This window comes from Bradyrhizobium sp. AZCC 1719 (assembly GCF_036924525.1).
Lineage (GTDB): Bacteria > Pseudomonadota > Alphaproteobacteria > Rhizobiales > Xanthobacteraceae > Bradyrhizobium.
Map to the genome: position 1 here is coordinate 3,687,009 of NZ_JAZHRU010000001.1, position 57,671 is coordinate 3,744,679.

The following is a 57,671-nucleotide window of genomic DNA, read 5'->3' on the forward strand; positions in this document are numbered from 1 at the left end:
GGCGCGTCAAATCCATGCGAAGTCTCCGAACACGATATTGATGGCAGACCGTTCACGCGTCCGCCTTAAGGCGATGTTACGATGGAAGGCCAACGCGAGTCATTTTCAAATCAACGCGCAGGGCGGAAAATCCTTCCAGAAAACAACGTGCTTACTGGCCGATCAGTCTTGCGCATTTTGTCCTGTCGGAAGGCAAATCACGGCTCGCCTCGATAGAGACAGGGACTGGAAAGCAGCCCGGGATTGTCCGGAAATGGGGCGTCTGGGTTCGTTGAATCCCCCTAAAAATAGGCTCCGGACGGCTTCCAATGCCAAAAACCCCGGAAAAATTGGACGAATCACTGCAACTCGACTAGCGAGATAGTTGTGCAGAATGTCGGAAACCCTGTTTTTTAGGCGGTTTCCGACATATCGTCGCCTGTGCCAGAATCAATGGAGCAACCATGGCCACCCAAATGTCTAAGTCGCAGCTCATCGAGAAGATCGCGACCACCACCGAACTGTCGAAGAAAGAGGTCAAGAACGTGATGGACACGCTCGTTGACGTCGGTCACAAGGAGCTCAAGAAGAACGGGCTGTTCCTCGTTCCTGGCTTCGCGAAGTTCGTCGTGGTCAAGAAGCCGGCGACCAAGGCTCGGAAGGGCACCAACCCCTTCACGGGCGAGGAAATGATGTTCAAGGCCAAGCCGGCCCGCAAGATCGTCCGGGCCCGCCCGGTCAAGGCCGCCAAGGACGCGGTTTAATCTTGAATCTCCCTCGCCCCGCTCTTGCGGGGAGAGGGTTGGGGTGAGGGGCTGCCTCCGCGACCTCTCTAGTAGAGGTGCTCGCGGAGAGTCCCCCTCACCCGAAATTCAAGCTGCGCTTGAATTTCGACCTCTCCCCGCAGGCGGGGCGAGGTGACCTGAGTGTGCTGCACCAAATGCCCCTCACACCACCGGCGAGCGCCCACCGTCGACATTGATCGCCATGCCCGGTGATGAGCGATCCCTGATCGGAAGCGGAAGCAGGCGAGGTTGGCAAATTCCTCCGCCGTGCCGATGCGCCCCAGCGGCGTGCCCTTCGAGGTCCGCTGCGCGGTGGGGTCACGTGCCGCTCGCGGCCGATGACGCGCCCGTGAACGCCTGAAATACCATCCGTTACCGGAACCGCTTTGGACAAGGATTTTCTCTCTCCTGCGCCGCTGGGAACGGCATCGTTGCTATTTTCAAAATCGTCTTGTGAGGCCCGGCGGTCACTCCGACATCAAACGGAACAAACAATGGAGTCCGGGAGACCACCATGGGCCTGCAGCAAGCAAAACTCGAATCGCTTCCCTTCGTCACTGCCGAGCTGAACTATCTCGCGCCGACGCCGGGAAAGCCCCGCACCTACGCTTTCGATCCGCCGCCGGGCGAACCCAAATCCACCGCGCTGCCCGAACCGCACAGCGTCCCGATCTTCGACGCGCGCCTGATCGCCGCCAACCTCTCTTTGGACCGCGAAGGTTTTGCGCTGGTCCGCCATCCCACCATCGTCAGGAATTTCTACGACGACAAGGAAGTGAGGAACGTCTACTACCCCGCCGTGGAAGCCTTCCTGAAGGCGACGCTCAAGGCCGACCGCGTCTTCATCTTCGACCACACCGTACGCAAGCGCGTGGAGGGCGCCGCCGATATCAGGGGCGCTGGCCCACGCCAGCCGGCCACACGCGTTCATGTCGACCAGACCGATAAATCAGGCGCCAACCGCGTGCGCGAACATCTGTCGGATGAGGCCGACGAGCTTCTGAAGGGACGCGTGCAGGTCATCAATGTCTGGCGGCCGATCCGCGGACCTGTGCTGGATGCGCCGCTGGCGATGTGCGACGGCCAGACGGTCGAGGCGAGCGATCTCGTCGCTTCCGACCTGATCTATCCGAACCGCAGCGGTGAAACCTATTCGGTAAAATACAATCCGAACCATCGCTGGTACTACATTCCGGAAATGCGGACCGACGAGGCGCTGCTGTTGAAGTGCTACGATTCCGCGACCGACGGCCGCACACGGTTCGGGCCGCATACCGCCTTCATCGATCCGACCACGCCGGCCGATGCGCCGCCGCGCGAGAGCATCGAACTGCGAACGCTGGTGTTCCACAGGAACTGATCGCTGCGAGCGGGCGGATTCGCGTTCTCAACATATTGGTGCTACCTCGCCCCGAAACGGTTTTGGGGCGAGACGGCTCATGGACGACGGCAAGGCCGGTGCGGATGTCAATTTCCGCGCCCTGATTTTTGCGCTGCTGGCGCTGGCCTGCGGTCACATGCTGTCGACGCTGCTGCGAACCATTCCGGCCATCAGCCTCGACGTGATGGCGGCCGATTTCAAAACGCCCTCGCAGACGCTGGCGAGCCTGACCTCGATCTATCATTTCGCCTTTGCCGCTTCGCAGATTCCGGTCGGCGCAGCGATGGATCGCTTTGGCGTGCGGCCGGTGTCGCTCAGTCTGCTGGCGGGAACCGTCGTCGGCGCGCTGGCGTCGGGTCTGGCCACCGGGCCGGAGGGCTTTCTGTTCGGCCAATTCCTGCTCGGGGTCGCCACCTCGGGCATGCTGATGTGCCCGATGACGCTGGCGGCGAAACAGATGTCGGCGGCGCGCTTCGGCCTGTGGTCCGGCATCATTCTATCGATCGGCAATATCGGCATGCTGCTGTCGTCGAGCCCGCTGGCCTTCGTCGTCGAACAGTGGGGGTGGCGGGCCGGATTCTGGATCTCCGCTGGCTTCGGCGCCGCCGTGGCGCTTGCGGTGTTCGCGCTGGTGCCGAGGCAACCGGCCGCGCATGCCGACGACTCCTCGCCATTATCGCAAATGGCCGAGGTGCTGCGCATCGGCCTGTCGCGACCGCTGCGCGGCCTGATTGCGCTGGCGCTGGTGTCACTCGCGGCCTCGCTGGTGTTGCGCGGGCTATGGGGCGGGCCGTGGCTGATGGAAGTCAAGGCGCTCGGCCGCATCGAGGCCGGCAACGCGCTCGGCCTGTTCACGCTGGCGTTGATCGCAGGGCCGCTGCTGATGGGGATTGTCGATCGCACCATCGGCCATCGCCGCGAAGTTCTGGCCGCCACGCATTCCTTTGCCGCACTGCTGCTCGCCCTCATGGCGGCCGGAGCGCCGCATTATCCGCTTTCCGAGCTGTTAGGCGTAAACGCCGTGCCGGCGCAGGTCGACGCCGGGCTATTTGTCCTGACCGGCATCGCCATATCGACGCAGCCGCTGCTATTCGGCATGACGCAGCAAATGGCGGGCGCGCAGAATGCCGGCAAGGCGCTGTCGGCCGTCAATCTCGCGTTCTTCCTGGGCGCCGCCTTGATGCAATCGACGACCGGCGTGGTGGCGACGATCTTCGGCCTTCCTGCAGTGCTGCTATTCATGGCTGCGGCCTTGATCGTGGGGACGGTGGTGTTCTTGATGTATACGTAGGATGGATGGAGCGGAAGCGATACCCATCAATGCCAGCCTCCCGTGTTGTGATGGGTTTCGCAAGGGCTCAACCCATCCTACACTCCGGCGCAGATGCCAGATAATAACGGGTAACCATGTCCGCCAGGATCGATCCCATCACGCGCTCCGTCGTCCAGCACCGGCTCAGCTCGATCGTGAAAGAGATGGGCGAGGCGATGCTTCGCACCTCCTATTCGCAGATCCTCAATTCCAGCCGCGATTTTTCGCTCGCGATCTGCGACACGCGCGGACGCCTGATTGCGCAGGCCGATCACTTGCCGGTTCATGTCGGCGCGCTGCCATGGGCGACGCTCGCGGTCGAAGAGCGCTTCAAGGACGTCAAACCGGGTGACGTGATCCTGCTCAACGATCCCTATTATGGTGGCAGCCATTTGCCTGATTTGACCGCCTTCGTGCCGGTGTTTGATGGCGAGCGGCGGCTGCTCTGGACCATCGTGCGCGCACACCAGAGCGATATCGGCGGCGCCACCCACGGCGCCTATAACCCTGCCGCCACCGAGATCTATCAGGAAGGGTTGCGTGTCCCACCGATCAAGCTCTACGAGGCAGGCAAGCTCCGCGACGATCTGCTCGACCTGTTGGCGCTGAACATTCGCAACCCAAGAGAATTCCGCGGCGACCTCGCGGCCATGCTCGGCGCGGCGCATCTTGGCGAGCGACGGTTGTCGCGACTGTTCGCCGAGTTCGGCGCGCCGGTGGTCGAAGCCGCGGTGGAAGCGATTCTTGACGCGACGGAACAGCAGACCCGCGCGGTGGTCTCGACCTGGAAGGACGGCGTGTTTTACGGCGAGGCGTTTCTCGACGACGACGGCCACGGCCGTACCGATATCCGCATCGCGGCGAAGGTCACCAAGAAGGGCAGCGACGTCGAAGTCGATCTCTCCGACTCCGATCCGCAATCGACCAGTTTTGTGAATTCCTCGCATGCCAACATGCAGGCCGCGGTGGCGATGGCCTTTGCCTATCTGATCGATGCGGAGATTCCGAAGAACACCGGCGCGCTGCGGCCGCTGAAGGTGATCGCCAAGCAGGGCACGGTGGTGTGGGCCGATCCGGGCCGGCCGGTGACGTTGTGCACCAGCCATCCCTCCAATGAAATCGTGGAAGCGATCGTGAAGGCATTGTCGGCGTCCTGCCCGGAGCGCGCGATGGCGGGCTGGAGCCGACGCTTTCGCATCGCGATCCAGGGCGAGGACCCGCGCACCGGAAAGAATTTCATCTGGCACCTGTTCCAGGCGCGGCCCGGCGGCGGCGCGTCGTCGGGCGGCGACGGTTGGTCGTCGATCGGCGAGTGGCACTCGGTCGGCGGGCTGAAGTTCGGCAGCCTGGAGGTGGCCGAAGTGCGCTTTCCCCTGCATTTTCGCACGCATGAATTCCGCCCCGGCTCCGGCGGCGACGGCCAGCATCGCGGCGGCCTCGGCGTGTCGCTCGATCTGGTGCTGGAGACGGAAAAGCCCGCGAAGGGCAATACCGCGGGCGACGGTGCGCGCCACGGTCCGTGTGGCATGCTCGGCGGTGAGGACGGCAAGCCGCACCATTATCGTCTACTCTCCGAGGGGCGCGAGCCGCGCGTGCTGCGCACCAAGGAGGTCGGTATCGAACTGCGCCCCGGCGATTGCCTGGAGATCCGCTCTTCCGGCGGCGGCGGGTGGGGGCCGCCTGCGAAGCGAACGGCGGAGGCACGTCGGCGCGACCGCGAGCAGGGCCTGACCGAAGTCGCGACGGAGCAGGCGTCCTCATGATGTTCAGGATAGGCGTTGATGTCGGCGGGACCTACACCGATCTCGTGGCGACCGATGAGACCGGCCGCACCGTGTTTGCAAAATCGCCATCGACCCCGGCGGATCAGTCGCTCGGCGTGATGGCGGGGCTGGAAGAATTGGCGCGGCGGCTGAACGTCACGCGCGCGGACATGCTCGCGGCGACCGATCGCCTCGTGCATGGCACGACGGTTGCGACCAATGCCCTGCTGGAGCGCAAGGGCGCAAAAGTCGCGCTGATCACCACTAGAGGCCATCGCGACGTCATCGAGATGCGCGAAGGCCTGAAAACCCGACCGCTACGATCTACGCTCGCCGCCGCCGGCGCCGCTGGTGCCGCGCGATTTGCGTTTCGGTGTCAAGGAGCGGCTCAAGGCCGACGGCAGTGTCCTCATTCCGCTCGACCCAAAGTCGCTCGACGATGCGATTGCCGGCATCAGGCAGTCGGGCGCGAGCTCGGTCGCGGTGTGCTTTCTGCATTCCTATCTCAACCCAGTTCACGAACTCGCCGCCGTCGAGCGCTTGAGGCAGGGGCTGCCAGATGTCAGCATCTCGCGCTCCAGCGACGTGCTGCCACAGATCAAGGAATATGAACGCGTCTCGACCACGATCGTGAACGCCTATGTCGAGCCGATCGTGCGTCGCTATCTCGCTAATCTCGAAACGCGGCTCACGGAGGCCGGCTTCAAGGGCAGTCTCTTCGTAGTGCTCTCGCATGGCGGCATGTCGCCGGTCGAGGAAGCTTCGCGCCTTGCCGCGGGCACGGTGCTGTCAGGTCCCGCGGGCGGCATGTCGGGCGGGCGGCGTTGTTCTGACTTGGTCGGCGTTCCCGATCTGGTGCCGTTCGACATGGGCGGCACCTCCACCGATATCTCGCTGATTTCCGGGGGGCAGGTCTCGCTCTCCGCCGACGGCATGCTGGCCGGCCAGCGCATCGCGCTGCGCAGCCTCGATATCGCGAGCATCGCCGCGGGCGGCGGCTCGATCGCCAGCGTCGATGCCAGCCGCACGCTGCGGGTAGGGCCGGAAAGCGCGGGCTCGGTACCTGGCCCGGCTTGTTACGGCAATGGCGGCGAGGCCGCCACTGTGACCGACGCCAATGTCGTGCTCGGCTATCTCGATGCCGCCGCCTTCATGGGCGGCAAGCGTCCGCTCGATCGCGCGGCGTCGGAGGCGGCTGTCGACCGCGTCGCGGCAGCGATGGAGCTGTCGCGCGTCGAGGCCGCCGCCGGCATCTACCGCATGATCAACCTGAACATGGCCGACGGCATCCGCCTGATGACGCTGCGCCGCGGCGTCGATCCGCGAAAGTTTGCGCTGTTGAGTTTCGGCGGCGCGGCGGGCCTGCACGCGGCGGAGGTCGCTCGCGAGCTCGAGATCAACCGCATCATCGTGCCGACGGTGGCGTCTGTGTTGTCGGCCTGGGGCATGCTGACCAGCGACCTCCGCTACGAAGTCAGCCGCACGCACTATGGCGCCGGCCGCATTTCGGCCGATGAAGTGCGGGCGTTGTTTGCTGGCCTGGAGCAGCAGGCTGCCGGCCGGCTGCGCTCGTGGTTCAACGGCCCGATTGCAATCGAGCGCTCCGCCGAAATGCGCTACGGCGAACAGATTTTTGAAATCGACGTCTCGCTCGACGGCCTCGACTGGAACGCCGCCGATCTCGTCGAGCAGATCGAGGACCGCTTTCACGTCAGGCACGAGGAATTGTACACCTACGCCTCGCGCGGCCAGGAAGTCGTGTTCGTCAACGCCCGCGTCGCGGCAGTCGGCGAAGTCGCGCGACTTGATTCCGATACAAAGCCCGGGTCGTCATCCACCGCCTGCGCACCGCGCAGCCAGCGGCAGGCCTTCTTCGGCGGCTGGCGCGACGTCCCGGTCTACGCGCTCGACGACCTGCAGCCCGGCCACACTTTGGCCGGGCCTGCCATCATCGAGGCCGAGACTACGACCGTTGTGGTCGATACCGGCGACCGCGTTACGGTCAATCCGTTGGGCTGGCTCGATGTTTTGTTGCGCTGATGCGATGGGCGTGTAGGGTGGGCAAAGCAAGGCGTGCCCACCATTTCATCCTTGGGGGCCGGTGGTGGGCACGGCGCTAAGCGCCTTTGCCCACCCTACAAGCGCTGCTGAATCGGAAAATGAGATGCGGCGCTTTAAGCAAGGATTTTTCCGGATATTGTTTTGGATTGTCGGGGTGGTGTTGGCCGTTACGCTCGCTCTAGTGGCACAAGAGATCGTGACTTTTTCAACAAGTACCGAGGTGAGCGCGCGGGATCAAGCCAGGCAAGAATTCTTGAGAGAATGTGCGCGAAGTAACCTGAATCCAAATGAATTCACGGGACCAACGCCAATAAAATCACCAAAGAGAACGTATGGATTTGTTTGGGTAAGCCAATCGAACGGCGACCAGATCGCGACTATGGTTGTCTATTTCCCTTTCAGAGTCGAATCATGGCTGATCCGTGCTAGGGACGGCGGAGGAAAATTCCAGCCTTATTGCGATGAGAAGACTGCCTGTCCGTGACACTTCAAGCGAGAGTAACCCGGATGAGCGAAGCGCCATCCGTTTTTGGACGGCTCCCGCATATCGCCGCGCTCATGCGGGCTACGGGCTGACGGAGGAGTGAGCATGGAAGAAGGATGGCGTCTCCAGGTAGCAGAGCTAAGACTGGCAAAGCGGAATGAGGAGGCGCGCGTTCTGATACGCCAAGCCATCGCGGAAGGCGATATGTCGGCCCGGGTCATGCTTGCGAAAATGGGAGACGAGGCTGGCCTGTCGCGATCGGAAGTTGACGCGTTGATTGTCGATATCGAGTCCAGCATGGACCCGCAGGATATTGAAACGCATCTGCAGCTGAGAGGTGCGTACGATATCGGCCTGGGAGACTTTCCTTACGATGAGAAGGCCCGCCGACGTTTCAATCATCATCTCAGAGCGGTCGAACTCGGCGCTGGCCCCATACATACGCTAGCTCTCGCGCGCATCTATGTGATGGGAGCGCTCGAAGTAGAGCCGAACCTTAAGGAAGCGGTCCGTTGGTACAAGCATGCGATCGAGCAAGGCTGCGTCGATGCGGTGCATGAACTGCAGAGGTTGTACAAGCATATAGCGAAACTGGAAAGGAAGTCACGCAAGGACGTCGTGACCCGCCTTGGCAGTCTGCAATCTCAGTCGTCATCGCCCGCGAAGGCGGGCGATCCAGTACGCCGAGACGCCAGCGATTGAGCTGATAGCCGTGTACGGTGCGCGAAGCGTGCCCACCATTCATCGTTGCGAGCCTGACATGTAGCCCGGTGAGCGTAGCGGGGTCCGGGGTCATAGCTCCCGCATATCGCTTCGCTCATGCGGGCTACGTTGCTGCTCAAATCGGTGCATTTACCGGTTGCGGCCCCTACACGGCCAATCTCGACCATGTATACGGCCAAGACCCAACTCGTTCGCCAGCCACAATGGAACCGTTGCCTCTTGAGGCCCCTCGCGTATCACCGGCACTACGGGCCCGCCGCATGGATCGACCCGGTCGTCCTCAGGGCGATAACGATATCGTGGAACGATATTGTAATCCCAATAGGGAGCTGGCCTTACGACGGGCACCCTGATGATGGGCCTTTCCCGTGGTTCACGAACGACTTGGGCCGTCTGCGCATGCGCTGCGGTACCAAACGTGCCCTGGTTACTCAGGACCAAGGCCATTCCCAAAGCTACGATCGTTATCCTCATGCCTCGACCTCCTTGCCACACACTGCTTAGACGCAACTTGGATATCCAGCGATGTTCGCACTCGTGCCGCTGCTGAGGGCATATCGGACATCAAACACGCCTGAACCGCAACGTCTCATTTTATGAAGACTGGCGACCCATTTGGCGTGGCAATGCCGCGACGCCAACATTTCATTTTAACAACCTGAACTCCCGCGCTATCATCGCCATCGCTGGGTGGCGTCACGAGCTCTGGACAGCTCGCGTTCGAGGGCCGCGTTGATGAAAACAAGAATAAAATGGCTGTCACCAGCCTTCTTCGCATTGTTCTTGGCATCGATACTGGCCGCCCTGCAGCCGGCCCGGGCTGCCGGCGTCACCGACACCGAAATCCGCATCGGCAACATCATGCCCTATACCGGGCCGCTGGCCGCGTTCGCTTCGATCGGCAGGGCGGAAGCCGCCTATTTCGATATGATTAACGAGCGCGGCGGCATCAACGGGCGCAAGATCAGGTTCATCTCCCGCGACGACAGCTCAAATCCGAGAACGGCGGTCGAGCAGACCCGAGAGCTGGTCGAACAGGAGCGCGTGCACCTGATGTTCGGGTCGTTCGGCACGCCGACCAATCTGGCGACGCGAACCTATCTCAACGAGCGGAATATCCCGCAGCTCTTCGTTGCCTCCGGCGACGAAGAGTGGGCGCATCCGAAGCGGTTTCCCTGGACGATGGGCTGGCAGCCGACATTCCGCTCCGAAGGCCGGATCTACGCCAACTACATTCAAGCCGCCTATCCGAGCCGGAAGATCGCCGTGCTCTGGCAGAACGATCAGTTCGGCCGCGATCTGTTCCGGGGATTGCAGGAGGGGCTCGGCATCACCGCCAACATGATCGTTGCGGATATCGCCATTGATGCTGACATGTCGATCGATACCCAGGTCGACATCCTCAAGAACTCGGGCGCTGAAGTGCTCGTGCTCAACTGCGCACCGCCGATCTCGGCGCGTGCCATTCGAAGAGCGGTTGAACTGGGCTGGCATCCTGTGTTGTTGCTGGTCAATGCGGCAGCTTCGATCGCAAACGCGCTGAGGCCGGCAGGCCTTCAGAATTCCGTCGGTGTGATCTCCACCTCGTTCCTCAAAGATGCCAGCGACACCACCTGGAAGGATGACCCTGCGATCAAGGAGTGGCTGGCGTTCATGGACAAGTATTATCCTGACGGCGACAAGGAGGATGGCAATGCCATCTTCGGCTACGCAGCGGCCGAGACGTTGGTCCAGGTGTTGACCCAGTGCGGGGACGACCTGTCGCGCGAGAACATCATGCGGCAGGCGGCGTCGTTGCGGAACTATCAGAGCGCGGTCGCATTTCCGGGAATAACGATAAACACCGGGCCGACCGACTTCCATCCGATCGAACAGATGCGGCTGGTGCAGTTCGACGGCAATTCCTGGCAGCCGATTGGCGATGTGATCGAGAGCGCGTTCTTGGGCGTGCCGAGTGATAATTGAGCGGAATGTAGGGTGGGCAAAGGCGCATTTGCGCCGTGCCCCACCATCTATCCACGCGCGTCGTCAGGAATGGTGGGCACGCTTCGCTTTGCCCACCCTACGGCATCGCGAGTGCGGAGCGCACGCCTACCTCTTCTGGCCGTAATTCAGCAGCCCGCCCTTGCTCTTCGGCGGATGGGCGCGCAGGCCTTCCTCGTTGGGCTCGGTGCCCCAGCCCGGACGGTCCGGCATCACCAGATGGCCGTCGACGATCTCGGGCACGGGGGTGAACAGTTCATGGTCCCACGCCAGGCGGTCGATATCGGTTTCCATGATGCGCAAATTCGGCACCGCGGCGGAGAAATGCGCGTTCATCATGGTGCAGAGGTGGCCGTAGAAATTATGCGGAGCGACGTTGACCTCGAAATGCTCGGCGGCGGCGGCGATCTTCATCGATTGCCACACCCCGTTCCAGGGCGTGTCGACGATGGCGACGTCCATCGCCTGTTCGTTGAAATAGGGCAGGAACTCGCGCAGGCCCAGCAGCGTCTCGCAGGATGAGACCGGATGCGGGCTCTGGCGGCGGATGTAGCCCAGCGCCTGCGGGTTGAAGGTGTCGATCTCCACCCAGAACAGATCCATGTCCTTGATGGCGCGCAGTATCTTGAGGTAGCCCTCGGTCTTGGCATTGAAGTTGAGGTCGAGCAGCAGATCGACATCGGGGCCGGCGCCGTCGCGGATTGCTTCCAGATGCATGCAGAGATTGCGCAGCACCTTGCGATCGACATTGATCTCGGGTTCGAACGGCGAACCAAAGCCCGGCCGCCAGCCCTGCGGTTTGCCGTCAGTGTAGACGAAGATGTTGGTCTTCATCGCCGTAAAGCCTTTTTCGCGCACCTCGCGGCCGATCGATTTCACGCCGTCGAGATCGGTAATCGCGGGCTTGAACCAATCGGGATGGTTGATGCGCCAGGTCGCACAGTGCGACCAGTAGACCCGGATGCAGTCGCGGATCTTGCCGCCGAGCAGTTCGTAGCAGGGCACGCCGAGCGCCTTGGCCTTGACGTCGAGCAGCGCGTTCTCGAGAGCCCCAAGCGCCAGCGCCACCACGCCGCCGGCGGCCGGTCGCGTCGCCGCAAACAGCTCCGCGTAAATCCGCTCGCGCTGGAACGCGTTCTTGCCGACGACGCGCGCGCCAAGCCGCTCGATCGCCGCCGTCACGCCGGGCGCGCCAAAACCCTCGTCGTACTCGCTCCAGCCGACGATGCCGTCCTCGGTCATGATCTTGACGAAGTGGTAGTTCCGCCATCCGGCGTCGCAGGCCAGCGTTTCGACGCTTCTAACGGTGGTGGCTTTTTTCATGATTTCCTGCCCCGGGCTTGTTGTTGTAGTTGGGCCGATAACAACAATGGATCGGCGGGGAGGTCAATCGCAGGGCAGCGCATAAGGCAGAGCACGGCCTGCATGGTTCGAGACGCGCGGCGTTGCCGCGCTCCTCACCATGAGGGTCTAAAATTCTTCTCAACGCGAGATTTTTAGACCTCATCCTGAGGAGGCGCGTAGCGCCGTCTCGAAGGATGAAGCCGAGCTAGGCCGTCGGAGCAAACAACGTCGGCTTTCGCCGCTCGAACACCTGCCGCCCGTTCTTGAATCCCATCAGCGCATCGGGCAATTCCGCAATAGCGTTCGTCCCGCTGTCGGTATCGAGAATGATCAGGTCCGCCGGATTGCCTAACGCGATGCCATAGTCCCTCAAATTCATCAGCCGCGCCGGAAGCTCAGTCACGAGATCGAGGCAGGCGTCGAAATCGCCGATCCCGGCATGCGCGACATTGGCGTAGAAATTCGCCATCCGCAGCAGTGAGGCGTCACCGAACGGCGTGAAGGGATTGAGCACATTGTTGGTCGCGACCGAACAGAGAACGCCATCTTCAACCAACTTGTGCGCCACCGTCAGCCCGCGTGGTGCATTGTGCGTGGCATCGCGGCCCATCAGATAGAGATCGGTCGCGGGTAGCACGGTGACGGCGACGCCGGATTTGGCCAGCCGCGCGGTTGCGGCCTTCAGCCGGTCCGGCGGCAGCGCCGATAATTTGGTGGCGTGACCGATCGCGACGCGGCCGTGGTAATTGCGCCGCTCGGTCTGCTGGCAGACCTCGTCGAGATGCCACCAGGACGGATCGAGATCGAAGTCGAGGTGCAGATCGACGTCGACATCGAATTGCTGCGCGAGGTCGAAAATCTTTTCGAGATGCGCGTTCGGATCGGTGTCCATATAGGGACAGCCACCGATCACCTCACCGCCGTCGCGCAAGGCCGCAATGAGCAACTCCTCGGCGCCGGGATCGTTGGTCAGGCCCTCCTGCGGAAACACGCAGATCGAAAGATCGAGCGCCCAGGCATAATCGCGCTTGAGCGCTTTCACCGCCTCAAAACCGCGCAAGCCGATCCGCGGATCGATTTCGACATGGGTTCGCATCCGCGTGGTGCCGTGCACGATGGCGCGTTCGATCACCCGCGCGCCGCGGGCGTAGACGTCTTCCACCGTGAAATCGCGCTTCATCGCGGCGACCGCGGCAATCGCCTCGCTGACGCTGCCGTGGTTATGCCCGCAGCGGCCGAGCAGGCAGGCCTTGTCGAGATGAATATGCGTGTCGACGAAGCCGGGCAGGGCCAATCTGCCGTCGACCTCGATCTCAGCCGCTTCGCAGGCAAGCCGGGGTTCGATGGCCACGATACGCCCGCCGGCGATGCCGATATCGACAGGCGTCGCCGAGGTTCGCGTCCTGGCGTTGCGGAAGATCAGGTCAAGGGCGGTTTTCGTGTTCATCGGCGTCGGGCTGGAGAAGGTCGCACCCTATCGGAAGCGGGGGCGCCGGGCAGCTCCAGATTGTGTGCAATTGGAAGGCCAAACTGTTCAAAATATGTGCATGCAGTTTGCGGGCTGGACTGTAGTATCCCCGGCATCAGGAGAAGCCGCCATGTCCGTCGCCGCGAAAGCCGAACTGAAGGGAATGTCTGATGCCGCGGTGGTCGAGGCCTATCTCACGGCATCGATGATCCCGGATCCCGATGCGGCCGCGGCCTACATGAAGCCGGGCACGATCATCACCTTCACCGGCGGACGCGAGTTCGATCATCCGCGCGGGCCGACCGGCTTCAACGCGAAACGCTATCGCTGGGTCAAGAAGAAGATGGACCGCTTCGACGTCTGCCCAGGCGCCGAGGAGACCGTCGTCTACAGCATCGGCACGCTGTATGGTGAATGGCTCGATGGCGCGCCGTTCGAAGGCAATCGCTACGTCGATCGTTTCGTGGTCAGGGGCGGGCAGATCGTGAAGATGGACGTCTGGAACGACAGCGCCGAGCGGATTTTGGTGCAGATGGGGATTGAGGCGTGAGGTTCGGGCTTTCATCCTTCGAGACGCGCGCTAAGCGCGCTCCTCAGGATGAGGTCCTAGACTTTCAAGATGAGGTCTTGCACCCTCATGGTGAGGAGCGCGGCAACGCCGCGCGTCTCGAACCACGAGGCCACCGGCGATTGCTGCGGGCGATAGCCCTACCTCGCCCGCACCACCTTCGGCAGCTTCACCACCCGCTCACTTTCGCCTTCCTCGGCATACGGCGCCAAAATATCCAGCAAATCGCGGCCGCGCGGCGGGGCGGGGGCCACCAGGGCGCGGCTGGCCACGGAATCCAGATGGCTGTGCATCAGGCTCATCACCTTGGCCTCGTCGCCTTTGACCAAGGCGGCGATGATCGCGCGGTGCTCGTTGATCGCGCATTCCGACGAATGCGGACGGCTGTAGAGCGATAGCGTCAGGCAGCAGCGATAGGCGACCTCGCTGACGTAACGCACCAGGATCGGACTGTTCGTCATGTTGGCGAGCAGGATGTGGAATTCCGTCGCCAGCCGAATCGACACCGCATCCGAGCCGTCGCGCGCGCGGTCCTCGGCATCGACATGGGCGTTGAGCTCGGCAATCTGGTTCTTGGTCAGCTTGCCGGCGAGTTGCCGCACCACCAGGCGCTCGAGTTCGATCCGGATATCGAAGGCATCGCGCGCTTCCTGCCAGCTTGGGGTCGCCACCACCGCAATCCGGTTGCGGCGCAGCTCGACGAGGCCTTCCGCGGCCAATTGGCCGAGCGCATGCCGAGCAATGGTGCGGCTGACGCCGAAACGCTCGCCGAGCGAATCCTCCGGCAATTTCGCGCCGGGCGCCAGCGCCTGCTCGATGATGGCGCGGCGCAGCGCGCGGCAGATCACGCCGACCTTGTCGGATGGGACAACGGTTTTGCTGGCGGGGCGGGGCGCCATCGGCGAATCCTGACGGGTGCTTCGAATGGGTCCTCTTATCACAATTGCCGCCTGACTGTGCGCCTCAATTGCATGCACTTTGAAGGTGGAATTGCACAAAAGGAATCCGGCGGATCGGGCGACAAACCGCGGGCCCCTTGATTTCACAGGCAAGTTTGGCTGGCATCCGGCTTGCATGCACTTCCAGCCATGATGCGCATGCAACCACATTCCGAATTTCAGGGCGCGCCGGTTCCGGGCCCCGCCGCTCCGATCTCGATCGAACTGTCGGAGGCTTCCGTCACCTTCGGCCGCGGCCCCCGCGCGGTGCCGGCCCTCTCCACGACAAGCTTGCGGATCGCCGATGGCGAGTTCGTCGCGTTGGTCGGCCCCTCTGGCTGCGGCAAGTCGACCATCCTGCGGCTGGTGAGCGGCCTGGTGCAGCCGACATCGGGCGTCGTCATCGTCGGCGGCCGCGAAGTCGCCGCCCGCGCCTTGCGCGTCGGCATGGCGTTCCAGAATCCGACCATGCTGCCGTGGATGTCGATCGAGCGGAACATCATGCTGCCGCTCAAGATCGTCGAGCCGTTTCGCTCGCAATTCCGAAAGCTGCGCAAGACCGAATTCCGCGACAAGGCCAATGCGCTTTTGGAGCAGGTCGGCCTCAAGGGGTTCGGCAACCGCTACCCCTGGCAACTCTCCGGCGGCATGCTTCAACGCGCCAATCTGTGCCGCGCGCTGATCCACGAGCCGCGTATGCTGCTGCTCGACGAGCCCTTCGGCGCGCTCGACCAGTTCACGCGGGAAGAGCTGTGGTCGATCCTTCAGGATCTCTGGATCGCGCACAAGCCGACCGTGCTCTTGGTGACGCATGACCTGCGCGAGGCCGCATTTCTCGGCGGCCGCATCTGCGTGATGAGCGCGCGGCCCGGCCGCATCCTCGACGACAGCCGGGTCGACTTCACCCGGCCACGCACGGTTGCGATGACGTTCGAGCCGGATTTCGTGGCGCTGAACCAGAAGCTGCGCGCCTTCATCGTCGATGCCCGAACGGCTTCCGCGCAGGGAGCAGCCTGATATGCCCGAGCTCGATTATCGCCAAAAAGCCTGGTCGGCGGCACTGATCGTGCTGTTCTTCGTCGCCTGGGAATTGTTCTGCCTGATATCAGGCATGTCCGACCTGGTGTTGCCGCGCCCCTCGCAAGTATTCGTCACCCTCGTCGAAAAATTCCCCATCCTGTGGCCGCACATCCTGCAGACGCTGGCGACAACGATGATCGGTTTTGTCCTTGGCGTCGGCTCGGCCTCGGCGTCGTATTGGGCGCGGTGATCGGCGTCTCGAAAACCGCCTACGATACGGCCTATCCGCTGCTCGTCGGCTTTTCCTCGATCCCGAAGGTCGCCGTCGTGCCGATCTTCGTGCTGTGGTTCGGCTCCGGCTCGGTGCCGGCGGTGCTGACCGCGCTCTCGATCTGCTTCTTCCCGATCGTGGTCAACATCGCGACGGGGCTGGCGACGACCGAACCTGAACTCGAAGACGTGCTGAAAGCACTCGGCGCCAGCAAGTTCGACATCCTCTGGAACGTCGGCTTGCCTCGCACCATGCCGTTCTTCTTTGCCTCGCTTAAGGTCGCGATCTCCTATGCCTTCGTCGGCGCGGTGCTGTCGGAGACCGTGGCGTCCAACCGCGGCATTGGCAACGTGATGATGACCGCGTCCTCGAATTTCAATGTGCCGCTGGTGTTCGCCGGCCTGTTCGTGCTCGCCGGCCTCGGCGTTGCGCTCTACGTCGCTTTCTCGGTGATCGAGGGGCGCGTCACCGGCTGGGCCACCCGCAAGAACGACATGATCGCGACATGAAAAGTTTTTCGCCAACCGCCATCCAAACCCGTCGAGGAGAATACGATGTTAGCCAGAGTAAGCGCCGCGCTGTTGGGAGTTGCCTTGTTCGCCGGTGCCGCCGGCGCCCAGGAAACCACGATCAAGTTTACGCTGGGTTGGAAGACGCAAGGGTCGGATGCCGCGTTCTTCTATGCCAAGGACAACGGCTTCTTCAAAGAGGAAGGTCTCAACGTCGTGATCGACCAGGGCGAGGGCTCCGGCGCGACAGTGACGCGCATCATGTCGGGCGCCTATGACGCCGGCTTCGGCGACGTCAACGCCATCATCCAGAACGCCTCGACCAAGCCGCAGGACGCGCCTGTGATGGTCTACATGATCTGGAACCAGCCGCCGTTCGCCATCGTCACCAAGAAGACCAGCGGCATCAACACCATCAAGGACTTTGAGGGCCGCACGCTCGGCGGCGCGCAGGGCACGCCGACGACGCGGTTGTTGCCGGTGTTTGCCAACAAGAACAAGCTCGAGGGCGAGAAGATCAAGATCTCCAACATGGCGCCGAATCTGCAGGAGCCGATGCTGATCAAGGGCGATATCGACGCGGCTCTGGTGTTCAACATTACGAGCTACTTCAACCTGGTGCTGAACCGCCAGGATCCCGACAAGGACTACAAATGGTTCTCGTTCGGCGATTACGGCCTCGATCTTTATTCCAACGGCATGATGGTGTCGCGCAAGCTGCTGGCGTCCAATCCGAAGGCCGTCGCCGGCCTCGTCCGCGCCGTCAACAAGGCCGTGATCGCGATCGCCAAGGACCAGAATGCCGGAATGAAGGCAGCGCTGAATTACGACAATCTGATCAACGCCGAGGTCGAGAAGCGGCGCCTGCAGTTTTCCTTCGACAAGCTGATCGTCTCGCCCGAGATGAAGGAGATCGGCGTCGGCGATGTCAAGGACGACCGCATGGCCCGCGCCATCGGTATCATCGTGGAAGGCTACCAGCTCGCCCGCGCGCCGGCGCCCGCGGAGATTTTCTCCCGCGAGTTTCTGCCGCCGCGCGCCGAGCGGGAGTTGGTGTATACGGCGAATTGAGTCAGGTGCTTAAGACCGTCATTGCGAGGAGCGAAGCGACGAAGCAATCCAGTCTTTCTATCCGCGGCGGGATGGATTGCTTCGCGGAGCCTGTCATCCGGCGGCGCTTTGCGCCGACCGGGTGGCTCGCAATGACGGAGAGGGCGCGTCATGACTATGGAAATCGCCGCACACAGCCTTTTCTCCGGTCCTGATCGCGGCCTCGTCGAGGACGTCGTACTTCGCCACGACAACGGCCTCATCACGTCCATCTCGCCAGCGACGTCGCCCACAACCAGCCCGCGCTCCCTCATCCTTCCCGCCTTCGTCAACGCCCATGATCACGCGCGGCCGACCGCGTCCTCGTTCGGCGCGCTCGGCATGCCGCTGGAAGGCTGGATCCTGCGCTCCGCGTTGGGCACGCCGGTCGATCCCTATCTGACTGCGGCCTCGGCATTGGCCCGTTCGGCGAGGGCGGGCTGCGCGGCGATGATGGTGCACTACACCCGGCCAAGCGGCACCATGCCGCTGGTCGAGGAGGCACAGGCGATTGCGCGGGCGGCGTCCGACGTCGGCGTCCGCATCGCGTTTGCGCTCGCGGTGCGCGACCAGAATCCGGTGGTCTATGGCGACGGCGAACCAGTGCTGTCGCAGCTCAGAAGCGAGGATCGCAAAGCTATTGAGCAATTGTTCGTCCGCGCGCCGATGTCGCCAAAGGCCTACATCGAACTCACGGATGCCATCGCCTCGGCCATCGCAGGTCCCAAGGTCGATGTGCAGCTCGGCCCGGCCGGCGTGCAATGGTGCTCAAAACCACTGCTCGAGGCGGTGGCAGAGAATTCGGCGCACACCGGGCGACGCATCCACATGCATCTCCTGGAGACAATCTATCAGCGGGCCTGGGCAGACCGGCATTTTCCGGATGGCGTCGTCCGCTATCTCCGCGATATCGGCTTCCTGTCGGAGCGGCTGACGCTGGCGCATTGCATCCATGCCCGCTCCGACGAGATCGAGATGATCGCCGCGTCCGGCGCGCGTATCGTCACCAACTTCTCCTCCAATTTGCACTTGCGCTCCGGCCTCGCCCCGATCGCCGCAGCGCACCGATGTGGCTGCTCTATCGCGGTCGGCGTCGATGGTCTCGCGCTCGACGAAGACGACGACGTGCTGCGCGAGATGCGGCTGGTGCAGATGATGCACGGCGGCCTCGGCTTTGAGCGAACCTGGACCGCTTCCGAATTCCTCGCGCTCGCGATCGCCAATGGCCGCAAGGCGACCGGTGCGCCCGGAACGGGCGCGCTCATATCAGGCGCACCGGCCGATTTCGTCACCATAGATCTCGATCGGCTTGACCGCGACCGGATCATGCCGGTCGACCCCATCGATCTCCTGTTCGCGCGCGGCAACGCGTCCTTCTTGCGCGACGTCGTGGTGGACGGACGGCTGATCGTCAGCGAAGGCCGTTGCACCGGTGTCGATCTTCCCGCAATCGAGCGGGAGCTGCGCGGAATCTATCGCGCCCATGCAAGAGAACTCTCGCCATTTCAGCGGGCCTGGCCGCCGCTCGCAGCGTCGCTGCAGGGCTGGTTCGAAGCCCAGCTCGATTGCCGGTAGATCGCTAAGCGCCTCAGTTTGCTGTGTGAATTCCGTCATGTGGAACGAAATTCCACTTGCGCAGAATCTCGGCAACGGTTCATGTCGAGCAACAAGAAACTGCCGGTAGCCGCCTCGCGCTGCTGATTGCGGTATGGGAAGCAAGCGGGGCGAGGTGAGCCGATCGCCGCATCATTTCGCTCTGCTGTCCAGACGGAACCGTTCATGTCCTTCCATAAATTGCTGATTGCCAACCGCGGCGAGATTGCCATCCGCATCGCGCGCGCCGCGGGCGATGCTGGCCTTGCGACGGTCGCAATCTACTCCGCTGACGACGCGCAATCGCTGCATGTCCGCGCCGCCGACGCCGCCCATGAAATCCCCGGGCGCGGCGCGCGGGCCTATCTCGATATCGAGGCGGTGATCGCAGCCGCCAAGGCGACCGAATGCGACGCCGTGCATCCCGGCTATGGCTTCCTCAGCGAGAATGCCGCGCTCGCCCGCCGCTGCATCGAAGAAAGCATCGTCTTCGTCGGCCCGTCGCCGGAAGTGCTCGATCTGTTCGGCGACAAGGCGCAGGCCAAGGCGCTGGCAAAAAAATGCGGCGTCCCTGTTATCGAGGGCACCAGCGGGCCGACCAGCCTCGATGAGGCCAAGGCCTTCCTGGAATCGCTCGGCGCAGGCGGCGCCATCATGATCAAGGCCATCGCGGGCGGCGGCGGCCGCGGCATGCGCATCGTCGACGACGCGGGCGGGCTGGAGGAGGCCTATGCGCGCTGCCAATCAGAGGCGATGGCGGCCTTCGGCAGCGGTGGCGTCTATGTCGAGCGCCTGATTCGCAATGCCCGCCACATCGAGGTGCAGGTCATCTGCGACCACCACGGCGCAATCAGCCATCTGTGGGAGCGCGAATGCACGATCCAGCGCCGCAATCAGAAACTCATCGAGGTCGCGCCGAGCCCGTCGCTGAACGACGCCTTGCGCACGCGCATCATCGATGCCGCCAAGGAACTTGCGGCCGCGGCGAACTACGACAATCTCGGCACTTTCGAATTCCTCGTCGACAACGACGCCAGGACCAGCGACAGGGCGTTTGCCTTTATCGAGGCCAATCCGCGGCTGCAGGTCGAGCATACCGTTACCGAGGAGGTGCTCGGCCTCGATCTCGTGCAGTCGCAGCTTGCGGTCGCGGCTGGCGCGACCCTGGGCTCGCTTGGGCTTGCGCAGGGCTATATCCCGAGGCCGCGCGGCTTTGCGATCCAACTCCGCGTCAACATGGAGGTGATGGACGAGACCGGCGCCACCAGGCCGACCGGCGGCACGCTGGCCGTGTTCGACCTGCCGTCCGGCCCCGGCGTGCGCGTCGATACGTTCGGCTATTCAGGCTACCGGACCAGCGCCGCCTTCGACTCGCTGCTCGCAAAGGTCATCGTGCATTCGCCGGGCGGCAACTGGACCGACGTGGTGCATAAGGCCTCGCGGACGCTGCGTGAATTTCGCATTGGCGGTGTCGCCACCAACGTTCCCTTCCTCGCGGCGATTTTGGCGCATCCGGATTTCGTCGAGAACCGTCTCAGCACCGGTTTTATCGACAAGCATGTCGCCGATCTGGTTGGCGAAACCAACACGACGGCGGAGACGGAACTGGTCGAATCCGGCAGCGCCGCCGATGACGAGACGCTCGCGATCGCGGTCGCGGCATCTGCAACCGGCCCGGCAGGTTCGGTCGCCGTGCCAGCGCCGCTGCAAGGCACGATCGTCGCTGTTGACGTCGAGGAGGGAGACCTGGTTCGCCCCGGTCAGCAGATCGCCGTGCTCGAATCCATGAAGATGGAGCATCTGGTCACGGCGCCGCAGGGCGGCCGGGTGACGCAGATCGCAGCCGGCTCAGGCGTGACGCTGATGCAGGACGAGCCGATCCTCTATCTGGAGCCTGCTGAGATCGACGCCCATGATGTCACCGAGGAGGACGATATCGATCTCGACCACGTTCGCCCCGACCTCGCCGAGTTGATCGAACGCCACGCCATCACGCTGGATGAAAGCCGCCCGGCCTCGGTCGAACGGCGGCGCAAGACCAACCAGCGCACGGCGCGCGAGAATATCGCGCACCTCGTCGATGAAGGCTCCTTCGTCGAATATGGTTCGCTCGCCATCGCTGCCCAGCGAAGACGGCGCACGGTCGACGACCTGATCCGCAACACGCCGGCCGACGGCCTGATCTCGGGCGTCGCCACGGTCAATGCGGAAAAATTCGGCGCGGACGCCGCCCGCTGCATGGTGATCGCCTACGATTACACCGTGCTCGCCGGCACCCAAGGCCACATGAACCACAAGAAGATCGACCGCATGCTGGGCTTGGCCGAGCAATGGCGGCTGCCGCTGGTGTTTTACGCCGAAGGCGGCGGCGGCCGCCCCGGCGATACGGACAGGCTCGGCATGACCGGCCTCGACGGGCCGTCCTTCGTGCAGTTCGCAAAACTCTCGGGCCTGGTGCCGGTGATCGGCGTCGTCTCCGGCTATTGCTTTGCCGGCAACGCTGCGATGCTCGGCTGTTGCGACGTCATCATCGCGACGGAGAATGCCTCGATCGGCATGGGCGGACCGGCGATGATCGAGGGCGGCGGGCTCGGCGTCTACCATCCGGCAGAAGTGGGGCCGGTGTCGTTTCAGTCGCCGAACGGCGTGATCGATATTCTGGTCGAGGATGAAGCGGAGGCGACATCCGCGGCGCAGAAATATCTGTCCTACTTCCAGGGCGCGGTCGCCGACTGGAAAGCGCCGGACCAGCGCCTGCTGCGGCGGGCGATCCCGGAGAATCGGCTGCGGGTCTACGACATCCGCAGCGTCATCGATCTTCTCGCTGATGAAGGATCGGTGCTCGAAATCCGCCGCGATTTCGGCGTCGGCATGATCACCGCCTATGTCCGTATCGAGGGAAAACCGTTCGGCCTGATCGCCAACAATCCAAAACATCTCGGCGGCGCGATCGACGCGCCGGCCGGCGACAAGGCCGCGCGCTTCATGCAGCTCTGCGACGCCTTCGACATTCCCATTATATCGCTCTGCGATACGCCGGGCTTCATGGTCGGCCCCGAAGCGGAGAAAACCGCGATCGTGCGCCACGTCGCGCGGATGTTCGTGACCGGCGCCAGCCTCACCGTGCCGCTGTTCGGCATCGTCCTGCGCAAGGGCTATGGCCTGGGGGCGCAATCGATGATCGGCGGCGGCTTCCACGCCTCGTTCTTCACGGTGGCCTGGCCGACCGGCGAGTTCGGCGGCATGGGGCTGGAAGGCTATGTGCGGCTCGGCTTCCGCAAGGAGATGGAAGCGATCGAGGACCTGGACGAGCGCGAGGACTACTACAAGGCCAAGGTCGCCGAGCTCTACGCCAACGGCAAGGCGGTTTCGATCGCCTCGGTGCTCGAGATCGACGAAGTCATCGATCCCGCCGACACAAGGCACTGGATCATGTCCGGCCTGCGCTCGGTGCCAAAGCCGGAGGTACGCGCGACCAAGAAGCGGCCGTGTATCGATGCGTGGTAGCGGTGATCCGTAGGGTGGGCAAAGGCGCGATAGCGACGTGCCCACCATTCAGCACCGAGCGCGTTTCGCTGTGAGCGCTTACCCTCCAGGGGAGGGTGCTACCCCAGCCTCAACTCATCATATCCCTTCGCCGCTACCGCATCGCACCGCGCGCGATACGCCGGCGCGCTGCCGCTGTAGCGGGCGACGATGCGCCTCTGTTTGCCTTCGACGTTGGAATTGATGCCGGTCATCCAGGAATTGACTTCGTTGGACAGCAAGCCTTCGCCGAGTGCCTTGACGTGATCGGTCCAGGATTTCACGCCCTCCGGCGTTGCCTCCAGCCGCGTAAGCTTGTTCTTCATCGCAAACCGAAGCAGCCCGGTCACCCAATCGACGCTGTATTCGATGCTGCGCGGGATGTTGCCGAGCGCGGTGTGCGGCCCCATCAGCATCAGCATGTTCGGAAATTCATGCACCATGATGCCGAGATAGGTCTCCGGGCCTTGTCGCCACTTGTCTTTCAACCGCGCGCCGCCAACCCCACGAAAATCGATCTTGTCGAAACTGCCGGTGATGGCATCGAAGCCGGTCGCATAGATGATGATGTCGAATTCGTAATCCCGTTCGCTTGTCCTGATGCCCTCAGGCGTGATCCGCTCGATCGGCGTCTCGTTGATGTCGACCAGCTCGACATTGTCCTGGTTGTAGACCTCGTAATAGAAGGTCTCGAGCGGCAGGCGTCGCGTACCGAAGCCGTGATTTTTCGGAATCAGCTTTTCCGCGACCGCCGAATTCTTCACGCGCTGCCGGATCTTGCGCGCGACGAAATCGGAGATCGTGGCGTTCGCCTTGCGGTCAATCAGTATGTCGCGAAAATTGCCCTGCCAGATGCCGAAGCCACGCTCGCCATAGAGCTTTTCATAAAACGCCTCGCGCTCCTCGTCGGATACCTCGAGCGCGCCGCGCGGGTCCGGCGTGTGCAGGAAGCAGGCGAAGGTTTCCTGGCAACGGGCGAAGATCTCGGGATAGCCGGCCTTGATCTTCTTCTGGGTTTCGGCGTCGATCTTGCCGTTGTGCAGCGGCGCGCACCAGTTCGGCGTGCGCTGGAATACGGTGAGATGGCCGACTTGCCCCGCAATGGTCTGGATGGTCTGCACGCCGGTGGCGCCGGTACCGATCACGGCGACGCGCTTGCCGGTAAAATCCACCGGCTCCTTCGGCCATCGCGCGGTGTGAAAGGAGGCGCCCTTGAAATCCTCGCGGCCCTCGATCCTCGGCAGGGTAGGCGTCGACAACGGCCCGATCGCGGTGATAACGAAGCGCGTACTGAAGCGGCTGCCGTCCTCGAGCGTAACGGTCCAGCTTCGCGTGTCTTCGTCGTAGACGGCCGCCGTGACCCGGCTCCGAAACTGGATATCGCGACGCAGGTCGAATTTATCGGCGACATAATTAAGATAGCGCAGCGTCTCCGGCTGGCCGGCAAAATGCTCCGACCAGTCCCATTCCTCCAGCAACTCCTTCGAGAACGAGTAGCCGTACGAATAGCTCTCGGAATCGAAGCGCGCGCCGGGATAGCGGTTCCAGTACCAGGTCCCGCCGACATCGGTCGCGGCTTCGAACACGCGCACGCGAAAACCCTGCTCGCGCAGCCGGTAGAGCTGGTACAGCCCCGACATGCCCGCGCCGATAATGATGGCGTCGTAGTCCGGAATCGGCGTCGCCTCCATGCTTGTATTTGGGCTGAAGCCTATCCGCTCCGATACCCGCAGACAAACCCCGCATCGACGCGTGGCAGGGTTGCAGGTTTGTCGTCGGCTGGTCGACTTTACTCGCAACCGCATCTGCCCCTATCGTCGGGGCTCAGATCGCCCGGCAAGCGGCGACGGTAGATGGGGGAAGGCGCGCATACTGCCAATCAGCATTGTGAGTTGATGATATACGTCGTCATTCCGGGGCGATGCGGAGCATCGAACCCGGAATCTCGAGATTCCGGGTTCATCGCTGCGCGACGCCCCGGAATGACGGAGAGAGAAAGCCCAAGGAACAAGAATGAAGCACGATCCCGTTGACGTCCTCATCATCGGTGCTGGCGCGTCCGGCGCGGCGGTGGCGTGGAGCCTGGCTGACACCAGGATGCATATCCTCTGCCTCGACCAGGGCGGCTGGATGAAGCCATCGGAATATCCGAGCACGGGGCGCGACTGGGAGGCGAAGTTTTATGGCGACTGGTCGACCAGTCCGAACATCCGCGGCCGTCCCGAGGACTATCCGATCAACGACGACAACTCGCCGATCAAGGTCGTGAACTTCAACGGCGTCGGCGGCTCGACGGTGATGTACACTGCGCATTGGCCGCGGCTGCATCCCTCCGATTTCAAGGTGAAGACGCTGGACGGCGTCGCCGATGACTGGCCGATCGATTACGACACGCTGGTGCCGTTCTTCGAGGAGAACGATCGGATGATGGGCGTCTCGGGTCTCTCGGGCGATCCGTTGTCGCCGCTGACGCACCCGCCGATGCCGCCGCAGCCGCTCGGACTTTCCGGCCCGCTGATCGGCAAGGCCATGAACAAGCTCGGCTGGCATTGGTGGCCGTCGGACACGACGGTCGCGACGATGGATTACGAGGGCCGGGCGCGCTGCATCAACCTCGGCCATTGTACGCCGGCCTGCGCGCAAGGCGCCAAAGCCTCGACCGACATCACCTATTGGCCGCAGGCGATCCGCGCCGGCGTCGAGCTCAAGACTCATTGCCGCGTGCGCGAGATCCTGACCAACGAGCATGGCATGGCCTCGGGCGTCGTCTATTACGACAAGGATGGCGTCGAGCAATTCCAGCCGGCCGAGGTCGTCATCATCGCCTGCAACGGCGTCGGCACGCCGCGGCTGCTCTTGAATTCGGTCTCCGGCCGCTTCCCGAATGGCCTGGCGAATTCATCCGGCCTGGTCGGCAAGAACCTGATGTTCCATCCCTATGCGCAGATCTACGGTTTCGTGAAGGAGCCGACCGACTCTAACCGTGCACCGCCGACCTGCCTCTGGAGCAAGGAGTTTTACGACACCGATCTCTCGCGCGGGTTCGTGCGCGGCTACGGCATCCAGTTCGGCCGCGGCGCGGGGCCGGTGTTCGAAGCTGTCGCGAGCGAGCAGAAGGGCATTTTGCCATGGGGCGCGGACCATCACCGCGTGTTCCGGAAGCTCAACGGCCATCGGCTCGCGGTGTCTGCGATCTGCGAGGATCTGCCCGAGGAGCACAACCGCGTCACGCTCGATCCCGTGCTGAAGGACGGCCACGGCATCCCCGCGCCGAAGATCGACTATACGATCAGCGAAAACAGCCGGAAGATGATGGAGCATGGATTGGCGCGCGGCCGGGAAATTCTCGAGACCGCCGGCGCCACCGACATCTGCATCAACAACCCGATTCCCTGGGGCGGCTGGCATTTGCTCGGCACCGCGCGGATGGGCACCGATCCTGCGCGCTCCGTCGTCAACGAATGGGGCAGGTCGCACGACGTGAAGAATCTCTTCATCGTCGACGGTAGCGTGTTCGTCACGTCGGGCGGCGTGAACCCGACCTCGACCATCCAGGCGATCGCGCTCTATGTCGCCGACCAGATGAAGCAACGCCTTGCCAACCTCTTCGATTGAGACCGCGATGTCCGCAGCCAATGAACTGACCGCAGCCCAACGCGACGACCTCCGCACCGTCGCTGCGATGATCATTCCCGCCAGCGATGAGTATAAGGTGCCCGGCGCCGACGATCCCGCTGTTCAGGCCGACATGCTGGCGACGCTCGGCCGCGATACTGCGCAGGTGGCGCAGGCGCTCGATCATCTGGCGCGTCTGGCCGGCCAGCCGTTGGCCGAACTTGACGCGGCGCGGCGCGATGCCGTCGCGCAGGAGTTCCGCGCTACCGGCGGCGTTGCGGCCGCGACGCTCGTTCGCGTCGTGCTGCAATGCTACTACCGCGATGACCGCGTGCTGCGCTCGCTCGGGCTCGAGTTGCGTGCCCCGTTCCCGAAGGGGCATGTACTGCCCGAGGGCGATTGGTCGCTGCTCGATCCGGTCAGGGCGCGAGGCGGCAAGCTGCGGGTTTCCTGAAGCGGAGGCGGAGCAGGCCTGCGCACGCGCCGCGGCTCTTGCGCATCCGGTTCCCGGCCACCATTTGAGGAAACCGAAGGAATCTCACCATGTTGGATATTACCTCAGATATCGCCGATGACGGACTGTCATCGCGAACGGCCGAGCCTGCCCGGGACAATGACCGGGTTTTGCTCGATGCCTATTCCAATGCCGTAATCGATGTGACCGACCGGGTCGGTCCCGCAGTCGTGCGCGTCGAAACCGGGCCGAAGGTGCGCAGTGTGCGTGAGCGCGGCGGACTTGGCTCCGGCATCGTCATCTCGCCCGACGGTCTCGTGCTGACCAACAGCCATGTGGTCGGATCGTCCAAGGAGATCCGGCTGCGCGACATCGAAGGCTTCGTCACCGATGCCCACGTGCTCGGCGTCGATCCCGACACTGACCTTGCCTTGCTGCGGGCCGACGGCGCGCGCGATCTGCGCTACGCCTCGCTCGGCAATTCGAAGACGCTGCGGCGCGGCCAGTTGGTGGTCGCGATCGGCAATCCGCTTGGGTTCGAATCGACTGTGACCGCCGGCGTGGTGTCGGCGCTTGGCCGCTCGATCCGCTCGGTGAGCGGCCGGACCATCGAGGACGTGATCCAGACCGACGCGGCGCTCAATCCCGGCAATTCCGGCGGGCCGCTGGTGTCGTCGGCGGCGGAGGTGATCGGCATCAACACTGCGATCATCAGCGGCGCGCAGGGCATCTGCTTTGCGGTCGCCAGCAACACCGCGCAGTTCGTGCTGTCCGAGATCATCCGCCACGGCTATGTCCGCCGCGCCTATATCGGCGTCGCAGGCCAGACCGCGCCGATCCCGCGGCGGCATGCGGTGGTTGCCGGCGTCGACAACAAGATGGGCGCGCTGCTGGCGCAGATCGAGCCGGACAGCCCGGCCGCGAAGGCGGGATTGTTGCCGGGCGATGTCGTGATCAAGCTCGACGGCGTCGAGATCAACGGCGTCGACGATCTGATCCGCGCCCTCGACCGCGACCGCATCGGGCGGACGCTCGCGATGGATGTATTGCGAATGGGACGGCTGCGCGGGATCGATATTCATCCGGTCGAGCGGAAGCGGGCGAGGCAGTGACGTGCGCGCTGCTTTACCCGCCCCTCGAGGGGGCGGGTCGACGCGCGCATAGCGCGCGGCGGGGCGGGGTGACAGTCTCTCCACATCCAACGGTGCACGCGTGGATAGACCGTCACCCCGCCCCGTCTCGCATTGCGCTGCGCTTCATGCGAGCCGACCCGCCCCCTCAAGGGGCGGGTGAAGAGACCGGTGTGTGTCGCCGCTACTGCTGCAACGCTGCCAGCAAATCATCCGGCGCTTCGGCCATGATCATGTGGCCGGCGCCGGGAACGACGACGATCCGCGCATTCGGCGTCGCCGCCGCCAGCGCCTTGCCACCCTTGGCTGGCGTCATCATGTCGCGCTCGCCGAGAATGAAGGTGACGGGCACCTTGACCTGCGCGGCCGCAGCGAGCGCGTTCTGATAGGAATTGCAGGCATTGAGATCGCTGTAGAGCACGCCCGGTCGCGTCTGCTGCAGCACGCGCTGCGCGCCCTGATGCATCCACAGTCCCGGCGCGAGGCTGCCGCCGAGCTCGGCCTTGAAGCCGAGGCCCCAGATCGAGACCATGTCGATGGCATCAGGGTTGTTGACCTCGGCGGCCTTGAGCAGATCTGGCCCGACCGTCATCGCAGCAGCGGTGCCGATCAGGCTGAGGCCGGACACCTTGTGGGGATGTCGCGCGGACGTCTCCAGCGCGATCAGCGAGCCCATCGAATGGCCGATGAGCTTCGCCTTCGGCGCACCGGCCGCGTCGAGCAGCGCAGCGGTCCAGTCGGCCATGTCGGCGATGGTCGGCAGCGGGCTGCCTCCCGAACGGCCATGGCCGGGCAAATCGGGCGCCAGCACGGAGTAGCCGTGATGGGCGAACCAGCGGCTGTGCAGCGCCCAGGTCGAATGATCGAACCCCGCACCGTGCAGCATCACCACCGCAGGCAGCGACGGATCGAACGGGCGGCCGCCGGTCGCAACAAACGTATCAGCACCGTTGACGGAAAGCTGCATGGGGTCAAACCTTCTGCGATGCGCGAAGCGCCTGGCCGAGATCGTCGATGATGTCGGAAACGGCCTCAATTCCGATCGACAGCCGCACCAGCTCCTCGCCGACCCCGGCGGCCTTCAACTGCGCGGCATCCATCTGCTGATGCGTGGTGCTGGCGGGGTGAATGACCAGCGTCTTGGCATCGCCGACATTGGCGAGATGGCTGATCATCCGCAACGACTCGATGAATTTCTTGCCCGCTGCGCGGCCACCCTTGATGCCGAAAGAGACGATCGATCCGGCGCCGCGCGGCAACAGCCGCTTCGCGAGCTGATGGTCGGGATGATTTTCCAGCGCCGGATGCAGCACCCACTCGACCGCCTTGTTGGCGCTCAGCGCCTCGAGCACCGCAAGCGTGTTGCTCATGTGGCGCTCCATCCGCACGCCGAGCGTCTCGACGCCCTGCAGCAGTTGAAAGGCGTTGGTCGGCGACAGGCAGGCGCCGAAGTCGCGCAGGCCCTCGGTACGGGCGCGCATGATGAAGGCGGCCTGGCCGAACTGCTCGTCGAAGACGATGCCGTGATAGCCGGCATAGGGCTCGGTGAGCTGGGGGAACTTGCCCGAGCCGTGCCAGTCGAACCGGCCGCCATCGACGATGACGCCGCCGATCGCAATGCCGTGGCCGCCGATCCATTTGGTCGCCGAGTTCATCACGATATCGGCGCCGAGCTCGATCGGGCGGCTGAGGAACGGCGTCGCAAAGGTGTTGTCGATCAGGAGGGGAATCCTGGCGTCATGCGCGATCTGCGCGACCGCCGGAATATCCAGCACTTCAAGCCCGGGATTGCCGATGGTCTCGCCGATCACCAGCCGCGTGTTTGGCTTGATCGCAGCGCGGAATTCATCGAGCGCGCGCGGTTTGACGAACGTTGTCGTGATGCCGAAGCGCGGCAGCGTGTGCGCCAGCAAATTGATGGTGCCGCCATAGAGCGAGGCGGACGCGACGATGTGGTCGCCGGCATTGAGGATTGTTGCGATCGCCAGATGCATCGCGGCCATGCCGCTCGCCGTGCAGATCGCGCCGACGCCGGATTCGAGCGCGGCGAGCCGTTCCTCGAGCACCGCGGTCGTCGGATTGGAGATGCGAGTATAGATATGCCCGGCGCGCTCCAGGTTGAACAGCGCCGCAGCGTGGTCGGAGTCCTGGAACACGTAGGAGGTGGTCTGATAGATCGGAACGGCACGGGCGCCGGTTGCGGGATCGGGGCGCTGGCCAGCATGCAGGCTCAGGGTCTCGAAGGCAGGCGGTTTGGGTGCGGGCATGCGGGGCTCGTCAGATCAAGTGGTGGCGGGAAAGTATGTGATGGCTCAGACGTGCACGGCGGTGCGGACGCGGCCGGCGTTGCCGAACACGCGCAAATAACGTTCGATCTCGGACGGCGTGCCGGTGGCCTTCTCGGGATTATCCGACAGCTTGACCGCCGGCCGCCCATCGACCGACGTTACCTTGCAGACCAGCGAGATCGGATCGAGATCGGCGGATCCGTCCGGCGCGCAGCCGACGAAATCATTGGTGAGGTTGGTGCCCCAGCCGAACGAGATGCGGACGCGTCCGGCGAAGTGACGATAGGTCTCCTCGATCGAATCGACATCCATGCCGTCGGAGAACACCAGCAGCTTCTCCTTAGGCTCGCGGCCCTTCTGCTTCCACCACTTGATGATGTCTTCGCCTGCCGTGATCGGCGGCGCGCTGTCCGGGCGGAAGCCGGTCCAGTCGGCGACCCAGTCCGGCGCATCGCGCAGGAATGTTTTGGTGCCGAAGGCGTCGGGCAGGGCGATCAAGAGGTTGCCGCCGTAGGTGTGTCGCCACTGATCGAGGATGCGATAGGGCGCCCAGCGCAGCTCCTCGTCGGAATTGGCAAGCGCGGCCGCGACCATCGGCAATTCATGCGCATTGGTGCCGATCGCTTCGAGATCGTTGTCCATCGCCAGCAACACGTTGGAGGTGCCGGTGAAAGAGGGGCCGAGCCCCTCCTTGACGGCCTCGACGCACCAGCGCTGCCACAGATGGCCGTGGCGCCGGCGCGTGCCGAAGTCCGACAGCCGGAGGCCCTCGAGCTTGCGCAGCCGCTCGACCTTGGACCACAGCTTGGCCTTGGCGCGGGCATAGAGCACGTCGAGCACGAAGCGTCCCTGACCCTTGGTCGCCTGCCGCGAGCGCAGCTCATTCATGATCGCAAGCGCCGGGATTTCCCACATCGTGGTGTGGGTCCACGGCCCGTGGAAGTGCAACTCGTACTGGCCGTCGACCTTGTTGAGCTCGTATTCGGGCAGGCGGAAGTTGGCGAGCCAGTGGATGAAGTCCGGCGAGAACATCTGGGTCTTGCCGTAGAACGTGTTACCGGCGAGCCAGATCAGCTCCTTCTTGGTGAAGCGGATGGTGCGCGCGTGGTCGAGCTGTGCGCGCAGTTCGCCCTCATCGACGATCTCGGCGAGGCGAACCTGCCGGGTGCGGTTGATGACCGAAAAGGTGACGCGCTGTTCCGGGTAAAATTCCCGGATCATCTGCAGCATCAAAAGCTTGTAAAAATCGGTATCGAGCAGGCTGCGCACGATCGGGTCGAGCCGCCAGCCATGGTTATAGGTCCGGGATGCAATATCGGTAACTGCCATGGCGGAACTTTACCGTGCCGCGGGCCGCCCAACCAGTGGGTTTTGCCGGCGGCATGGCAGCTCAGCGCGCTATTCCTGCCGGATACGGCCGATCGCAGCAGGAATATCCTTCCAGACCGGCTTATCGGGGGCAAATTGTTGCCTCAGATAGGCGACCAGCTCAGCGATTTGGCCGTCGCTCAGGCTGTCCTTGAAGGCCGGCATATAGCCGAGGTCGGTCGTCGCCGGTTTGGCGATGCCGTGCAGGATGACCTGGATCAGATTGTCGGGCACGGTGCTGTGCAGATTGCTGTTGAGCGCCAGCGATGGCCGGCTGCCGAACAGCGGCGCGCCGCCGACCTCATGGCAGACCGCGCAGGCGCCCTGATAGAGCCGCGCGCCGACGCTGGAGGCCGCAAGCGTTCGCGTGCCCGTCGAGACTTCGAGCCTGACGGCAAGCGCTTGCTGCGCCGGGCGATCGATCGCGGTCTCGTTGAACGAGGCGAGATAGACCGCCATGGCGCGGATGTCGGCATCAGGCAACGCCGCGAGTTCCTTCACCACCGGCGCCATTGGCCCCGCGGCGACGCCGTGAAAGCGCGACTCGCCGGTTCGCAAATACGCGTACAGTTCGTCCTCGTTCCACGGGATCGGCGCCTGCGACAACGAGGTCAGCGCCGGCGCTTCCCAACCTTCCGCAAATCCGCCGGCGAGATAGGCGTTCGCCTTCTCCGCGCCGAGCGCATTGCGCGGCGAATGGCAGGCGCCGCAATGGCCGAGGCCTTCGACGAGATAAGCGCCGCGATTCCAGATCTCGGATTTTGCGGGATCTGGCTGGAACACGGCGGGTGTGTGGAACAGCGCATTCCATCCGGCCATCAGCGGGCGCAGGTTGAACGGGAATGCCAGCGCATTGGCCGGCGTCTCCGCGCGCACCGGCGACTGCGCCATCAGATAGGCATAGAGCGCCTGCATGTCGGCATCGGTGGTCCTGGCGAAATGCGGATAGGGGAATGCCGGATAGAGATGCCGCCCGTCGCGATGGATGCCCTCGCGCATTGCGCGCTCGAAGGCGGGATAGGACCATGCGCCGATTCCGGTTTCGACATCGGGCGTGATGTTGGTCGAATAGATTGTGCCGAACGGTGTCGGCAGCGGCCGGCCGCCGGCGTTGAGCACGCCATTCGCAGCGGTGTGGCACACCGCACAATCGCCGAGCGCGGCAAGTTGCTCGCCGCGGGCGATGGTCGCGGCCGAATAGACCGAGGCGTCGGGCCGCGCGATTGGCGCGATCGCTCGCCACGGCAACACGGCGGCGCCGATGCCGACCAACGCCGCGCACAGGGCTGCGGCGGTGGCGAACACACCGCGCCGTCCGGCGAACGGATTGTGCCATCGATTGAGATCAGGCTGCGGCGCGGATGCTGGCGCAGGCAACGCCTCGGCTGCCGCCGGCTCTTCGCCGCACAGCCCCTGCAAGATGCGTTCCGGGGTGAACGGCAATTCGCGAAAGCGCACGCCGGTCGCATCATAGATCGCGTTGGCGATGGCGGCTGCGCTGGGGACGGAGGCGGACTCGCCGACACCGAGCGGCGGCTGATCCTGTCGCGGCAGCATCAGCACGTCGATCTCAGGCACCTCGGGAAACTTGATGATGGGGTAGGCGCCCCATTCGCGCGCCGTCACGGAGCTACGATCGAACGACACTTCCTCCATCAGCGCGCGGCTGGTCGACTGGATGACGTTGCCGTGGATCTGGTGGCGCACGCCGTCTGGATTGATCATCAGGCCGGAGTCCTGGCCTGCCACGACCCGCGTCACGCTGACATCGCCGGTCGCCTTGTTCACCGCGACGTCGGCGATCCACGCCGACCACGCTGCGCCATAGCCGGGAAACTTGCTGTGCACATAGAGCGCATAGGCAAAGCCGCGCCCACGCACGATATCGCCTTCGGCCTGCTTCTCCTCGCGCACCGGCCGCGGTTTCCAGCCGCCGCGTTCGGCCACCGCATTGACGAGATCGATCGCGCGCGGATCCTTCAAATAGCGCAGACGGTACTCGATCGGATCAACACCAGCCTCGCTGGCGCATTCGTCGATCCAGGATTCATGCGCAAAGGTGTTCGGCAGCGCCGAAACGCCGCGCAGCCAGGAGGCGCGCACGATCGGCGGCATGTCATTCGCTACCACGCGCAGATTCTCGTAATCATAGGGCGGGATCGCGGTGCGATCGCCCATCTCGAAGACAGCGGGTGTATGCGGTACGGCGCCGGTCAGCAGCAGGGCAAGCGTCGGAGCGCCGTTCGATGGATAGCGTGTCGCAAAATCATAGCCGGCAACGCTGCCATCGGCATTCAATCCGCCGTTGACATCCATCAATTGCGCGGTGCCCTTCGGCTCCCAGGTGTGCTCCTGCTCGCGCGTCAATTGCACGCGGACGGGCCGGCCGACGGCGCGCGACAGCAGCACCGCGTCGGCGGAAACATCATCGGCGCAGTTGCGGCCATAGCAGCCGGCGGCCTCCAGCCGGATCACCTCGATCTCGGCTTCGCGCCGGTGGATCAGCCGCGCCAGATCGGTGCGCAGATGATGCGGGTTCTGCGTGCCGGACCAGACTCGCGTCACATCCTCCTGAAAATCCGCAACCGCGCAGGACGGGCCGATCGAAGCGTGCATCTGGTAGGGCCAGATGTAGGTTCGCGGCATCGGCTTGGTGGCGCCGGCGATTGCCGCATCGACGTCACCCTTGTCGATCAGCTTGCGTGGCGTCGATGGATTGGCGCGCAGCGCGGTCGCGATGTCCTTGAGGTCGGGCAGCGTCGGCACCGGCTTCCAGCTCACCTTGAGCTGCGCCGCCGCCTTGATTGCATTCTCCTCGCGCTCGGCGACGACGCCGACGAAGTCGCCGATGCGAACGACCGCGACAAGCCCGGGGATGTCGCGCACGGAGCCCTCGTCGACCGCGATCAGGCTGTTACCGATGAAGTCGCCGACATCGACGCCGGCATAGGGCGGGCGAACGACGCGGCCATGCAGCATGCCGGGCACGCGCATGTCGTGCACGTAGACCAATTCACCGGTCGCCTTCGCCGGAAGATCGACGCGCGGCACCGATCGGCCAACGATGCTATAGGCGTCGACGGACTTCACTGGAACGTCGTCGGCGAGTTCAAGGCGAATGGTCTCGCCCGCAATCAGTTCGCCGTAACTGACGCTGCGATTGTCCTTGCCGCGGACGAGGCCGTCTTCAATGACGAGGTCCTCGGCCGAAAGCTCCAGCCGCTCGGCGGCACGCGCGAGCAGAAACTGCCGCGCCTGCGCGGCAGCCTTGCGCAACGGTACGGCCGTAATCTGAATTGTTTCGCTCGCAATCGTCGCGCCCTGATTGGGAACGAGAGCTGTGTCGCCGAGCACGACCACAACGCGGGCAAAGGATACGTCGAGCTCTTCGGCGACGATCTGCCCGAGCGCGGTGCGGATGCCGGTGCCGAGATCGACGTGGCCGTTATAGGCGGTGACCGATCCATCTGCCGTGACCTTGATGAAGGTCTCGAACTCGACGGCCTCGACCGGCGATGCCCGACGCACGACGGACAGCGTGCCTTGCAACCGCTCGCGATTCTCAACCGTGTCAGGGACCGTCATCGCGTCTGCGCCTCAACGAGACGGCCTGCGGCGCGCATTGCCGCGCGCATGATTTCGACATGCGCGCCGCAGCGGCACAGATGATGGCGCAGTGCTTCCAGTACGTCGTCTTCCGATGGGTGAGGGGAGCGCAGCAACAGCGCCTTGGTGGTAATGATCATGCCGTTGAGGCAATAGCCGCATTGCGCCGCTTGTTCGCTGATAAACGCTTGCTGCACGGGATCGGGATGCTCGCGCGTGCCGAGGCCTTCGAGCGTCACGATGTCGCGCCCGACGCAGCCCTCGATCGGGATCACGCAGGAACGCGCGGCGACGCCGTCGATCAGCACGGCGCAGGCGCCGCATTCGCCGAGCCCGCAGCCGTATTTCGGTCCGTTCAGTTCGAGGTCGTTGCGGAGCACGTAAAGCAATGCAGTGTCGAGCGCGGCGTCAACGTCGTGAACCTTGCCGTTGACGGTCAGGCGCATCATGCTCTCCCGAAGTCCTCGTTGCGCTGCAAAAACCGCACTGGATGCTTCGCGAAAGATACCGTTTGTGTACAAACGTGCAAGCCGCGCGATCCCGCGCTGCAGCGCGCTGCTCGCTTTATGAACAGAGCGGCGAGGCAAATGAGGTATTATGCGGCAAGCGGGGCGTTTCGCAGCGGGAGCGGCTTGACAGTGTTCCAGTCCGCGCGCAACATCATTCGTATACGAACAAATGGTCGGACCCGCGAAGAAACGGGGTATGATCGGCGCCTTCCCGACTGCAGGCTTGTTCATGACTGACGAGACCGTTGCCACTGGCGACAAGATCCGCTGCGATGCCTGTCCGGTGATGTGCTACATCAAGCCGGGCGCGGCAGGTGCGTGCGATCGCTATGCCAACCATAATGGCGAGCTGGTGCGCGTCGATCCGCATATCGTGCTGGAGCGAACGGTGTCGCACGGCGGGCGGCTGGTGCCGTTTCAGGCCGGTGGCGACTGGGACGGCAAACTCGTCCACGAGCCCAACGTGTTCGTCACCGCGATCGGCGCCGGAACAACCTATCCCGATTACAAGCCGGCGCCCTTCATCGTGTCATCGGAGATCGACGGCGTCGACATGGTCACGGTCGTGACCGAAGGCATTTTCAGCTATTGCGGCGTCAAGGTGAAGATCGACACCGACCGTTATCTCGGCCCCGAGACGGCGACCGTCCGCGCGGAAGGCGAGGCGATCGGCCATGTGACGACCAGCGAATATGGCTCGCAGATGCTTTCGCTCGGCGGCGTGCATCATCTGACCGGCGGTTCCAAGAAGGAGGGCCGCGTTACCTGCGACGCGCTGATGGACCTTTCCAACTGCAAGCCGGTGGAACTGACGATCGACGGCGGCGCCACGGTGGTGGTGCAGGCCGGCCATCCGCCGATCGTCAACGGTGTTGCCGAAGAGCGCATGCGGGTAGGCTGCGGCTCGGCGACCATCGGCATGTTCGCCAAGCAATGGCACGGCAAGGTCGACGAAGTCGTAGTCGTGGACGACCACATCACCGGCGTGCTCTCGGAACACCAGGCTGGCAAGCTGCTCGATATTCCCGATACCGGGATCAAGATGAAGGGCCGGCGCTCGACGCCCGGCCGTTACTTCCAGGTCGCCGATCCCGGGACGGGGTGGGGCGGCACCAATATTTCCGACCCGCTGTCGGTGCTGGGACCGTTCAATCCGAAGGAGGCGCGGCCTGGGCTCACCATGCTGATGGTCTCGACCACTGGCGAGCACGCGGCCTATTACCAACTCGACGAGGCGTTGCGGCCGATCGAAAAGCAGATGCCGGCCGACCTCCAGTTCTCGGTCGAGCGCATCCAGGAAAATTGCGAGCCGGCGCTGTGCACGGTGCTGTTCATGGGCGGCGCCGGCGGCTCGCTGCGCGCCGGCGTTACCGACAATCCGGTGCGGCTGACGCGGTCGGTCAAGGACGCGCTGACGCGGGTCACCAGCGGCGGCGCGCCGGTCTATGTCTGGCCCGGCGGCGGCATCACCTTCATGGTCGACGTCACGCAAATGCCGGCCGGCGCGTTCGGCTATGTGCCGACGCCGGCGCTGGTGGCGCCGATCGAGTTCACGCTGAAACTGTCCGATTACGCGGCGCTCGGCGGCCACATGGATCATGTACGCCCGCTGGCATCGTTGCGGGAGAACAGCGGGTTCCGCCCGATGCCCAACATGCCGGGACGGCGCGCATGAAACGGCTCCCGCAAATCGCGCTTCTTCCTGACGGCAAGCGGCTGCATTTGCAGGACGGTCCGATCGACCTGATCATCGAGGCGAAGGGAAGTGAAGGCAACGTGCGCGCCGCTTATGAGGCCGCCGCGCGGCGCTTCACCGGCCTGCTCGATGAACTCTGCGAGGAGTTGATCGAACTTCGAAAAGCCGCCGATCCGGCGCGAAGCGCGCTGAACGGTGTCGTTGCGCGCCGCATGCATGCGGCGGTGGCGCCGTTTGCGGGCGCGCACTTCATCACGCCGATGGCGGCGGTGGCGGGCAGCGTCGCGGAGGAGATTCTTGGCGCGATGCTGGGCACGGCGCGGCTCGATCGTGCCTACGTCAACAATGGCGGCGACATCGCATTGCATTTGACCGGTGGCGAGCAGTTCATGGTGGGACTGATGGACCGACCGAACCATCGTGGCGTGATGCAAACCATCACTATCGAAGCCGATGATCCGGCACGCGGCATCGCGACCAGCGGGCGGCATGGCCGTAGTTTCTCGCTCGGGATTGCCGATGCCGTTACCGTGCTGGCTCGAACGGCGGCGCAAGCCGATGCCGCAGCGACCATCATCGCCAATGCTGTCGATCTGCCCGGTCATCCCGCCATCATCCGCTGTCCGGCCAATGAATTGCAGCCCGACAGCGACCTCGGCGCGCGCCTCGTCACCCGCGACGTCGGCGTGCTCCGGGAAAGCGAGATCGACGATGCGTTAAGGGCAGGGGTAAGCCGGGCACAACAATTGCTTGCGGCGGGATTGATCGAAGGTGCGGCCTTGCGTCTACTAGGCGAGACGGCCGTGGTGGGTGCAACAGGGATCAAGGCGGGCGCGTTGCCAACGTTTCATGGAAACGCACCAGAAAGAACAGCGCATGTTTGATCGGGAGCGAGGCTGACAGATGAGCGCGATTATTCGCAAGATTGTCACGGTGGTCGAGGAAACCCATCTTGAGATGGGACAGAAGATTGCACCGCCGACGCGGCGGGCCGCGGCGATCGCTGTGATCGACAATCCGTTTGCAGGCCGGTATGTCGAGGATCTCTCGCCCTTGATCGAAATCGGCGAGGAGCTTGGCGAATTGCTCTCGAAGAGAGCAGTTGCCGCGCTCGGCATTGAGGGCGGCAAGGCGCACAGCTACGGCAAAGCGGCTGCGGTCGGAGAAAACGGCGAACTCGAGCATGCGGCAGCGATCTTGCATCCCAAAATGGGCGCACCGGTGCGGAAAGTATTGGGCAAGGGCGCGGCGCTGATTCCGTCGTCGAAGAAACGAAGCGGCCCAGGGACGACGCTGGATATTCCGCTCGGCCACAAGGACGCGGCTTTCGTGCGCAGTCATTTCGACGGCATGGAAGTGCAGATCAACGATGCTCCCCGCGCCAACGAGATCATGGTCGCGGTCGCCGTCACCGATAGCGGCAGGCCATTGCCGCGTGTCGGCGGGCTGACGGTTGCGGAAGTCAAAGGCGAAGACGGCTTGAGATAATGAGATCAACATTGGAGGTAGGGATGCGACGGAGACATTTGCTGGGAGCAGGATTGGCGATCGCGGTCGCCGGCATGGCTGGCAGCGCCATGGCGCAGAGCGAGATCAAGGAAGTCAAGATCGGCGAGATCAACAGCTATTCGCTGTTGCCGGCCTTCACCGAACCCTACCGCAAGGGCTGGCAGCTCGCAGTCGAGGAAATCAATGCCGCGGGCGGCATCAACGGCAAGAAGCTGGTCGTCATTTCCAAGGACGACGGCGGCAAGCCGGCGGATGCGCAGACCGCAGCCAACGAGCTGGTCTCGAGCGAGAACGTCGCGATGCTGGCCGGCACGTTCCTGTCCAACATTGGTCTCGCCGTCTCCGACTTCGCCAACCAGAAGAAGGTGTTCTTCCTCGCGGCAGAACCTTTGACCGACGCCATCACCTGGTCGAAGGGCAACCGCTACACCTTCCGCCTGCGTCCCTCCAACTACATGCAGGCCGCGATGCTGGTGGAGGAAGCCGCCAAGCTGCCGGCCAAGCGCTGGGCGACGATTGCGCCGAACTATGAATACGGCCAGTCGGCGGTCGCGGTGTTCAAGAAGCTGATGTCGGAGAAGCGGCCCGATATCCAGTGGGTCGACGAGCAGTGGCCGCCGCAGGGCAAGATCGATGCAGGTCCGGTGGTGCAGGCGGTCGCCGCGGCCAATCCCGAGGCGATCCTCAACGTCACCTTTGGCGCCGACCTGGTGAAGCTCGTGCGCGAAGGCAATACCCGCGGCCTGTTCAAGGGACGTTCGGTAGTGTCCTTCCTCACCGGCGAGCCGGAATATCTCGATCCGCTGAAGGATGAGACGCCGGAGGGTTGGATCGTCACGGGCTATCCCTGGTACGACATCAAGACGCCGGATCACGACAAGTTCCTGAAAGCCTATCAGGCCAAGTACAAGGACTATCCGCGCCTCGGCTCGATCGTCGGTTACCAGACCATCAAGGCGGCAGCGGCGATCCTTGCGAAAGCCAATTCAACCGATCCGGAGAAGCTGATCGCCGCGACCGAAGGCCTGTCGATGCCGTCCCCGTTCGGCGAAATCACCTTCCGCAAGATCGATCACCAGTCGACGCTCGGGGCCTATGTCGGCAAGACCGCGCTGAAGGACGGCAAGGGCGTGATGGTGAACTCGGTCTATCGCAAGGGCGCGGATTATCTCCCGAGCGATGCGGAAGTGGAGAAGCTCCGCCCGAAGCAGTGAGCTTTGGCTGAGGTCGGGGGCCTTCATAGTTCGAGCCGCGCGGCGATGCCGCGCTGCTCACCATGAGGGTCTAAGAGGACCTCTCGATCTATGACCTCATCCTGAGGAGGCGCGAAGCGCCGTCTCGAAGGATGAGGGTCCTGCTCTGACGATTGCCCTAACCCGGACCGCCAATGGCTTTCTACTTCGTTCAGTTCCTGACCGGTCTCGCCAGCGCGGCGTCGCTGTTTCTGGTCGCGTCGGGGCTGTCGATCATCTTCGGCGTGACGCGGATCGTGAACTTTGCCCATGGCGCGTTCTATATGCTCGGCGCCTATGTCGCGTTCACGCTGACCGAGCGGTTTTCCGGCGCGCTCGGCTTCTGGGGCGGCATCGTCGTTGCGGCGCTGATCGTTGCCATCATCGGCGTGCTGGTCGAGATGGTGCTGCTGCGGCGGATCTATCATGCGCCGGAGCTATTCCAGTTGCTGGCGACATTCGGCCTCACCTTGATGGTTCAGGACATCGTCGTGATGATCTGGGGCCCGGACGATCTGCTCGGCCGTCGCGCACCCGGCTTCAAGGGCGCGGTCGATTTTTTCGGCCAGAACATTCCGAGCTACGACCTGTTCCTGATCGCGCTCAGCCCGATCGTGCTCGGTGTGCTGTGGCTTCTGTTCCAGCGCACGCGCTGGGGCGTCTTGGTGCGCGCGGCGACGCAGGATCGCGACATGGTGGCGGCGCTCGGGGTTAATCAGAAATGGCTGTTCACCAGCGTGTTCGCGCTCGGCGTCTTTTTGGCCGCGCTCGGCGGCGCGTTGCAGATCCCGCGCGATGCGGTGCATCACGCGCTCGACCTTCGCATCATCGTCGAAGTGTTCGTCGTCGTTGTGATCGGCGGGCTCGGCAGCATCATCGGTGCCTTCGTCGCCGCCGTCCTGGTGTCCGAACTCAACGCCTTCGGCATTCTCATTTTCCCGAAGATCTCCATCATCCTGGTGTTCCTGGTGATGGCGGTCGTGCTGATCGTGCGGCCGTGGGGACTGTTCGGCAAGCCGGAAGCCATCGCGCGCCGCACGCCGGGCCTGACCGTCAATCCGTGGCGGCCGCTCACCTCGGGTGAACGGTTGATGTCACTGGGCGCACTGGTCCTTGCGGCCACGATGCCGTTGTTTGCCGGCAACTACGCGCTGACAGTCGGATCGGAAATCGCGATCTTCGTCATCTTCGCCGCCAGCCTGCATTTCCTGATGTCGGTCGGCGGGCTCGCCTCGTTCGGCCATGCCGCCTATTTCGGGCTTGGCGCCTATGGCGTCGCATTCCTCGCCAAGGCGGCGGGATTGCCGATGATCGTTTCGCTGCTGCTCGGCCCGGTGCTGGGGCTGCTGGGTGCTGCGGTATTCGGCTTCTTCGCCGTGCAACTCTCCGGCGTCTATTTCGCGATGCTGACGCTGGCCTTTGCGCAGATCGTCTGGTCGATCGCGTTCCAGTGGGTCGAGGTGACCGGCGGCGACAACGGCATCTTGGGTGTGTGGCCAGAGAGATGGGCGGCGAGCCCCGCTAATTTCTATTGGTTGTCGCTCGGCATCACGGCGCTCGTGGTCACTGTGCTCCGGGTGATGGTGTTCTCACCGTTTGGCTTTGCGCTGCGCGCAACGCGGGACTCGCCGCTGCGTAGCGAGGCGATCGGCATCAATGGCAAGCGCGTGCAGTGGACGGCTTTCGTCATATCAGGAACGGTGGCGGGCATCGGCGGCGCATTGTTCGCCTATCTGAAGGGAAGCGTCTTCCCGGACAGCGTCGGCATCTCGCTCTCTGTGGATGCGCTGGTCATGGTTCTGCTCGGCGGCGTCGAGACGGTTTCCGGCGCGGTGATCGGCGCCATCGTGTTCAAGGCGGCCAACATCTGGCTGGTCAGCCAGACCGATCTCTCAAAACTGGTGCTGGGCGGCTTCATCGTGCTGATGGTGGTGGCGTTCCCCAAGGGGATCGTCGGGACGCTGGAGACGATCCGGAATCGCCGGCGATCCTCCGAAGCCAAAAAATCTGCGCTGGTCACCTCCCGGATCGAGGTTGCCGAATGAGCATGGTCCCAACATTGCTGTCAGTCGAGGCCTTAAGCAAATCCTATGGCGGCGTGCACGCGGTGCGCAGCGTGTCGTTCGAGCTGCGTGCGGGCGAAATTCTGGCGCTGATCGGGCCCAACGGTGCGGGAAAAAGCACCTGCTTCGACATGCTCAACGGCCAGAACATGCCGGACAGCGGGCGGATCCATCTGCTCGGCGAGGATACGGTCGGCCGCAAGCCGCGCGCGATCTGGCGGCTCGGCGTCGGACGCACGTTCCAGATCACGGCGACGTTTCCGACCATGACCGTGCGCGAGAACGTGCAGGTCGCACTCGTGTCGTATGGCAGGCAATTGTTCAACCTCTGGGGCTCGACCGCGGCTTACGCCCGCGAGGAGGCGGGCCGGCTGCTCGACCTCGTCGGCATGGGCGCCTATGCCGAGCGTCCGTGCGGTGAGCTTGCCTATGGCGACCTCAAGCGACTGGAGCTTGCGATCGCGCTCGCCAACCAGCCCAGGCTGCTGCTGATGGATGAGCCCACCGCTGGCATGGCGCCGCGCGAACGGATCGAGCTGATGCGGCTGACCGCAAGCATCGCCCGCGAACAGGCAATCGGCGTGCTCTTCACCGAGCACGACATGGATGTGGTGTTCGAACATGCCGACCGCATCCTGGTGCTCAACCGCGGCAGCCTGATCGCCGAAGGCTCGCCCGAGGAAGTCCGTGGCAATCCGCAGGTGCGCGCGATCTATCTCGGCGAGGGACTGGTCTACGACGCGCGTCATCGCGAGGGAGCCGGCGCATGAAGCTGCAGGTCGCCGATCTCAACAGCTTTTACGGCCCGGCGCATATCCTGTTCGATATCGCGCTCGAAGTCGGCGAGGGTGAAGTAGTGGCTTTGCTCGGCCGCAACGGCGCCGGCAAGTCGACCACCTTCCGCTCCATCGTCGGCCTGGTCGAGAGCCGTTCGGGACGGATCGTCTTCGAGGGCAAGGATGTCTCTCGCGAGCCGACGCATGCGATCGTGCGCAGCGGGCTCGGCTATGTGCCGGAAGAGCGGCGCATCTTCACTGATCTTACGGTTGAGGAAAATCTCGAAGTCGGCCGCCAGCCAAAACGGCCGAACGCACCGCACTGGACGCGCGAAAAGCTGTTCACGCTGTTTCCGAACCTCGGCGAGATGCGTAATCGGCCGGGCGGGCGGATGAGCGGCGGCGAGCAGCAGATGCTGACGATTGCGCGGACCCTGATGGGCAATCCCACGCTGGTGCTGCTCGACGAGCCGTCGGAAGGGCTGTCGCCGAAAATTGTCGAACAGATGGTCGATGCCATCCTGGCGATGAAGAAGGAAGGCGTCAGCATCGTGGTCTCGGAGCAGAACCTGCATTTCGCGCGGCTGATTTCGGACCGCGCCTACATCATCGAGCGTGGCAAGATTTGCTTCGGCGGCACGATGGCCGAACTCGACGCGCGGCCGGACGTCCGGGACGCGCATCTGTCGCTGTGATCGGCGAGGGGAAGGGCGGGGAACGCAGATGGGAAGGAGTGTTTCGCCGAAACGGAGCGTCAAGCCGCCGCGCCCGTCCTACATTCTCGACGAACAGATCGGCTTCATCCTGCGTCAGGTCTGGCAGCGCCATGCCACCATCTTCGCCCGCGAGATCGGCATCAACCTGACGCCGACACAATGGGCAGCGCTCGCCAAGTTGACCGAGACCGGACCATGCTCGCAGAACCTGCTCGGGCGGCTGACGGCGATGGATGTGGCGACCATCAAGGGCGTGATCGACCGCCTCACCGCGCGCGGCCTGACCGAGACCAGCCCGGATCCCGAGGACGGCCGCCGCCTGCTCGTGAGTCTGACACGCGCCGGCCAGCAACTGGCCGAGAAGGCCGCGCCGAATGCGCTGGCTATCAGCCGCGAGACGCTGGCGCCGCTCGACGCAAAAGAGCGCGAGACGCTGATCGCGCTGCTCGACAAGCTGCGGTGAAAGATCCGCGCTAGAGCTTGATGAAATTGGGTTTGATTGCGACCACGAAGAAGGTGCGCTCCCTCTCCCGCTTGCGGGGGAGGGCTGGGGTGGGGGTGTCTCCGCAGGGGACACTGCCCGCGTGGAGAGAGCCCCCACCCGGCGCTTCGCGCCGACCTCCCCCGCAAGCGGGAGAGGTGAAGCGCGTCTGCGGCCAAATCGATCTAACCAAAAATCACCGTGCGCTAGATCAGGGCCAGCACCAGCGCTATGGCGCCCACCAGAATGAGGCTCAATGCCCAGGATGTATCCAGGTTGAACCAGCTCTGCGATATGAACTGGAGGCCGAGATAGCGGTAGGCGATCCACGCGCAAACTCCGCCGGCGGCGACCATCGCGATGGCGTGGACGGTGGCAACCAGCACGGCCATGCCGAGATTGGCGTTGATGAGAGTGCCGGCGGCCGCGTGGCCGCCGTCGAGCTCGGCTTGCCGGCAGAGCCCGAGATAGATCGGCACCAGCATCAGCGCGGCGCCATGTGCCAGCGCCACGGCAAAAGACCAAAGCCCCAGTTGCGCCGGCGATATCCGCGCGAGGACTTTTGGATGGCGCCGGTTGGCCAACCGGAACAGGCCGAAGGCGATAACAAGGACGCTGGCGCCGATCTGGATCGTGCGCTGCCACTCGACGATGGCAACGAGCAGCGCGAAGGGAAGGAGTACGAGCAGCATAGCGAGCAGATGGCCGGCCGTGAGCGGCCCAAGTGCGGCCACCAGCGCACGCGGGCTCCGCTCCATCAGTCCAGCCGAAACGGCGAGCGGCCAGCCCATGCCCGGGTTGACGCCGTGGTAAAGGCCGCTCGCGATGACAGCCAACCAGAGCCAGGCCGGTGTCCAGTCGGCTGCACTCAAATTTCAAACCGACGGATAGCAGAACGAATCCGTCGAACAGTCGCCGCCGTCGAGCCGGATCTGATGCGCGCGGTAACCGTCGGGGAAGTTGACCCAGTAATTGCTCGCCAGTTCGAGACCACCGTCCGGCTTCGCATTGGCCATCACCATGGCTCCCGGGACGCCATCGGGATAAAACTGGTCGTCCCATGTCGAGTACAGCGAGTTGGTCCAGTACACCCGCCTGCCGTCGCGGCTGATCTCGACCATCTGCGGGCCGCCTGCAAATGCCTTGCCGTTCGGGTGCGGCGTGCGGCGCGCGATGCCGCCGATGTGCACCGAGCCGGCAAGCTTCGGCTTTCGCGGCTCGCGGACATCATATTGACGCATCTCGCCGGTGCCCCAGCAGGCGACATAGAGGAATTTGTCATCCATCGACAAGTCGATGTCAGTCACCAGCGGCGGCACGGCGCCAAAGCCCTGCAGCAGCGGCGGCAATTGTTCCTTCGCCGCCGGCTCGGGTGGAATCGTCGCCGTCTTCTCGACGTGAAACTTGCCGCCCTCGCGCCACCAGGTCCAGATCGAGCCTTCGAGGTTAGTGGTGTCGACCACGGTGCCCAGAAAGCCGTATTCGCGAACTGGATCATGCGCGGGACGCACTTCCAGCCCCATCTGGTGATTGGCCCCGAGATCGATCGTCTGCACGTTTCGCCGGGCCCGCAGATCCCAGAAGTGAATATGGTGACCGTACTTGTTCGAGAGCAGATCCTCCGGCACGATTCCGTTCTCGAACTGCGGCGGCAACCCCCACTCGCTCGTCACCATGTAGTCGCGTGGCAGATTCCACCAGAAATCATAGTGCATTGTCTGAGGGCCGCGATCGATCTCCCACCGTCCGAGGACCTCGAAGGTCTCGCAGTCCATGATAAAGACGCCGGGCGGTCCATCGGTGCCGTCCTTGCCGCTGCCGCCGAGCGTAGAGACGTAAATGCCTTCAGGCCCGCAATGAACGGTGTGGGGCCGCGAATATCCGGTCTTCCTGAAGATCTCTTCAGGCTCGATGATCTTGTGTATCGCCGCCTTGGTGGGGTCGGGCTTGGTGTCGACGATATAGATGCGGGACGACCGCATGCCGGGAATGATGAGATAGCGGCGCTCGAGGAAGGCATGCCCGGTGAGCGGCGATAGCGCCGACGAGCAGGCGTTCCAGCCGAAATGATGAAACTCGTCGCCCTTGTTGGGCATCGTCACGGTGTGAACGATCTGGCCGTAGGTCGAGGAGCCTGGCTTGACGTCGATCACGGCGAGGGCGTCCGGCTTTGAAGCATCCGGGCTGAGCAGCACGGTATAGGCGAAGCTCTCTGGCGGAGCTTCCATGGCAAGCTTTGGCGAAGCGTGAAACGTGGGATCGGGCCGAATGTTCATCGTACTCCTCCCTGTTTGTCTGGACGGATTCCAAGAATGATTAAAGTCGGCGGAGGGGGCTCCGCTTTATTTGACCGTGATGGTAATTTTCTTCGAGACTACCGGAGGATTGTGCGGATAGTGGCCGGCGTCGCCCAGCACGAGCTGAAGCGTGTGCTTGCCGGGCGGAAGCTCGATCCGGGCTTCGGTCTGGCCCGCGCCAAAATGAAGGTGCGATTTGTCCTGCGGAATCTCTTCATTGGGATTGAGCGGTTCATTCACATCGATCAGCAGGTGATGGTGGCCGCTGTTTGGGTAGTTGTCGCCCGCGTGGGTTACGCCCATGTTGCGCAGACCAAAGCGGCACCAAAATCCGCCCTTGATGACGGCGCCGTTCTGCGGCCACACGAAATAGAGAAGGGCCTCCTTGTGTGAGGGCTTCCCTTGAGCATACGCGGCGAACGGCAGGCAAGTGAGCGCCGCTGAGAGAGCGATCCACTGCGTGAACTTCATGACCGCCCTCTTAAGACTACTTGGGAGACAGCGCGATGCGGAACCCGTGGGTGGGATATCGCACGTTGGTGTCATAGCTGCCGCGGTTTGATACGCGGGCATAGTCTGAGTCCTTCCTCCAGGAGCCGGAGCGGATGACATGCGAGGAACAGGCATTCTCGACCCATGCTGACCCGTCTCCTGGCGCGCCCTGATAATTTCTGTGCCAGCAATCTTCGACCCATTGATCGACGCCGCCGCCCATATCAAACAGCCCAAAAGGATTTTGCTTGAGGCTGCCGACCTTCACCGGCTGGTCGGCCGCTGGAATGTCGCTGCAGTTCTTGCAATTGACCATGCCGGGTTGAAACTGATCGCCCCACCAGTATCGGGTCTGCGTGCCGCCGCGCGCCGCATATTCCCATTCGGCTTCGCTCGGCAGTCGATATGGTTTTCCGGTGGTTTCCGCGAGCCACGCGACATATTGCTTGGCATCGCTCCAGCTTATGTTTGTAACAGGCGCATCGTCCTTTCCGGCTGCCGTGAATTCGCATGCCTTTGCGGCGGCGCATGCGTTCCATTCCTGCACGGTGACGGGAAATTTCCCCATCGCAAATGGCTTGACCGTTACCTGACGGACCGGCCTTTCCGAAACGTCTTCGTTGCTGCCCATGGCGAAGCTGCCACCCCGAAGCGAAATCATCTCGGGTTCTCGAACCGGCGCAGCCGCTTGCTTCGTCGGCGGAGTCTCGGGTGCGGGAGGCGCCGGCGGCGGTAGCGGCGCCGCCTGTTGTTGAGTTGGTGAAGGAGAAGGTTGGGGCGCCGGCGCTCGTTGTTTCGCGGCTGGCGCAGGCGCCTTCGGCGCTTCCGTCGGAGATGAAACGGGAGCCGACGCCTGATTTATCGCCTTGCGAGGCTGTGCGAACATGTACCAGAGAGAGCCGATCGCAATGGTCAGCATCGCAATGCCGAGCAAGAGGATCAGAACGCGTTCGCGCCGGTTCCGATATGCGTTAAGGGCGGAGGGGTCGGGAAGCACGCGGTAGACCCGAACGGGATCGGTGATGTTCTTGACTTTTCGATCACCGAGCGACTCGTATCCGCAAACCAGCTTGTGCTTTATCTGCTCATAAATGCCGCCGGAGATATAGACTTCGCCGGGATGGGCTATGCCCTCAAGCCGCGTGGCAATATTGACGCCGTCGCCATAGACGTCGTCGGTCTCGATAATCACGTCGCCAAGATTGACGCCAATCCGATATTCGATCCAATGATGCTTGGGCAGCGATGCATTGCGGCCAACCAGATTTTGCTGGATCACGATGCTGGATCGGACGGCTTCGACCGGGCTGTCGAAAATGGCGATGAAGCCATCGCCCGTGGTTTTGACCAGCCTGCCGTGATGCTCTCTGATGCTGGGTTCGATGAGATCGCGCTCGATCCTCTTGACGCGATTGTGCGTCCCTTCCTCGTCGATCTGCATTAGACGGCTGTAACCGGAGATGTCGCCTGCCACGATGGCCGCGAGGCGGCGTGGCATTGGCTCTGGCGAGGGCTCACCAGTTCGGCCTGACTTGATGTCTCGAATTTGGGCCATGGCTTGGATTGGCTCCCAACTGTCAAATACAAATACAGTATGAGGCAAGCAATCTTTCCAGCACCTGCAGCGTACCATGGTGGCTGTTCGCCGCAAGCAGCCGTGCGCGGGTTCCACGCGGTTCGTAAGGGCTAAGTGTGAGTGAGCTCACAAAAAATGAGGCCTGACCGGCAATTTGGTCATCGCGTTCGAGGGCATAGTCGCCCGGCGCACTCGCAGGGCGACCGGCATCAATGCCCGCTGACGATCTCCGGCACCTTGCCGGCGGGCGGCGTGTTGCGGCTGCGCTGGGTGCGGACGATGCCATCGATGATGGTCATGCCGATGCCGGGGAGGTCGCCGAGTTGCACGCTCTCCAGAATGTTCTTGCCGGGGGAATGCTGGGCCTTGTCCATCAGGACGAAGTCCGCGGAGCGGCCGATTTCGATGATCCCGCAATCGAGTTCGCGCATGCGCGCGGTATTGCCGGTCGCAAGGCAGAAGGCGAGTTCGGCCGGCAGTTCGCCGAGTGACGACAGCATCGAGACCATTCGCAAAATGCCGAGCGGCTGCACGCCGGACCCAGCCGGCGCGTCGGTGCCGAGGATGACGCGATGGAGGTCACCCATCTCGCGCGCGGTGCGCAACGTGAACAGCGCCGAGCGCTCGTTGCCGTTGTGAACCAGCTCCAATCCGCGCTTGCAGCCCTCGCAGATGCAGCGGATCTGGTCGTCGGGCAGCGCGGTATGGCCGCCGTTGATGTGACCCACCACGTCGGTGTCGGCTTCCAGCACCACGTCCTTGTCGATCAGGCCGGAGCCGGGAATTGAAGGTCCGCCAGTGTGAATCGTGCTCTGAATGCCGTATTTGCGGGCCCAGCCGACCATCTTGCGCGCGGTCGGGCCGTCCTTGACGCCGCCAAGGCCGACCTCGCCGAGCAGCTTGACGCCGGCCGCGGCCATTTCCTTGAAATCGTCCTCGACCATCTCGCACTCGATGACCGGCGCGCCGGCATGCACCTTCACCCCGCCTGGCCGCAGCGTCCAAAACGCGCGCTGCGCAAAGATCGCCATCGCCTTCAGGCCCACGACGTCGCGCGGGCGGCCGGGCATGTGGACCTCGCCCGCCGAGATCATGGTGGTGACGCCGCCATGGAGATAGCTGTCGATCCAGTTGATCTGGTTCTGCCGCGGCGTCCAGTCGCCGGCGACGGGATGGACGTGGCTGTCGATCAATCCGGGCGCGACGGTGGTGCCGTTGGCATCGACTGTCGTGGTGGCGCCCTCGGTATTGCAGTCCTTGAAGCGGCCGATGGCTGTGATCTTGCCGTTCTCAGCCACGATCGTGTCGGCATCCAGGATCGGCTTTTCCAACGCCCCCGATAGCACGAGCCCGATATTGCGGATCACCAGCTTGCTCGGACCGGTCGCCTGCGGTGCGTCGTGGGCCATGGTTTTTCCTTTTGCTTCAATGCCTTCGCCGGACATTCTGCCCGGCTTGACGATCGGATCAAGCTGGATTATTTGTTTGTATACGAATGATCGTATACGAATGATTGGACCGGTCAATCAGTCTTGCAGGTCAGGGAACGGTGCGATGAGCAATTTCAACCAGGAAAGCGTGCTGAGCGTCCATCACTGGACCGATACGCTGTTCAGCTTCACCACCACCCGCGATCCCTCGTTCCGTTTCCGCAATGGCGAATTCACGATGATCGGCTTGAAGGTCGGCGAGAAGCCGCTGCTTCGCGCCTACTCGGTCGCCAGCGCCAATTACGAGGACCGGCTCGAATTCTTCTCGATCAAGGTACCGGATGGCCCGCTCACCTCGCGGCTCCAGCATTTAAAGCAGGGCGACGAGATCATCGTCAGCCGCAAGGCGACCGGCACGCTGGTCATCGACAACCTCGAAGACGGCCGCAACCTCTATCTGATCGGCACCGGCACCGGGCTGGCCCCGTTCCTCTCGGTGATCAAGGATCCCGAGACCTATGAGCGGTTCGAGAAAGTGGTGCTGCTGCACGGCTGCCGCCGCGTTGCCGAGCTCGCCTATGGCGAGATGATTACCGAAAAGCTGCCGAACGACGAGCTGATCGGCGACTACATCCGCAACCAGTTGATCTACTACCCGACCGTGACCCGCGATCCCTTCCGCAACCGCGGCCGCATCACCGACTTGATCACTTCCGGCAAGCTGTTCGCCGACATCGGGCTGGCCACGCTCGATCCGGCCCATGACCGCGTCATGATCTGCGGCAGCCCGGCGCTGGTGACGGATACCCGCGCGCTGCTGGGCGGCCGTGGCTTTGTCGAGGGCAACCACGGCGAGCCGGCCCAGTTCGTGGTCGAGAAGGCGTTCGCGGAGCGGTAAGGCGCCGGGACGACAGACCATCTCGTATCCCGGCAAGCAGCGCGCGTGCTGCCCAGCGGCGGCCCATTCTACTTTGCATGGGGTTGTTTTCGCAATTTTGAGTCCGGGCCCATGGTGAGGGGACCCGCTACGCGCTCCTCACCAAGAGGAGGTAGAGCTAAGGCCGCACCGCCGGCGCTTCCATCGGCATCCCGCGCGCCCGCGACATCAGGTATAATTCCAGTTCAACCAGTTCCGGCGCGCCGTAATCATAGGCCTGCGCGCGGATGCCGGTGATGCAGGCGCGCAGCCGGCGCTGCAGCGAGCCAAGCGATTGCCATTCCAGCCGGTAGAGCGGGTAGCCGGTCGGATGTCCTTGTGTGATCGCGGCGCCGGCGAGCCGCTTGTCCCAATTGTCGTCATGGCAATTGGTGCAGCCGAGGTTGAGCTGGCCCTGCCGCTGCATGTAGAGCTCGCGTCCTTTGGCGACGAACGGCGCGAGCTGCAGGTCGGCTCCGGTTTCGATCGGAGCCCCCTGTGATTGCCGCGCGACAAAGGCTGTCAGCGCCAGCAGCTCGCGGCTCTCGAACGGCAGCGGCGTCGCCTGTTGGTGGTTGCTGCGGCACGAATTGATGCGCTGTTCCAGATCGATGGGGCGGCTGGTTGCCTTGTCGAACGCGGGGTGGCGGGCGGCCACGCCCTTCATGCTTGCGCGTGCATTGCCATGGCAATCGGCGCACGCTTTGTCGGCGGCGCCCGTCTTGCGGTTCCACAGTGTCTCGCCATTGAGCACCCAGAGCATGCCGGGATTGGCGGTGTCGTCGTCCTGCATCGTTTTTGTGTCCGGCTTCATGAAGCTGTAGCCGGAACGGCGGTCGGCTTGCGGGATCTCGGCAGCTGCGACGGCGCCCACCACCAGCAGCAATGCGGCGGCTATGGCGCCCAAAAATCTCATTCGACCGAGATCGAGGCGGAAGCGGTTTCGGAAAAACCCTTGTCGCCAATCCATTCGAACTCGAAGTTGCCGCTTTCGGTCACGGTCGTGAAGAAGGAGAAGAACGGGTTGGCGGCAATCGCCGGGAACAAATCGGCGCGGAAGATTTCAGTGCCATTAAAGCGGCACGTAAAGCTCGTGATGATGTCGCGCGGCACAGCTTCACCTGACGCCCTATGGCGAAAGCCCGACTCCATGATGTGCGACATCAGCGTCTTGATCTCGATGATGTCGCCGCGTTTGGCTTTGGCCGGAACGTTGATCAGCGCGGAAGCCATCAGATCACCTCCTCGGTGCAGGCCGCCAGTGTCACCACAACGTCGACGCTGGCCGACCAGAACGACCCGTCCGAGAGTTTGGCGATCGCGACCACCTTCTGGCTGTCGGTGAGGCGAATGCGGGTCGAAACCTGCGCGCGGCCGGCATGGGGGCCGAGGTGGAAGTTGGCGACGTTCGGCTGCGGATTTTTCTCGTTGAACACGTGGATGCTGCTGACGTGGTCCTCCGGCGCCATCGGGTGAGCGACACTCACCGTCAGCGGCACGGTATTGCCGTTCTCGACCAAGGGCGGCACGTCGAGCTTGACCTTGCCGGTTTTCACCGCAGCCCCGCCGGTGACATTGCGGATGGCGGAAGCGAGCATCTCGGGCGTCGCCTCGGCAGGTCGAAGCGTGACGACGGGGGCCGTGCCAAGCACGGCTGCCGCTCCGGCGAGGCCGAGAAACTGGCGGCGTGTCGAATTCGGTGGTGAATGCATCGGACCTTCCTATTCGCGTAAGCTTGCGAGATACGCCACGATATCCTCGATCTGTTCGGCCGACAGGATCGGCTTGCCGCGCCACAGCGTCCCGACGCGAGTGAGGCCGTCAACGCGGTAATAGGACGGCATGATCGTCTCGGCATTGAGACGAGAGGCATCCACCAACCGAAGCCGAAGCTGACCTTCGGACCAGCGGCTGCCGGAACCAGAAAGGTCAGGCGCCAGGTCGCCCTGGAATTTCTGTTCGGGAAATGGGCCGTTGTGGCACAGGATGCAAGTGCTGGAACGTTCGACGACGAGGGCGCGGCCGCGCGTCGCATCGCCGGCCGTGCCCGTCAGTGACTGCGGAATGGCATCGTCAATGACGGCATAGCTGCGCAGTTCCGTTGCGGCGGCGCAGCCGGGCAGCACGAGGAGAGCTCCAGCAAGAATCGGATCCAACATGCGATAGGTGCGTCTAGCCAAAGACTTCCGCCGTAATGGTCGCGAACCAGGATTGCGCATAGTCGGCCTCGCGGGCGCGGAAATCGCGTGACGCCTCCAGCGGACTAACGCCGCCGGCGCCTTCAACGTCGGCAAGCGATCCATTCTTCGGATGGTATACACCGGCAATCGAGATGCCATAGTCGGGTGCTGCCAGACTGTAGCACGTATTGATCAGTTTCGGCGCGGCTGGCGATCCGCCGGCGACCAGTGTGGCTATCGCGTTTGCGCAAGTCTTGGCCTGCGCATTCGCCGAGAACGCGGATTTTGGCATCGCGCCGGCGAGACAGGCATCGCCGATGACATGGATGTTCGGCGCCGATCTGGATTCGAAAGTGACAGGATCGATCGCGCACCAGCCGGTGTTATCGGTCGCGCCCGCGATCGCCGCGATGCGGCCGGCCCGTTGCGGCGGAATAACGTTGGCCACCTGGGCGGTGTGATTGCCGAAATCCGTGATCAGAGTGTTGGTCGCCGGATCGACGGCATTCACCTTGCCGCCCTGCGATAGCGATATCCATTCGATCATCCCCGGGTAAAGCTCCTTCCAGGCGTTCTGAAACAGACGCTGCTTGGAGAAGGTGTCTTTTGCGTCAAGGATGATCAGCTTCGAACGCGGCTTCCTGGTCTTCAGATAATGCGCAATCAGGCAGGCCCGTTCGTAAGGTCCCGGCGGACAACGGAAAGGGTTGGCGGGAGCTGCGATCACCACCAGGCCGCCATCGTCCATGGCCTCGAGTTGCTTGCGCAGCAACAGCGTCTGCTCGCCTGCTTTCCAGGCATGCGGCATCTTCGCCGCGGCGGCTTCGTCGTAGCCCGACAGGGCGTCGAAACGCAGTTCGATTCCGGGAGACAGCACCAGGCGGTCGTAGGCGAGCGAGGTGCCGTCGGCGAGCCCCACGGTCCGCGCCGCTGCATTGATGGTCGTTGCTTCCAGCGCCACCACGGTGATGCCGCTGGCGGCGACCTTGTCATAACCGAATTTTTGTTGCTCGAGCGAACGCAGGCCGGCAACAACATTGTTGCTGAACGGGCAGGCGATGAAGGTCCGGTTCGGCTCGACCAGCGTGACCTGCAATTTCGGATCGATCTGTTTCAGCGCGCGCGCACAACTCGCACCGCCGAAACCGCCGCCGATCACGACGATGCGCGCCGCGGATTGCGCCAACGCGGGCAGCGGAGACACCAAGGCCGTCACTGCGGCGGCCGCGCTGGCGCTACAGAACTTCCGGCGGCTCATGCGACGGCTTACGCCCATGCTGGCGGCCCCTTACTTTTGTGCAGCGAGCCACGCCGCCATCGCGCGCAACTCATCGTCGGAAAAGCCCTTGGCGATGCGGTTCATCACCGTAGCGGGAAGCGAGCCGTCGCGAAATCCAGCCATCGCGGTCGCGATCTCGCCGGCGTCGCGGCCGTTCAGCCGCGAAACGGACGAACCGGTCGCCCCACCGGAGTGGCAGCCGGAGCAGGACGCCGCGCCGGGCGGGGGATCGGAAGCCGCAAGCACCGGCAGGCTCGACGCCATGACCGTTGCCAGCCCGATGACGACACACAAGGCTTTCATCAGAAATCTCTCGATAAGCGAGTGGCGGCCGGAGAGGCCGCCGCCCGTTACTCTCAGGCAAACGTGATGTTCTGGTCTTTCAGCGGGACCGAACGGATCCGCTTGCCGGTTGCCGCGAAGTAGGCGTTGAGCACCGCGGGTGCGGCGACGCCGATGGTCGGCTCGCCGACGCCGCCCCAGAAGCCGCCGCTCGGCACCATGACGCTTTCCACCTTCGGCATCGCGGCAATGCGCATTGAATCGTAGGTGTCGAAGTTGGTCTGCTCGATCTTGCCGTCCTTCACCGTGCAGCCGCCGTAGAACAGGGCGGACAGGCCATAGACGAAGGAGCCGGCAATCTGCCGCTCGACCTGCGCCGGGTTGACGATGTAGCCCGGATCGGTCGAGGCGACGATGCGATGCACCTTGATCTTGCCGTCGTCGGTGACCGAGATTTCCGCGGCACCTGCGACATAGCTGCCAAAGCCCATCACCTGCGCGATGCCGCGATGGACGCCTTGCGGCGCGGGTTTGCCCCAGCCGATCTTCTCGGCCACCGCATTGAGCACGGCGAGGTGCTTGGGATGCTTGCTCATCAGCTTGCGGCGGAATTCAAGGGGATCCTGGCCCACTGCATTGGCGAGTTCATCCATGAAGCATTCCAGGTAGATCGCGTTGTGATTGAGATTGACGCCGCGCCAGAATCCGGGCGGGACGTGCGGATTGCGCATCGAGTGCTCGATCAGCAAGTTCGGTACGCTGTAGCCGATCGCTGCCTCGCCTGTGGCATTGAGCCCTTGGAACACCACCGGGTCCTTGCCGTTTTCCAGCGCTGCCGGACGCGCCGAGGACAGGATCGACTGTCCTGACACTCTGACATGCAGCGCCGTCAGATTGTTATCGGCGTCGAAGGCCCCGGTGAGTTTGCATTGCGTGACCGGATGATATTTGCCATGCAGCATGTCCTCTTCGCGCGACCACAACAGCTTGACCGGTGTGCCCGGCATCTGCTTGGCAATCAGAACCGCCTGCCGGACATAATCGGTCATGCCACGGCGGCCGAAGCCGCCGCCGACCATATGCTTGTGCACATCGCATTTTTCGGCCGGCAATCCCGATGCTTCCAGCACAGCAGCTAATGCCGCTTCGCCGTTCTGCGTACCGCACCAGACCTCGCACTTGTCAGGCGTATAGATCGCCGTGGCATTGAGCGGCTCCATCGTGGCGTGGTTCTGGTAGGGATAGTTGTAGACCGCCTCGATCTTCTTGGCGGCAGAGGCAATCGCGCCCTTGGCGTCGCCGTTCTGGTTGCCGATGTAAGCCGGCTGGGCGTTGTCGAGGCCTTCGGCCAGCCATTTGGCGATCGACTCACTGGAGACTTTGGCGTTCTCGCCTTCGTCCCAGACGACCGGCAACGCGTCGAGCGCGGTCTTGGCGTGCCACCAGGTATCGGCAATGACGGCGACTGCGGTGTCGCCGACACGGACGACCTTTTTGACACCCTTCATGCCCGCGACCTTGGCTTCGTCGTAGCTCTTCAGCTTGCCGCCGAAGACGGGACAATCCTTGATCGTGGCGTTGAGCATGCCCGGCAGCTTGACATCGATGCTGTAGATCATCGCGCCGGTGGTCTTCTCCACCGTATCAAGCCGCTTCAGGGACTTGCCGGCGAGCTTCCAGTCCTTGGGATCTTTCAGCTTCACGTCAGCCGGCGGCTCGAGCTTGGCTGCCGCTTCCACCACCTTGCCATAGGTCGTGGTTCTGCCCGACGGCGTGTGGGTAATGATGCTGTTGGCGGCCGTGCATTCCGAGGCCGGCACCTTCCATTCGTTCGCGGCGGCCTGCACCAGCATCATGCGCGCGGTGGCGCCGCCCTTTCGGACATATTCATGACTGGCGCGGATGCCGCGGCTGCCGCCGGTCGAGAAGTCGCCCCAGGTGCGCTTGCGTGCGACACTTTGACCCGGCGTAGGATATTCGGTGGTGACCTTCGACCAGTCGCATTCAAGCTCTTCCGCGACGAGTTGCGCGAGGCCGGTGAGTGAGCCCTGTCCCATCTCCGAGCGGGCGATGCGGATCACGACAGTGTCATCGGGGCGGATCACCACCCAGGCATTGATCTCGGGCGAGCCGTCGGCGGCGCGAACCACATTCGGCCCGCCGAAGGGAATATCAAGACCGAGTGCGAGGCCGGCGCCGGCGGCAGCCGTGCCGATCACAAAGCTGCGGCGATTGAGTTTGGGCGTGACGTGCTTGTTCATGGCGTCCCCCTCAAGCGTTCGCGGCGGCGTGGATCGCCTCGCGGACCTGCTGGAAGGTCCCGCATCGGCAGATATTGGTGATGGCCTCGTTAATATCCTGGTCGGTCGGCTTCGGCTTTTCCTTGAGAAGGGCTGCGACCGCCATGATCATGCCGCTCTGGCAAAAGCCGCATTGCGGGACGTCGTTAGCTACCCATGCCTGCTGCACCTTGTGCAACGCGCCTTCTGAGGCGAGACCTTCGATGGTGGTGATCTGCTTGCCGACGGCCTCGCTGACCGTCATGCCGCAGGAGCGCATCGCGACCCCGTCGACGTGAACGGTGCAGGCGCCGCATAGTGCAATGCCGCAGCCATATTTGGTGCCGGTCAGCCCGACATTCTCCCGGATAGCCCAGAGCAGTGGCGTGTCGTCTTCGACGTCCACATTGATTGTTTTGCCGTTGATTGTGAGGTTTGCCATCGCATGTCCCTTTTTGAGTCCAATTCGCCAATTGAACCGGGCGCGATGTGATCCGAGAAAATAGAACAGTTCAAATCAAGAAAACGCGCACTTGACGAACGGGAAGAAAGTCGATTCGCCGGTGTTACGCCAGGTTTCCGCAACCTGGCCGATCGGGTGTCCTTCGTTCGGGGGATAGAGGCTAGACGGACTTATCAAGGCGCTCGCTCAGCAGCTTCGCGATACGGGTCATCGCGGCGAGCTCTTCGGGACTAAGCCC

49 protein-coding genes and 2 pseudogenes (2 of these 51 cut by a window edge) are annotated in these 57,671 nt (G+C 63.5%); 27 read left to right on the plus strand and 24 right to left on the minus strand.

The features are described from left to right. Window positions 1–16 carry the 5' portion of an ABC transporter substrate-binding protein gene (locus tag V1292_RS17240; RefSeq protein WP_334373916.1) on the minus strand. Its footprint begins 1,601 nt before the window's first position, so the window shows 16 of its 1,617 coding nt (coding positions 1–16); its start codon is at window positions 14–16; its stop codon lies beyond the left edge, outside the window. A 427-nt stretch (window positions 17–443) separates the two neighbouring features. On the opposite strand from V1292_RS17240, the gene V1292_RS17245 reads away from it, so the two are divergent. From V1292_RS17245 to V1292_RS17285, 9 genes and pseudogenes are all read left to right on the plus strand, one after another. After that, on the plus strand, window positions 444–743 hold the full coding sequence (locus V1292_RS17245; RefSeq protein ID WP_028347431.1) for an HU family DNA-binding protein: 300 nt from the start codon (window positions 444–446) through the stop codon (window positions 741–743). 535 nt (window positions 744–1,278) lie between these two features. Beyond that, on the plus strand, window positions 1,279–2,124 hold the full coding sequence (locus tag V1292_RS17250; RefSeq protein ID WP_334373917.1) for a CmcJ/NvfI family oxidoreductase: 846 nt from the start codon (window positions 1,279–1,281) through the stop codon (window positions 2,122–2,124). 79 nt (window positions 2,125–2,203) lie between these two features. After that, window positions 2,204–3,436: an MFS transporter gene (locus V1292_RS17255; RefSeq protein WP_334373918.1), complete on the plus strand. Its 1,233-nt coding sequence runs from the start codon at window positions 2,204–2,206 to the stop codon at window positions 3,434–3,436. Between the two features lie 116 nt (window positions 3,437–3,552). Continuing rightward, window positions 3,553–5,220 (plus strand): hydantoinase B/oxoprolinase family protein, encoded by a 1,668-nt coding sequence (locus V1292_RS17260; RefSeq protein ID WP_334373920.1) that lies wholly within the window; start codon window positions 3,553–3,555, stop codon window positions 5,218–5,220. Beyond that, a pseudogene (locus V1292_RS17265) lies at window positions 5,220–5,468 on the plus strand (hydantoinase/oxoprolinase N-terminal domain-containing protein); the annotation flags it as partial. The gene V1292_RS17260 and the pseudogene V1292_RS17265, both read left to right, overlap by 1 nt. A 103-nt stretch (window positions 5,469–5,571) precedes the next feature. Continuing rightward, a complete protein-coding gene (locus V1292_RS17270) occupies window positions 5,572–7,260 on the plus strand; it encodes a hydantoinase/oxoprolinase family protein (protein ID WP_334373921.1) in 1,689 nt (562 codons plus the stop codon). Between the two features lie 124 nt (window positions 7,261–7,384). Next, complete coding sequence (locus V1292_RS17275) at window positions 7,385–7,765, plus strand: hypothetical protein (protein WP_334373922.1); 381 nt, start codon at window positions 7,385–7,387, stop codon at window positions 7,763–7,765. A gap of 105 nt (window positions 7,766–7,870) precedes the next feature. After that, the gene (locus V1292_RS17280) at window positions 7,871–8,467 is read left to right on the plus strand and encodes a hypothetical protein (RefSeq protein WP_334373923.1); all 597 of its coding nucleotides are present in this window, start codon (window positions 7,871–7,873) and stop codon (window positions 8,465–8,467) included. 756 nt (window positions 8,468–9,223) lie between these two features. Next, a complete protein-coding gene (locus tag V1292_RS17285; protein ID WP_334373924.1) occupies window positions 9,224–10,453 on the plus strand; it encodes an ABC transporter substrate-binding protein in 1,230 nt (409 codons plus the stop codon). A 126-nt stretch (window positions 10,454–10,579) separates the two neighbouring features. Here V1292_RS17285 and V1292_RS17290 read toward each other — a convergent pair whose 3' ends face one another. Both V1292_RS17290 and V1292_RS17295 read right to left on the minus strand, forming a co-directional pair. Next, entirely contained in the window at window positions 10,580–11,794 is a 1,215-nt protein-coding gene (locus V1292_RS17290; RefSeq protein ID WP_334373925.1) for a mandelate racemase/muconate lactonizing enzyme family protein, read from the minus strand. A 226-nt stretch (window positions 11,795–12,020) separates the two neighbouring features. After that, entirely contained in the window at window positions 12,021–13,262 is a 1,242-nt protein-coding gene (locus V1292_RS17295; protein ID WP_334373926.1) for an amidohydrolase family protein, read from the minus strand. Between the two features lie 151 nt (window positions 13,263–13,413). Between V1292_RS17295 and V1292_RS17300 the strand changes: the two genes are divergently transcribed. Further along, window positions 13,414–13,833 carry a nuclear transport factor 2 family protein gene (locus V1292_RS17300; RefSeq protein ID WP_334373927.1) on the plus strand — a complete coding sequence of 140 codons (420 nt, stop codon included), beginning with the start codon at window positions 13,414–13,416 and terminating at the stop codon, window positions 13,831–13,833. Between the two features lie 158 nt (window positions 13,834–13,991). Here V1292_RS17300 and V1292_RS17305 read toward each other — a convergent pair whose 3' ends face one another. After that, window positions 13,992–14,750 carry a GntR family transcriptional regulator gene (locus V1292_RS17305; RefSeq protein WP_334373928.1) on the minus strand — a complete coding sequence of 253 codons (759 nt, stop codon included), beginning with the start codon at window positions 14,748–14,750 and terminating at the stop codon, window positions 13,992–13,994. A 192-nt stretch (window positions 14,751–14,942) separates the two neighbouring features. On the opposite strand from V1292_RS17305, the gene V1292_RS17310 reads away from it, so the two are divergent. The 5 genes and pseudogenes from V1292_RS17310 (at window position 14,943) to V1292_RS17330 (ending at window position 22,778) form a co-directional block, all read left to right on the plus strand. Next, complete coding sequence (locus V1292_RS17310) at window positions 14,943–15,806, plus strand: ABC transporter ATP-binding protein (protein ID WP_442895617.1); 864 nt, start codon at window positions 14,943–14,945, stop codon at window positions 15,804–15,806. A gap of 1 nt (window position 15,807) precedes the next feature. Then, window positions 15,808–16,589 (plus strand): annotated as a pseudogene (locus tag V1292_RS17315) (ABC transporter permease). Between the two features lie 45 nt (window positions 16,590–16,634). After that, window positions 16,635–17,660 carry an ABC transporter substrate-binding protein gene (locus tag V1292_RS17320; RefSeq protein WP_334373930.1) on the plus strand — a complete coding sequence of 342 codons (1,026 nt, stop codon included), beginning with the start codon at window positions 16,635–16,637 and terminating at the stop codon, window positions 17,658–17,660. Window positions 17,661–17,810: 150 nt separating this feature from the next. Next, window positions 17,811–19,253, plus strand: a complete 1,443-nt coding sequence (locus V1292_RS17325; RefSeq protein ID WP_334373931.1) for an amidohydrolase family protein — start codon at window positions 17,811–17,813, stop codon at window positions 19,251–19,253. Between the two features lie 204 nt (window positions 19,254–19,457). Next, window positions 19,458–22,778 (plus strand): carboxyl transferase domain-containing protein, encoded by a 3,321-nt coding sequence (locus V1292_RS17330; RefSeq protein WP_334373933.1) that lies wholly within the window; start codon window positions 19,458–19,460, stop codon window positions 22,776–22,778. 98 nt (window positions 22,779–22,876) lie between these two features. Here the strand turns inward: V1292_RS17330 and V1292_RS17335 are convergent, their stop codons facing one another. Continuing rightward, window positions 22,877–24,487 (minus strand): flavin-containing monooxygenase, encoded by a 1,611-nt coding sequence (locus V1292_RS17335; protein WP_334373934.1) that lies wholly within the window; start codon window positions 24,485–24,487, stop codon window positions 22,877–22,879. Between the two features lie 322 nt (window positions 24,488–24,809). Between V1292_RS17335 and V1292_RS17340 the strand changes: the two genes are divergently transcribed. From V1292_RS17340 to V1292_RS17350, 3 genes are all read left to right on the plus strand, one after another. After that, the gene (locus V1292_RS17340; protein ID WP_334373935.1) at window positions 24,810–26,411 is read left to right on the plus strand and encodes a GMC family oxidoreductase; all 1,602 of its coding nucleotides are present in this window, start codon (window positions 24,810–24,812) and stop codon (window positions 26,409–26,411) included. A gap of 7 nt (window positions 26,412–26,418) precedes the next feature. Next, the gene (locus V1292_RS17345; protein ID WP_334373936.1) at window positions 26,419–26,865 is read left to right on the plus strand and encodes a hypothetical protein; all 447 of its coding nucleotides are present in this window, start codon (window positions 26,419–26,421) and stop codon (window positions 26,863–26,865) included. Window positions 26,866–26,954: 89 nt separating this feature from the next. Next, window positions 26,955–27,977, plus strand: a complete 1,023-nt coding sequence (locus V1292_RS17350; RefSeq protein WP_334373937.1) for a S1C family serine protease — start codon at window positions 26,955–26,957, stop codon at window positions 27,975–27,977. Window positions 27,978–28,179: 202 nt separating this feature from the next. Here the strand turns inward: V1292_RS17350 and V1292_RS17355 are convergent, their stop codons facing one another. From V1292_RS17355 to V1292_RS17375, 5 genes are all read right to left on the minus strand, one after another. Then, complete coding sequence (locus V1292_RS17355) at window positions 28,180–28,962, minus strand: alpha/beta fold hydrolase (protein WP_334373938.1); 783 nt, start codon at window positions 28,960–28,962, stop codon at window positions 28,180–28,182. A 4-nt stretch (window positions 28,963–28,966) separates the two neighbouring features. Continuing rightward, complete coding sequence (locus V1292_RS17360) at window positions 28,967–30,262, minus strand: O-acetylhomoserine aminocarboxypropyltransferase (protein ID WP_334373939.1); 1,296 nt, start codon at window positions 30,260–30,262, stop codon at window positions 28,967–28,969. A gap of 45 nt (window positions 30,263–30,307) precedes the next feature. After that, window positions 30,308–31,612, minus strand: a complete 1,305-nt coding sequence (gene pncB / locus V1292_RS17365) for a nicotinate phosphoribosyltransferase (RefSeq protein WP_334373941.1) — start codon at window positions 31,610–31,612, stop codon at window positions 30,308–30,310. Window positions 31,613–31,681: 69 nt separating this feature from the next. Then, entirely contained in the window at window positions 31,682–35,236 is a 3,555-nt protein-coding gene (locus V1292_RS17370) for a molybdopterin cofactor-binding domain-containing protein (RefSeq protein WP_334373942.1), read from the minus strand. Then, entirely contained in the window at window positions 35,233–35,703 is a 471-nt protein-coding gene (locus V1292_RS17375; RefSeq protein ID WP_334377081.1) for a (2Fe-2S)-binding protein, read from the minus strand. The genes V1292_RS17370 and V1292_RS17375 overlap by 4 nt, the downstream gene beginning before the upstream one ends. Before the next feature lie 292 nt (window positions 35,704–35,995). On the opposite strand from V1292_RS17375, the gene V1292_RS17380 reads away from it, so the two are divergent. From V1292_RS17380 to V1292_RS17415, 8 genes are all read left to right on the plus strand, one after another. After that, window positions 35,996–37,441 (plus strand): 6-hydroxynicotinate reductase, encoded by a 1,446-nt coding sequence (locus tag V1292_RS17380; protein ID WP_334373943.1) that lies wholly within the window; start codon window positions 35,996–35,998, stop codon window positions 37,439–37,441. Then, window positions 37,438–38,346, plus strand: a complete 909-nt coding sequence (locus V1292_RS17385; protein WP_334373944.1) for a UPF0280 family protein — start codon at window positions 37,438–37,440, stop codon at window positions 38,344–38,346. The genes V1292_RS17380 and V1292_RS17385 overlap by 4 nt, the downstream gene beginning before the upstream one ends. Window positions 38,347–38,365: 19 nt before the next feature. After that, a complete protein-coding gene (locus tag V1292_RS17390) occupies window positions 38,366–38,950 on the plus strand; it encodes an amino acid synthesis family protein (RefSeq protein WP_334373945.1) in 585 nt (194 codons plus the stop codon). A 23-nt stretch (window positions 38,951–38,973) separates the two neighbouring features. Beyond that, window positions 38,974–40,185, plus strand: coding sequence for an ABC transporter substrate-binding protein (locus V1292_RS17395; RefSeq protein ID WP_334373946.1), 1,212 nt, complete (start codon window positions 38,974–38,976; stop codon window positions 40,183–40,185). A gap of 173 nt (window positions 40,186–40,358) precedes the next feature. Further along, the gene (locus V1292_RS17400; protein ID WP_334373947.1) at window positions 40,359–42,248 is read left to right on the plus strand and encodes an ABC transporter permease; all 1,890 of its coding nucleotides are present in this window, start codon (window positions 40,359–40,361) and stop codon (window positions 42,246–42,248) included. After that, window positions 42,245–43,036, plus strand: a complete 792-nt coding sequence (locus V1292_RS17405) for an ABC transporter ATP-binding protein (RefSeq protein ID WP_334373949.1) — start codon at window positions 42,245–42,247, stop codon at window positions 43,034–43,036. Before V1292_RS17400 ends, V1292_RS17405 begins: the two co-directional genes overlap by 4 nt. After that, window positions 43,033–43,737 (plus strand): ABC transporter ATP-binding protein, encoded by a 705-nt coding sequence (locus V1292_RS17410; protein ID WP_334373950.1) that lies wholly within the window; start codon window positions 43,033–43,035, stop codon window positions 43,735–43,737. Before V1292_RS17405 ends, V1292_RS17410 begins: the two co-directional genes overlap by 4 nt. A 28-nt stretch (window positions 43,738–43,765) precedes the next feature. Beyond that, the gene (locus V1292_RS17415; RefSeq protein ID WP_171577799.1) at window positions 43,766–44,221 is read left to right on the plus strand and encodes a MarR family winged helix-turn-helix transcriptional regulator; all 456 of its coding nucleotides are present in this window, start codon (window positions 43,766–43,768) and stop codon (window positions 44,219–44,221) included. Window positions 44,222–44,445: 224 nt separating this feature from the next. Here V1292_RS17415 and V1292_RS17420 read toward each other — a convergent pair whose 3' ends face one another. The 5 genes from V1292_RS17420 to V1292_RS17440 form a co-directional block, all read right to left on the minus strand. Then, on the minus strand, window positions 44,446–45,111 hold the full coding sequence (locus V1292_RS17420) for a hypothetical protein (protein WP_334373951.1): 666 nt from the start codon (window positions 45,109–45,111) through the stop codon (window positions 44,446–44,448). 3 nt (window positions 45,112–45,114) lie between these two features. Next, a complete protein-coding gene (locus V1292_RS17425) occupies window positions 45,115–46,515 on the minus strand; it encodes a selenium-binding protein SBP56-related protein (RefSeq protein WP_334373952.1) in 1,401 nt (466 codons plus the stop codon). Between the two features lie 66 nt (window positions 46,516–46,581). Beyond that, complete coding sequence (locus V1292_RS17430; RefSeq protein ID WP_334373953.1) at window positions 46,582–47,007, minus strand: DUF4399 domain-containing protein; 426 nt, start codon at window positions 47,005–47,007, stop codon at window positions 46,582–46,584. A gap of 16 nt (window positions 47,008–47,023) precedes the next feature. After that, complete coding sequence (locus V1292_RS17435) at window positions 47,024–48,583, minus strand: SUMF1/EgtB/PvdO family nonheme iron enzyme (protein WP_334373954.1); 1,560 nt, start codon at window positions 48,581–48,583, stop codon at window positions 47,024–47,026. Between the two features lie 230 nt (window positions 48,584–48,813). After that, window positions 48,814–50,013, minus strand: a complete 1,200-nt coding sequence (locus V1292_RS17440) for an amidohydrolase family protein (protein ID WP_334373955.1) — start codon at window positions 50,011–50,013, stop codon at window positions 48,814–48,816. A 145-nt stretch (window positions 50,014–50,158) separates the two neighbouring features. On the opposite strand from V1292_RS17440, the gene V1292_RS17445 reads away from it, so the two are divergent. Next, complete coding sequence (locus tag V1292_RS17445; protein ID WP_334373956.1) at window positions 50,159–50,932, plus strand: ferredoxin--NADP reductase; 774 nt, start codon at window positions 50,159–50,161, stop codon at window positions 50,930–50,932. Between the two features lie 157 nt (window positions 50,933–51,089). Here the strand turns inward: V1292_RS17445 and soxA are convergent, their stop codons facing one another. The 9 genes from soxA to V1292_RS17490 form a co-directional block, all read right to left on the minus strand. Continuing rightward, window positions 51,090–51,866, minus strand: a complete 777-nt coding sequence (gene soxA, locus V1292_RS17450; protein WP_334373957.1) for a sulfur oxidation c-type cytochrome SoxA — start codon at window positions 51,864–51,866, stop codon at window positions 51,090–51,092. Beyond that, entirely contained in the window at window positions 51,863–52,183 is a 321-nt protein-coding gene (gene soxZ, locus V1292_RS17455) for a thiosulfate oxidation carrier complex protein SoxZ (RefSeq protein WP_334373958.1), read from the minus strand. The genes soxA and soxZ overlap by 4 nt, the downstream gene beginning before the upstream one ends. Further along, window positions 52,183–52,662: a SoxY-related AACIE arm protein gene (locus V1292_RS17460; RefSeq protein WP_334373959.1), complete on the minus strand. Its 480-nt coding sequence runs from the start codon at window positions 52,660–52,662 to the stop codon at window positions 52,183–52,185. Before V1292_RS17460 ends, soxZ begins: the two co-directional genes overlap by 1 nt. A 9-nt stretch (window positions 52,663–52,671) precedes the next feature. Beyond that, window positions 52,672–53,109 carry a sulfur oxidation c-type cytochrome SoxX gene (soxX, locus tag V1292_RS17465; RefSeq protein ID WP_334373960.1) on the minus strand — a complete coding sequence of 146 codons (438 nt, stop codon included), beginning with the start codon at window positions 53,107–53,109 and terminating at the stop codon, window positions 52,672–52,674. 13 nt (window positions 53,110–53,122) lie between these two features. Continuing rightward, window positions 53,123–54,388: an FCSD flavin-binding domain-containing protein gene (locus V1292_RS17470; RefSeq protein WP_334373961.1), complete on the minus strand. Its 1,266-nt coding sequence runs from the start codon at window positions 54,386–54,388 to the stop codon at window positions 53,123–53,125. Between the two features lie 30 nt (window positions 54,389–54,418). After that, window positions 54,419–54,712, minus strand: coding sequence for a c-type cytochrome (locus V1292_RS17475; protein WP_334373963.1), 294 nt, complete (start codon window positions 54,710–54,712; stop codon window positions 54,419–54,421). 53 nt (window positions 54,713–54,765) lie between these two features. Beyond that, window positions 54,766–56,952 carry a xanthine dehydrogenase family protein molybdopterin-binding subunit gene (locus V1292_RS17480; RefSeq protein ID WP_334373965.1) on the minus strand — a complete coding sequence of 729 codons (2,187 nt, stop codon included), beginning with the start codon at window positions 56,950–56,952 and terminating at the stop codon, window positions 54,766–54,768. Between the two features lie 10 nt (window positions 56,953–56,962). Next, window positions 56,963–57,412 carry a (2Fe-2S)-binding protein gene (locus V1292_RS17485; protein WP_334363992.1) on the minus strand — a complete coding sequence of 150 codons (450 nt, stop codon included), beginning with the start codon at window positions 57,410–57,412 and terminating at the stop codon, window positions 56,963–56,965. Window positions 57,413–57,593: 181 nt separating this feature from the next. Then, window positions 57,594–57,671 carry the 3' end of a MarR family winged helix-turn-helix transcriptional regulator gene (locus V1292_RS17490; protein WP_334373966.1) on the minus strand. It continues 345 nt past the right edge of the window, so only the last 78 of its 423 coding nucleotides appear in the window; its start codon lies off the right edge, out of view; the stop codon is at window positions 57,594–57,596.

Excerpts from the sequence above, each read along its gene's own strand:
- V1292_RS17245 (WP_028347431.1), top strand. The coding sequence starts at position 444 with ATGGCCACCCAAATGTCTAAGTCGCAGCTCATCGAGAAGATCGCGACC.
- V1292_RS17250 (WP_334373917.1), top strand. The coding sequence starts at position 1,279 with ATGGGCCTGCAGCAAGCAAAACTCGAATCGCTTCCCTTCGTCACTGCC.
- V1292_RS17255 (WP_334373918.1), top strand. The coding sequence starts at position 2,204 with ATGGACGACGGCAAGGCCGGTGCGGATGTCAATTTCCGCGCCCTGATT.
- V1292_RS17260 (WP_334373920.1), top strand. The coding sequence starts at position 3,553 with ATGTCCGCCAGGATCGATCCCATCACGCGCTCCGTCGTCCAGCACCGG.
- V1292_RS17275 (WP_334373922.1), top strand. The coding sequence starts at position 7,385 with ATGCGGCGCTTTAAGCAAGGATTTTTCCGGATATTGTTTTGGATTGTC.
- V1292_RS17280 (WP_334373923.1), top strand. The coding sequence starts at position 7,871 with ATGGAAGAAGGATGGCGTCTCCAGGTAGCAGAGCTAAGACTGGCAAAG.
- V1292_RS17285 (WP_334373924.1), top strand. The coding sequence starts at position 9,224 with ATGAAAACAAGAATAAAATGGCTGTCACCAGCCTTCTTCGCATTGTTC.
- V1292_RS17290 (WP_334373925.1), bottom strand. The coding sequence starts at position 11,794 with ATGAAAAAAGCCACCACCGTTAGAAGCGTCGAAACGCTGGCCTGCGAC.
- V1292_RS17295 (WP_334373926.1), bottom strand. The coding sequence starts at position 13,262 with ATGAACACGAAAACCGCCCTTGACCTGATCTTCCGCAACGCCAGGACG.
- V1292_RS17300 (WP_334373927.1), top strand. The coding sequence starts at position 13,414 with ATGTCCGTCGCCGCGAAAGCCGAACTGAAGGGAATGTCTGATGCCGCG.
- V1292_RS17305 (WP_334373928.1), bottom strand. The coding sequence starts at position 14,750 with ATGGCGCCCCGCCCCGCCAGCAAAACCGTTGTCCCATCCGACAAGGTC.
- V1292_RS17310 (WP_442895617.1), top strand. The coding sequence starts at position 14,943 with ATGCGCATGCAACCACATTCCGAATTTCAGGGCGCGCCGGTTCCGGGC.
- V1292_RS17320 (WP_334373930.1), top strand. The coding sequence starts at position 16,635 with ATGTTAGCCAGAGTAAGCGCCGCGCTGTTGGGAGTTGCCTTGTTCGCC.
- V1292_RS17325 (WP_334373931.1), top strand. The coding sequence starts at position 17,811 with ATGACTATGGAAATCGCCGCACACAGCCTTTTCTCCGGTCCTGATCGC.
- V1292_RS17330 (WP_334373933.1), top strand. The coding sequence starts at position 19,458 with ATGTCCTTCCATAAATTGCTGATTGCCAACCGCGGCGAGATTGCCATC.
- V1292_RS17335 (WP_334373934.1), bottom strand. The coding sequence starts at position 24,487 with ATGGAGGCGACGCCGATTCCGGACTACGACGCCATCATTATCGGCGCG.
- V1292_RS17340 (WP_334373935.1), top strand. The coding sequence starts at position 24,810 with ATGAAGCACGATCCCGTTGACGTCCTCATCATCGGTGCTGGCGCGTCC.
- V1292_RS17345 (WP_334373936.1), top strand. The coding sequence starts at position 26,419 with ATGTCCGCAGCCAATGAACTGACCGCAGCCCAACGCGACGACCTCCGC.
- V1292_RS17350 (WP_334373937.1), top strand. The coding sequence starts at position 26,955 with ATGTTGGATATTACCTCAGATATCGCCGATGACGGACTGTCATCGCGA.
- V1292_RS17355 (WP_334373938.1), bottom strand. The coding sequence starts at position 28,962 with ATGCAGCTTTCCGTCAACGGTGCTGATACGTTTGTTGCGACCGGCGGC.
- V1292_RS17360 (WP_334373939.1), bottom strand. The coding sequence starts at position 30,262 with ATGCCCGCACCCAAACCGCCTGCCTTCGAGACCCTGAGCCTGCATGCT.
- pncB (WP_334373941.1), bottom strand. The coding sequence starts at position 31,612 with ATGGCAGTTACCGATATTGCATCCCGGACCTATAACCATGGCTGGCGG.
- V1292_RS17370 (WP_334373942.1), bottom strand. The coding sequence starts at position 35,236 with ATGACGGTCCCTGACACGGTTGAGAATCGCGAGCGGTTGCAAGGCACG.
- V1292_RS17375 (WP_334377081.1), bottom strand. The coding sequence starts at position 35,703 with ATGCGCCTGACCGTCAACGGCAAGGTTCACGACGTTGACGCCGCGCTC.
- V1292_RS17380 (WP_334373943.1), top strand. The coding sequence starts at position 35,996 with ATGACTGACGAGACCGTTGCCACTGGCGACAAGATCCGCTGCGATGCC.
- V1292_RS17385 (WP_334373944.1), top strand. The coding sequence starts at position 37,438 with ATGAAACGGCTCCCGCAAATCGCGCTTCTTCCTGACGGCAAGCGGCTG.
- V1292_RS17390 (WP_334373945.1), top strand. The coding sequence starts at position 38,366 with ATGAGCGCGATTATTCGCAAGATTGTCACGGTGGTCGAGGAAACCCAT.
- V1292_RS17395 (WP_334373946.1), top strand. The coding sequence starts at position 38,974 with ATGCGACGGAGACATTTGCTGGGAGCAGGATTGGCGATCGCGGTCGCC.
- V1292_RS17400 (WP_334373947.1), top strand. The coding sequence starts at position 40,359 with ATGGCTTTCTACTTCGTTCAGTTCCTGACCGGTCTCGCCAGCGCGGCG.
- V1292_RS17405 (WP_334373949.1), top strand. The coding sequence starts at position 42,245 with ATGAGCATGGTCCCAACATTGCTGTCAGTCGAGGCCTTAAGCAAATCC.
- V1292_RS17410 (WP_334373950.1), top strand. The coding sequence starts at position 43,033 with ATGAAGCTGCAGGTCGCCGATCTCAACAGCTTTTACGGCCCGGCGCAT.
- V1292_RS17415 (WP_171577799.1), top strand. The coding sequence starts at position 43,766 with ATGGGAAGGAGTGTTTCGCCGAAACGGAGCGTCAAGCCGCCGCGCCCG.
- V1292_RS17425 (WP_334373952.1), bottom strand. The coding sequence starts at position 46,515 with ATGAACATTCGGCCCGATCCCACGTTTCACGCTTCGCCAAAGCTTGCC.
- V1292_RS17430 (WP_334373953.1), bottom strand. The coding sequence starts at position 47,007 with ATGAAGTTCACGCAGTGGATCGCTCTCTCAGCGGCGCTCACTTGCCTG.
- V1292_RS17435 (WP_334373954.1), bottom strand. The coding sequence starts at position 48,583 with ATGGCCCAAATTCGAGACATCAAGTCAGGCCGAACTGGTGAGCCCTCG.
- V1292_RS17440 (WP_334373955.1), bottom strand. The coding sequence starts at position 50,013 with ATGGCCCACGACGCACCGCAGGCGACCGGTCCGAGCAAGCTGGTGATC.
- V1292_RS17445 (WP_334373956.1), top strand. The coding sequence starts at position 50,159 with ATGAGCAATTTCAACCAGGAAAGCGTGCTGAGCGTCCATCACTGGACC.
- soxA (WP_334373957.1), bottom strand. The coding sequence starts at position 51,866 with ATGAGATTTTTGGGCGCCATAGCCGCCGCATTGCTGCTGGTGGTGGGC.
- soxZ (WP_334373958.1), bottom strand. The coding sequence starts at position 52,183 with ATGGCTTCCGCGCTGATCAACGTTCCGGCCAAAGCCAAACGCGGCGAC.
- V1292_RS17460 (WP_334373959.1), bottom strand. The coding sequence starts at position 52,662 with ATGCATTCACCACCGAATTCGACACGCCGCCAGTTTCTCGGCCTCGCC.
- soxX (WP_334373960.1), bottom strand. The coding sequence starts at position 53,109 with ATGTTGGATCCGATTCTTGCTGGAGCTCTCCTCGTGCTGCCCGGCTGC.
- V1292_RS17470 (WP_334373961.1), bottom strand. The coding sequence starts at position 54,388 with ATGAGCCGCCGGAAGTTCTGTAGCGCCAGCGCGGCCGCCGCAGTGACG.
- V1292_RS17475 (WP_334373963.1), bottom strand. The coding sequence starts at position 54,712 with ATGAAAGCCTTGTGTGTCGTCATCGGGCTGGCAACGGTCATGGCGTCG.
- V1292_RS17480 (WP_334373965.1), bottom strand. The coding sequence starts at position 56,952 with ATGAACAAGCACGTCACGCCCAAACTCAATCGCCGCAGCTTTGTGATC.
- V1292_RS17485 (WP_334363992.1), bottom strand. The coding sequence starts at position 57,412 with ATGGCAAACCTCACAATCAACGGCAAAACAATCAATGTGGACGTCGAA.